Source organism: Zhenhengia sp., assembly GCF_046966505.1.
GTDB classification, from domain to species: domain Bacteria; phylum Bacillota; class Clostridia; order Lachnospirales; family Cellulosilyticaceae; genus Zhenhengia; species Zhenhengia yiwuensis.
Window position 1 is genome coordinate 1 of sequence record NZ_JBKVCH010000003.1, and the last position, 57,671, is coordinate 57,671.

Consider the following 57,671-nt stretch of genomic DNA (forward strand, 5'->3'; position numbering starts at 1 on the left):
TCCAACTCTAATTGTACGATTTTTATTTTTGGACACCTTCTAATTAATCGCTTACGTTTGATTTTATTTCTCTATGTACTAGAATGCAATCAAAAATGCCAGCCTTCAAATGATGAAAGCTGGCTAATTTTTTATCTCTATATTCTTTGAGTGATTCATCAAGAAGCCTATTTCTCTTATGCTCTGGTATTTACGTTTTAAATCATTTGTCACAAAAGGTAGTATATTACTCTTATGGCATACTGCTTTTTTATTGCTTAAAAGCTATTTACTTTACATACGTCATGGTATTATAATTGATAGGGTTGTAATACAACTTATTCTACATACTGTCCCCACGTAGAACAACTTAGGAGTAGATTATTCGTCTACTCCTATTTTGGTGCAAAAAATAAAGCTCGAACATAAACCCTACCTTCAAGGCATCTTTTATGTACTTCTATCTTTTATGTACTTCTATCTTTTATGTCATTGAATATATAGGGACTTCTGCTAAATACATTTGTCTTTTTGTTATAATTCATCTCTAGCAGATATCCTATAGTATTAATTTCTTTACAAAGTTCCTTACTTAGAGTATATTAAAGATTTTGTGTTAATTGGATATATTCATCTCTCGAAATCTCTTTTCGAGTACTCGTATCTAAATCATAAGCTATATATGTATTATTTTTATAGTAATACAGCTTATTCGTATTAAAATCATAATCATATATACGCGTGCTAATAGTTTCTATCGTTTTCATCTGTTCAGGATCAAAGATATGTACAAAGCCTTCATCTTGCGCATTTAAGCCACTAAAAATAATTTTATTCTGTGGGGTCCAATGGTGTGTTTCAAAACCATGTGTGGTATTAAGCTTATAACTTTTTCCTGTGCTAAAATCTCGTAAATAAAGGCTCTTATACTGATGATTATTATAGAAATTTATTTCATTCCAAATGCCCCAATTTAAATTAGGTGACCTCTCAAATTCAATCTTTTCCTCTTTAACTGGAGGCGTTATAATGTCTGTTCGTACATCTATCCTCTTGTCCGTATCAGAAAATTTTACAGAATAGCCAAACAGCTCACTTACAGCTCGTAATGGCACATACACCCTATTTTCATAAAGAAAAGGGGCTTCTCTCATAAAAAAGATTTCTTTACCTTTATATGCATTAATATCATCAATATTAAATTTCACATACTCCACATTGTTTGAAATTTCAACAGAAGGATTGTTCCATTCTACATCCAAATCAAGTTCCCTAGATATTACCCCAATAGGAACAAAAGTTGTATTACGTAACGAAATTGGATCCGCACCTCCTAATTTAACGCCATTTAGATAAAGATTAACTTCACCAGCAAAAATATTAATTTTCAAGCTCATTAACATAATAGCGCCTAATAAAATTCTTTTTTTTAACATCATAAACCTCCTTCTTATAATTAGTATTAGATCTTTTTTATAAAAGGATATTACTTTAAATAAGACGATGAGCTAAGTTATACGTTATCTGAATCGGCTTATAAAGAGTATAATCATTATTTAAGTAAAAAATAAAGGCTAGAACTTAAGACCTGGCCCAAACCATATTTTTATTACGCATCAAATAACCATTGAACTAAACTGCTATCGTAGTGATTTTTGCATCACTTTATTTTCTACCCTTTATTTTTTCTAAAAATTGTAATAAACGTTTTAATTCATAATATAATTACAATATATGCAAAATGCAAAGGAGAGTTAGAGATGCAACGTACTAAAATAAATCTTACCACTCTATTCTTAGGAATAATAGCCTTAATGTTATCCATTATAGTAATCTATACTACCGTTGGACTAGTTGTGGCAAATAGCATAACCACAGGTGAAATAATATGTGAACCCGTGCCCCCTGAAAACGATGATATTACCTTTATTATTGAGGACTAGCTTTCCACAACAAATCCTTTATACACTTCAATAATGGATCAAATTGCTGAATCTATGCAATAGCTATTTTAAAACAGTATATTTTCTCTGCTTCTCCTTCAAAATTAGAAGTACTCCAAGTACAAATCTATTTTGAAAAAGTTTTTTTATGACACAAGAAGAAGTTTTAGAAAAGTTAGCTACTGATATACGATTATGGGTGATGAGTGAAAAATAGTTGTATCCTATTATGCGCCAAGCAACTGCAATTACAATGAGCTTCATTCAATTTACCTCGTAAATCTCTGTTTAATAAATTCTCATTTAACCATCTATAAAATATCTATTTGTTTGATTAAAGCGTAGGAATATTTATTCTAAATTAAGCTTATATATATAACTCTTATATATAATATCAGTTCCTTGCTTATTAAAGCATCCTTCCTTTTCTACAGTAAAACCTAACTTTTTTATTACTGTATTAGATGCAATATTTTCTTGTGCAACATCTGCTGTAAATTTACGACCACCTTGAGTATACCCAAAATTAATCAATGCTTTTATTAGTTCTGTCGCATACCCTTGTCTCCAATACTTTTTATGAATACAATATCCTAAATCCCAATGTGTTGAATCCTCCATTGGAACAAGGCTACCTGTTCCAACAAACTCATTACTGTCCTTTAAAAAAGCTACAAAAGGATACCAACTTTCATCATCTTCAATTCCTTTTGCGAAATTCATGTATGATTCACTAGCATTAGCACGAGTTGGATCAGATAAATACTTTCCCATCTCATCATCTAACCAAATACTAAAACATAATGAACTATACTCTTCTCTCATACTTTTAATAATCAATCTGTCAGTTATTATATCATTTGTTAACATTACTGCTCCTCCCTCTTTGCAAATATTTATTCTAAATTTTTTAATATATTTCTACAAAAAATCATTATTTGTGCAAAAAAATAAGGCTAGATTCGAAGTCCTATAGTTAGAATAATTAATATACTTGCTCTTACTATCATTATTGCTCTTAATCATTCTATAAAAAAGACCTCCCTCTTTTGTAGGAGTATGGTCCCAAATAATCACTAACTATTTTAGTCTATTAAATGCTATGCTCACTTTCTTTGAGTTATTAACTGTACTCGTGACGTTAGTGCATATTTATTTTCCACAGAATTTACATCAACTGTTATTGCATCTCCCACAACAAAATCATCAAATTCTAAATCAATTGTTTTACCTGTTTCATTATTTACATAGATAAAATATATACTTGGATTTTCGCAATTTATGTAGCATTTTTCCCCTAGAATACTATTTTCATCTAATCCTTTAACAACAAACCCATTAAGTTCACTGTTAATCTCTAAAATTTCTGCATTTACCCCAACATATGTAACCTCTTTATTATCACAAGCAGTCAGGAGTAACAAAAATGAAATTGTACATATAGAAACGATCACTTTCTTCATTTTCTTTTCCCTTTATCCATTTTCTTTTTACAAAATAACTAATTGATTAAGTGAAAATTATGCTTATCTTCTTAACCTAATTTGAAACAGTATTCTCTATTAGGTTTTTAAAATTTTCAACACCATTAATTAGCTTCCAATCAAAATTCTCAGATTTGAAATAACTGTCTTCTTTAAAATAATATGTTTTAGTGGCTTCATCCTCATATGTGTAAGTCACACTATATTCAGCTCCATTTTCCATATCAGGATTTTCATCCTTAAGGTCATTCCATGTTAAGCGCCTTATATAGTCACAAATTTCTTCAATCTTTATAGCATCTGAATAATGACGAGTATAATCCTCTTGTTGTGGTTGTGAAGCAATATCAATTGCTATTACAGTCTTCTCTTTAACTGCCACTGTGTTCGGAAAACCTGAAATGGTTTTGTTGTCACAGGCAACGAGTAATATACAAATAATTGTGATACACAAAATACACGATGCTATTTTTTTCATTTCAAATTTCTCCTAAATTTCTTTCTGATACACAGATTTTTAATAAAATAAGATATCTATTTTTTCTTACTCTTAAATTTATCATATTTTTCTAAAGAAGTCAGTATTTACGCACAAAAAAGAAGGATAAGCTCATCAGGGCCTATCCTCAAAAGATATTTTGTTGAAATAACTATTGGATTAATTGCGTATTTCATAACTTCTCTAATGTGCATTTATATCGTCGGTACTCTTTATTCTCATAAACCTTTACAATATCTTCTATTTTAAACCCACAATGTCTATAAAATAATATGGCGTCATCATCGGTCTCAGCAAACAAAGATTTAATTTTCAAGCTCTGAAAAACAAATTCTATAAGTTGTCTGCCAATCCCTTTTTGACGGTATAAGAAGTCAACTGCAATCCCTTTGATTTCAGCACTCTGTTGAGTACCTTTTTGCATAACTAATACTCCTATAATGTTATTGTTATGTACACACCCCAATATACTAACTAAGTCGTCATTTATAAGGAGGTTAGCTTGTTCGCAAAACTTTTCCCATGTAGGCATGTACATACATGCTGAATAAATATCATAGACTTGTTGAGAAACAAATCTATTTCTTAAATCAATTATTCCATTCATTACTCACCTCATAAAATTATCTTCTAACCTTTTTTAATCTAACAAATATCTATTTTGATTACCCATCAAGTAACTATTTAGTTGGTTAATAGTAGTTTTTAAATTACTCCTATCAGTATAAATAACTTCAGCCTATTCTAATTGAGGTTGGTCACACGTTTACAATCTCACAAATAATATAATTGTCTATTACAGTTTCTGAAAGAATCCTTACTTTTCCATGAGACTTATTTAAAATATTTTCTCTACTTTTTAAAGAAGCTCCGTTATATCTATAATAATGAATTATGATAAGCCCATCGGAACCTATCCTTAAATGATATTTTTATTGAAATAACTATTTATTGGACCATCTTTGATGTGTTTTTACACATCATCTTCTGGTTCTGCAAACGAGATCATGGTAGCTCAATTCTTACCTAGACATAAAACTTCCACAATCCTTTCACTTGCCCCATAATGACATCCAAATCCCAAGTAATATTACTTCTTTTCCTGCTATCTGAATCATTAACAATAATTTTTCCATCTTCTGTTATACCTGTCATTAGTATAAAATGTCCGCTAGTTGTAAAATCTCCTGGTTTCATGGATGCTATAATAGGTTGCCCTTTTTCCAAAGCTGAAAGAATACTTTTTTCACTTAATGGAATTTCCTCTCCTTGTATACCAAATGCTTTTGCTCCTTCGGTCATCAGGCTCCAACTTGTCCCTACATTTTCTACATAGTAACCATTCTGAGCACTAAAATCTGCAACTACCTTAGGATTTATACTGGTATCTCCTGTTAGTCCAACGATAACCATAGCTAGATTAGTAGGCCCACAGCCGTTAATTGCCATATATGTATCTCCATATCTATCATATCCCCATCGTTCATCCCATTGTATAAATAATGGGAACTGGCCTTCTATGTACTCTTTATCTATATTTATTTTATTTTTATCTTTTATATTCTTATTATAATTATATACAAAATCTACTGTTTCTTCTTTTTTTAAGGCAAGTTCTACTAGTTCCTGAGGATAGACATCCTTATTTTCTATAATTTCTTTTATTTTATATCCTATAAACTTTTCATTATTTATACTAAAACTAGCTATAGACTTATTTTTCATGCCCAAAAGTATACTACAACATCCTATTCCTATTAAAAATATTCCTATTATCTTCTTCCTCTTTGTTTTTTTAGGTTTCTCGTTCCTTTTCATATACGCTCTTCTCCTTAAGTAACTTTTTATGATTAAATTATCTAGTTTTATAAAAATTTGTTTTAAGATAATTTTATTGTAGCCTTAAAATCTTAAGGATAAAGTACCACATTTCTTAAATTTCCTTAAAGAACTTGGATATATTTTCTACTGTTTCATTTCACTTTTTACTATATAAAAACTAGAGTATCTTGTTTGATTTAATATACTTAGCTACTCCAACTTATTTCATTCTATTATTTATCATATTTACCTACTAAAATCAGTATTCGGATAAAAAATAAGAGATAGTTTCATAAAACCTACCTCGAAATAACTATTTGGTTGAAGGAAATTTTTTATAAAAATAAATGAGAAGTATCTGCCTCAAGTTCTATTTCTATTTTGGTATCCTGTATATTTAAGATAGTTAAGCTTGTATCTTTAATAAAGGGTGGGTTCCAAAATTCATTTCTTTTAAGTCATCGCAATAGGTAATCACAAGTGGTTTATCCCCAATAATATGAGCAGCAGTTTCTTGTGCCCTACCTAAAGAGCTACAATAAACAGCATCAAATCTAATATCTTCTAAATGCTGACCTAATTTCTTAGCATTTTCTATTCCTTTCAAAGATAGATTGGAATTTTTCCAACCTTGCATTTTTCCCTCTTGATTCCATAATGTTTCTCCATGTCTTGTAATATATACCTTCATATTATTCTAACCCTCGCTTAACACTATTGAAAAATTCTTTTGTTTCGTCAAGTGTAATAATGTCCAAAACATTATCATATTTAACAAACATAATGTCATCAATTTCATCATCTTGTATCTTTATATCGCTTCTATCACCTGTATATACCACATGGTACATCACAGTTTCTTGAGCTTCGTATTTATGCCCTTCTGGAAAACTAAAATTAATAGTTTCAGCAAATCTTTTTTCTATCTTATATTGTGTTGAACCAGTTTCTTCTTTAAGTTCTCTCATTAAGGCTTCTTCTAAAGTAGTATCTAGAGGTAATACTCCACCCTTAGGAAAATCCCAAGTTCCTTGAATTGCTTGTGGCTCTCCAAGTACATCCATTAATTTGACTTTATGTATAAGTAAAATCTCATTGTTCTGAGTTATAATAGCACCGACAGCATTCCTAATCTTTTTAATTTCCATAAACTCATTTATTCCCCTATTCTGTTGTTTTAATTTCCTCGAAAAATCTTTCTACTCATAAAATATCTAATTGCAAACATAAGAGAGGCGTTACAATAAATAAAGTCAAAATAAAAACGCCCCATTATGTTTAGTAAGCTTTGAATGAAGTGACATTGATTATTTAAATACATTTGTTTTTTTATTAATTAAATCATCTAATAAATCCTGATGTTGTTGATTAAATAATTTAGGTGTCTTATCAATATCAAAGTATCTCAATTCCATTGTCTCTTCATTTTGATATATTTCACTACCACCTACCACATGGGCAGTAAAGATATGGCTAATGACTTGTGCTTTATCCCCATTACTATATTTATCAAAGTACTTTGAGTAGACACCATACAGTGAGTCAATTTCAACCCGAAGACCTGATTCTTCAAAAACTTCTCTGACAGCAGCCTCTGCAACTGATTCACCTAATTCAACTACTCCACCCATAAAGCCCCATTGTTCACAATCTCTACGTTTATATAGTAGTATTTGATTGAACTCATTATAAATGATACAACCTGCACAATTAAGTATGATTTCAGAATGCCCAACTTTTTCTCTAATATATCTCACATAATCCATGTATATCCCTCTTTCTAAATAACTATTTGGTTACGTACGGTGCTGTTATAATAACTTCATAAATTGGAATCTGTAGTTCACCATAATTTTAAATATCAACTTCAAAAGAAAATATTTAAGTTTTACCATCCATAAACATCAAAATGCACGCCTGATGTATAGTTTTCTATTCCTCTTTTAATATATGGGATAATATTGCTTGGAAGATTATCCATTTCGAACCATGATAAATCATCACATTTTTGTGGCTCCATATTTATCACTTCGCCTTTCCACTCATCTGCTACAAAAAAGAAATCAATTCTTTCGTCATCTGATTTTCTGTGCATAACACTTGCAAAATTGATGTTCTTAGAAGTTATTTCAATACTAGCTTCCTCTTTTTCTTCTCTTATCATTGCAGTAGTTACATCCTCATCTCCATCTGTGTGACCTGCCACAACACTATAGTTCCCATCTTCATAACCTGTATTAAATCTTCTTAGTAATAATATTTACTATCTTTAATTAGCAAAAGATGTACTGCAACAGGCATCTCAAATCTTTTCTTCTTCATATTAAAAGCTCCGTTCTATATATAACTTATATCATAATATATTTTGTAAACAAGTATTCATTTAGTCTAATGAGTGTATTCTAATTTATGGACTTATAAAATATCTCTTCTAAATATTGTCACACTTGTCTAATCAAGTCAGTATTTTAGCATAAAAAAGAAGGATAAGTCCATCAGTACTTATCTTCAAATGATATTTTTATTCCCCATCAAGTAACTACTTTATTGATTTAATACTCTAATACTAACTTTGCACTATACCCTTAGGTCAGGCAAAATATTAATTTTCAACAGAAGTTGTTATGTCAATTTCATATCGTAATATTTGATTGCCGTCTTCCATAAATTCTTGGATTAATACGCCCCCATTTTTAAGTATTGTTTTTATAGCACCTTGATTATCCTTGCGTGGAGTAATGTGTACAGTGGGAATTCCAGCATCAAAGCATTTTTGTAAGGCAAGGCTCAACATTTTAGTACCATAGCCCTTTCCCCTATGCCATGGTACAATGCCTGCATGAAGATGCCCTCTATGCGTGTCTTTATGATTCATAACGATACACCCAACAATCTCTTTCTTATCCTTAATCATGAAAAATAATGTGCAGGGGACATTATTTTTCAACATTGAGCCTGTTGTGCGGTCATCTTCACAATACTCCAACCATTTATCAAATGGTATATTAGAGCCTAAATTTTTGCTATACCGACGCATTAGTTCAGGTTGAATATTATTTTCCATACTTTCCCATTTATCCATAACACGTTCATATTCCACTTTGTGTCTCATATTAGGAATTTCAAGACAATAATTAGACATACTCTACCTCCTGTTATATAAATAATCTCCACTAGACAAATATCTATTTTTCTTACTCTAAATTTATCATATTTTTATAATTAAGTCATTATTTTTAGTAAAAACAAAGGATAAGTCCATTAGGACCTATCCTCAAAATGATATTTTTATTGAAATAACTATTTTATAAGTTGAAAACTTTACTCACCTTTATTCAGACTTACACCATAAAAAGAATATGGACCATTTTTTAAGTTCCCCTTATAATCTATTTTTTCAAAGCCAAGCTTAGGATTTTTTGCACAATTAATTAAGTGCTTAGTTAATTCGGGCACATCATCCCTTACCATAGCTTCATCAATATCTACCCATAACACTTCACTATTTTCATCATTATCTGTGGCCGCTTCTCCTGAAATATACTCTGCTGAAAAAGCAACATACCAGTCATGAAAATTAAATCTAATCCCTATTATTTGCTTAGGCTCAATTATAATGTTGGCCTCTTCAAAGAATTCTCTCTTTAAAGCTTCTTGAGGTGTTTCATTATAATTAATATATCCTCCCGGTACAATGAGCATACCGTTACCATTTCCATAAGTATGACGTGCTAATAAGACCTTATTATTCTTAATTACTACACCGGTAACAGATTGTCCCCAATTAGTATTCGTTTCATGTGTCATATATTCCCTCCACAAAATATCTATTCTAAATATTATCATATTTTTCTACAAAAATCACTATTTAAACAAAAAATAAAGGTAAGGCCAAGCCCTACCTCTGCGTGTTCTCTCTTTCTATTTCTTTTAATCTCCTAAACAGCCCTCATAAAATTAGTAGGTCCATTAAACCACATCCACTCAAGAAATTTTGTATTCCTATGAATAGTAATCTAACTATACCAACTCCTTTAGAGATAATATGGATATAATAGGATAATTTTAGTCAATGAAAAAGAGTAGGCATAACGATTACTCTAAAACGATATTTTTATTGATCTAATTGTCTAACTTTTAAACTTCCCTTAATACCGTCTCCCGATGAATTAGTAATTTTTACATAATAAGTACTATCAGCAGTGCCTCGAAATCCTTCATAATCAGTTGATCCTGCTTTAACAGTGAAAGATCCAATAAAAGTATCCTTAGATAATCCTACTTTATATAACTTTGCTATAGCTGATGATGTCCCATCATTAGTAAAGCTAACATTAATATTATTTGAATTTGAAGATGGTGTTGCAAAATTGCCTGAAGTATACGTGGAGTTATCTACAGAGATATTGTAAGCAGTATGTAGCACTCCGCGAAATGCATTCTCATTTTCTACTAATTGAATATCTTGTGCTGTTTCTATATTTGAAGCATATATACATGAAGACATTAACGCTATCCCAGTTAAAACTAAGACAAATATTTTTTTCATCTCTCTCCTCCTAAATTTCTTTCTGATACACAGATATTTAATAAAATAAGATATCTATTTTCCTTACTCTAAATTTATCATACTTTTCTAATTAAATCAGCATTTTATCATAAAAAAGAAGGATAAGCCCATTAGGACCTATCCTCAAATGATATTTTTATTGAAATAACTATTTTTTGTGTCTTACCTTAGGACTAACCTACTTCTTTTTCAGTTCATTTGCAACTTTTTTAAGAGGTAGTAATGCAGTAGCCAGTCCTATACTAAGACTTAGTACATTACTTAATGTAAGTAATAATAGCAAATTAGCATCATCGAATATAAAAAATATTATGCTACTTATTAGTGTTATGATAAACGCAAGACCAAAGTGAATCAGGACTTTTCTTCGTAAGTAATTGCGTTTTTCAGAACCCATTCTCCTAATGTCATCTGCATGAATTTGAAAAATGTCAATATTCATGCCTGGAGGTATCTTTTCAGTTATACTAAGAGGAAATACAATTGTAAATATAAAAAATACAGTTGGACATATAAAATACATCTCAAACATTACATATCATCTCCTATTCTATTAACAAATTATCGTTCATTTGTATCAATATGCTCTCTTATTAGAGCTTCATATTTTAAACATAACTCATAACTTTTTTTCATAAATTCAACCATATTCATTGATTGATACATCTCATATAAAATATCTAAGATAGGTCTATTTTCAATCTTTAGAGTGTAGAAATATGGATAAACACACCCTCCCCCATCAAAATAAGGATTTATTGCTCTAAGCCTTTCATCTCGCATAATTGGTTCAACAACCATTTCACTTAATATCCACTTCAGATGAGGTAATTCGTATTCATCATACGAGTCATGAAAATAATTATTCCATACATGAAACCAAACGAAATGAATAATTTCATGTATGGATAATCCTAATGCCCCTTTTTCACTATTTAAATAAAATACATCAAAAGTATTATTTTCAAGATACCTCGGACAAACTGGATTAAAAGTTATATATCCTCTCATATCATTGAACAACTCCATCAAATCTACGCCAAAAGCTTCTTGCAAAGCATCGACAATCTGTGATTGATAAGTTTCCCATCTCTCATTATACTTATAAATCTTTTCATCAATAATCTCTTTATTCTCTTTTTCGAACCTAAAAAAATAATCTATTAAATATTGTTTTCTTTGTTCATTAGTAAGTGTTTTAAACCTTTTCTTATCTATATCAGGGAAAAAATAAAAAAAAGGCTCACTCCAAAAATCAGTTTGTTCTTCGCCAGTAAACGCCATAATACTATCAATACTACGCATAATACCACTATATTCATATATTAAATTCATATACCCTCCACATCAACTTAATTTTTAATTTAATAAAATATCTATTTTTGTTCATTCTAGATTTATCATATTTTTCTAATAAAGTCAGTATTTTAGCACAAAAAAAAGAAGGATAATCCCATTAGGACTTATCCTCAAATGATATTTTTACTTACCTATTAAATAACTATTTTATTGGACTAACGTCTATTTGAAATATTACTACTCTTCTTCAACTTTCTTATAAGCCAATTAAATTGACTTCATTTTATTTTTCGTGCATTTATAAGAATTCATTAGAACAAATAAGCTTAATACCAACTGGATAATGCTTACAACTATAAATTCTATAGTTGGTAAATAAACTTCTTCTAGTATTTTTATAGAGAACAACATGCTAACTAATAATAATATACCCATAGTAATTGAAACTACTACCCCTATATCATTTTTACTTAGACTAAATATAGTAGCTAGTAAATTGCCTATTCCATAAATCACCATAGCAATAATGCCCGGAAATATCCAGTTGGTAAACGGAAGCTTTCCTATCCATTCTACAGGGTACTTACCTAAAGCTCCTGTCACCATCATAGTACCACACCATATTGCTCCTAGTGCTAGAAATAAATTGTAACAACATAAGATACGCCTACTAATTTTACCTTTCATAATCTTTTCCCCTTTTTAAATTCAAAATAACAAATATATATTCTAGATATTATTATATATTCCCACAAAAATCATTATTTGAACAAAAAAAACAAAGGCTAGAACCAAAGTTCTAGCTAAATAATATTTTATTTACTTGTTAAATAACTCTTTTAGTGAATTTAGTTCCACTCAAAATCTGAGACCAATTCACTACGGCTAGATAATTTTTCTAGAATATTTAAAGCTTCTTTTCTATTATTAGCTGGATAAGAAATAAATAATGTATTTTTGCTAGACCATAGTGAAGGATTACTATTTTGGCCCCCATCAAAAAGAATAGAAAAATTATCAAATCCCGGTGTAGCTAATATTATTCCTAAAGTTTTACTGTCTATTGACCATTCTCCCAAAGGTGTATTATTCAATTTTATATATCTTAAAATACCATATCCATCATTGAATACAATATCTACAGTATGCCATTCTTCTGTAAAGTCGTAGTTGTTCAAGTGAATAGAACCTTTAAAAAGATCATCTTTAAAAAGAGATCTATAATATTTACCTTCTATTTGTATAGATAGTGGTTGTTCATAAGAAAGATTGTTATTTTGATATTGTACTAGTTGAATACTTTTATCTACAGGCCATGGTATATACTGTAAAAAGATTATTAAAAGAAGTATAGTGCAGACTATTACAACTTTATATTTTTTTAAATTTTTCATTTTCTCCCTCAACATCTCTTCATAATATATTTATTTTTTACTCTAAATTTATCATATTTTTATAATTAAATCAGTATTTTCAGCAAAAAAGAAGGATAAGCCCATTAGGACTTACCCTATATTAAATAATATTTTTACTTAAATAAAAGTTTCATAAGTTATTTTTTTATACTATTCTAATCTTTAGTAAGCATGAATAGTATCTATAGCAATATTTTCCCCATTAATATCGTATAAGGACACCCTCCCATCATCTGATGGTGGTATAATAACTACAAAAGGTTTAGCGGGGTCAAGCTGAATAGTTTGTATTTCTACACCATTTTCTATTTTAATCTCCTTAATTCCTTTACCATTTAATGAAAGTAACACCATCCCTTTACCCTGATAAGAAATTCCTTGTATTTCTGCTTTATCGCCAAATAAGCTACCACCAAACTGAAACATATATCCAAGTGAAAAATTATCTTTATTTAAATATATAGAAAAGACATGATGATTTATTTCCTCATCATAAAAGAGCAATCCCGCCATTTTATCATTTACATCTTTTGCAACAAGCCAACTCTCATCTATCTTTTGACTTTTACGAGCATCTTCCTCTATTTTGTTTTTTGCAACTCCAATAATATCATAGCTCCAAACAGATACATAAAGTAAAGATAAAATTATAATAATACTTAATACAAATAACAACATCTTATTAGATTTCATAATTTATCCTTTCCTCACAAAAACATTTATTCTAAATATTATCATATTCTCTTAACAAATTCATTATTTACTTAGAGTAATTTTTACCTTTAATATACTTAATTTAGAAACTTTACTATTTCCCCTATACGTATTTTAAGTTTACTTTTTTATTTAGCTATAGGATAGATTATAAATCCAAAAATACGTGCTTTAACTACCGATAATATAGACTTTAAAAATGGTATCATTAATAGAGATAAACAAATAGGGGCCCATAGAAAATGAAAAAGGACGGTTAATTTTCCGTCCCATCTTCCGATTTGTCTTGTTGTTCCTTCACACTTGCGATATGAGTACACATGTCATAATATTGATATAAATAGTTTGTGTGATAATCTTACTGATTAGTTTAAGTTTGCTTAAATCAACTTGTTTTTTACATATTTCTAAATTTAATTAGAGTAAGTCCGTTGATATTGCTTCTTTGCAAAAAATAATTTAAAAATCTTATCTAATTTTCTGTAACGAACTTAAGTTTCGTAAGTCTTATATTTGAAACGAGGTGAAAACGTGACTGAATTTGAAAAAATATATTCTGAAAGACAGCGGTTTTGATTAAAATCAGACCGCTGTTTCCTTTTTCTTTCATATAAATAGACTTATTATTGAAATTAGTTAAAGACACGGCGGTATCAAGGAGGTCTCACTGTACTTATCCTTGATAGCTTTAACGAACCTCACCTTTTTAAAAAAATTCTGCCCACACATATGAAGTGTTGTTCCCCTCCCACCGTCCTTTCAAATTCAGCTTTTAACCCAAATTTGAAAGTATACCATTATGTATCCGTAAATATTACTTGTCCGCTGCAGTAATATTTATAAAAGAACCCTACAACTCCCCTAAATTTATAGGGCTCCTTTGGCTTAAGAAGTAGATTCCCCAGTCTATTTCTTTTTCATGAAAAAAATAAGAGTAGGGCTGAGTTCCTAGCTTATCAAATAAAAAAGATACTAATTTAACCTCCATTAAATGTAGTATCTTGTTCTATATTTATTCCCCTAAATAATCCCCAACATTAAATATTATATCACTTTATTAGGTATATTTCTACAAAACATAAATAATTAACTATAATATTTTATAATATATTATCAAATATTGACTCATTTTGTATTTAAATGTTATTATATATCCATAAATATTACTTGTCCGTTGCGGTAATATTTATAAATACACCCTGTAACTCCCCTCAAATTACAAGGTCCCTAACAAAAAAGAAGTAGATCCACAGTCTACTTCTTTTTTCATGCCAAAAATAAAGCTAGAGCATAGCCCTAGCCAAATGATACTTTTATTTTATAAACTTGTTTGTTATGTATTCTATAAAAGCTTTGCTCTCTTCCTCATCCCCAATAATTTTTTTAGGTATAATCAATGCATCCACATCAGAAACATATATAAATAGATTATCTTTACTTACTCCCATTTTTACAATTTTCTTCCATGACTTAAATGTTTTATGATCTATTATTTCTTCTGTTATTTCTCTTTCATTAACAACAACTTGTCTTAAATCAAATAAACTTGTATCTTTCCCCTCATCAATTATTCTTGTTATGTTTCTTTTTATTGATTTAAAGTGAAGTCTTGGACAATATATAAACCATAAAAGAGAACTTATCCCATATATAATTATCCCTATTAAATCTTTATATCCATCCGTCATATAGTATCCTCCTAGTAAAATTAAAAGAGGCCCTACTACTCTATATACCATCAACATCTTATTAACTATTTTTGAGTTCTTAGCATGGTATAAGTTAAAATCTACATAATCTGATTTAGTCAATTCATATTCAAATTCATACATCTTGATCTCTCCCTATAAAACTATATATTACTTACCTATAATTCATATTAACACAACTATTTTATAAAATCAGTATTTTATCACCAAAAAGAAGGATAAGCCCATTAGGACCTATCCTCAAATGATATTTTTATTTACTTGTTAAATAACTATTTGTTGTGTACATAATTTTATTTAGGGTTGCTCTATAAATTATACTTTAGAAGTTTAGATTAGCTTAAAGATTTAGTGAGCTTTGTTGAAACAACTTTAAAATTATTTGAGGAAAAATATTTTTTCTAACAAATTTACGGTAAACTATTTCTTCCTCCGTTCTCCCACTAACCAAAGATTTATTTATAATTGCATTATCAGATACGCTAAAAATAGCAGCTATTGATATATTCGCTATTTTTGCAGCACGAAAAGCAGCAGCTGTTTCCATTTCAATAACATTACAGTTCAGCTTTAAGATTGTATCAATATGAGCAAACTGTGCAAAAATTGTATCAATACTAAAGTTTCTTCCCAAGTGCCATTTAATATTGTTTTCTTCACAAATATTTTTTGTTATGTTTTTAACTTCATTTAAGAAATCTAAATCAGGGTAGACACTTTCTCCCCAACAATCCTGATTGTTTAAAGTATCTGAAGCTATGTATCTACTTGCACCATCCCCACAAATACTAAATTCAGGAATAACAATATCCCCTATACCAATTTTTTCATCTAAAGAACCTACTGAACCGATAAAAATTACTTTTCTACATTTAGTTACACCTAATGTCAATAATACATCCATTAAAACAGGAGCTCCAATTCCAGTTTTAATATAAGTAATTTTATTCTCTTCTGTAGTAATATCCCATACTTTAATAGCTGAAAAATCTGATTTACTTAAATAGTTAGCTTCTCCTAAATCTGGTAAAAAAGATGGTTCCCACCAAGGAGCAATAATAACATTTTCATTAACCTGCTCAGGAAGTATGCCTATACCATGTATACAGATTTCTCTTTCTGACGAACCAAATCTTTTTATCCCATCAATAAGCCTATTATAATCCATATTATCACCTCATCTAATAGATTTTTTCCTAAAAACTATGATTGATTGACTTATAAAATATCTATTCTAAATATTATTACATCTCCCTGTTATAATCATTATTTAAACAAAAAATAAGAGGTAAGCCATAGATCTACCTCTGCGAGTTCTCTTTTTCAATTTCTTTTAATCTCCTGAATAGCCCCCATAAAATTAGTAGGCCATTAAACCACAACCACTTAAAAAATTTTGCATTCCTATAAATATAATTTTAGTCAATGAAAAAGAGTAAACATAACACCTACTCTAAAATGATATTTTTATTTGCTTGTTAAATAACTATGTGTTGAGTAGAATAAATTCCTACGTTATTCCTTTGAATCAAGTATCAATGTTGCAAATGCAAATTCTGATTTACCTATTTTACATTTTATTAATAGACAATGAATATTTTTATTATCAATTACATAATCCTCATACTTTCTAGATTCTACTGTATCTATAAACTTAAAATAAGCTTTATTATCTTCGTATTTCCCACTACACTACCTGCTGTATTAAAGTCCGAAATGATATTACCTCTTCTTTTTATTTTACTGTATGAACCAGTTCCATTATGCTCTCCATATCTGTACCAACACTTACCTGTACAGAATATGAAAACTCACTATTTATCCATATTGCAAGATATTTTGTTTCACCATATCCTTTTACTGTAATTTCCACATCATCAACAGTAATCTTTTCCTCTGAATCATATGTAGTATAATCTCCACTAATGTCTTCTTTTAAAGCCGCTTTGCGAATCATTATATCATTCTCATCAGCAGTGTAGATTGCCTGAATCATCTCATTATCAATTGCCTGAATAATTCGTGTTGAATAACCCTCAATAGTTTCTGGGATTGTCATATCAAATCCTGCTATATGAGCTGCTTCTTCCAGTGTGCTGCAATCAATAAATGGACTTGCAGGCTGAACTGTACTTTCATCCTCTACTGTTCCCCATGTTGCTGGATCTCCACCAATCACTCCATTAGCATCCTGCGTTTTATTCTTGCCTCCACATGCTACAAGAGATAGTGTCATTAGTGCACAAAGTACATAGATTATTAATTTTTTCATAGTTTTTATTCCCTTTCTTTAATAAAAGTTTTAACAGCTTTATTTACCGTTCTAACTTATATACAGATGGAAATATGAAAATGTTGCATCCCTATAAATATTAATTTATTAACTTCTAAAATATCTATTTTTTCTCATAGGGATACTATGTTCTATCCTCTATTTTACAATCATTAATATCAACCCGAACTATAGTTTTTAACCAATCTGCTTTCTTAAAACTTCTAGACCTTTATCAAGTATACTATCTTTACCCTCTAATAACTTATCAAAAGTTAAATCTTTATAAATATGTAGTTTAATACTAATATTAATGAACTCTTTATCATTTGAATAGGTATATCGTCGCATACAGATTCTTGCCAAACCATTACCTAGTAAATTAATTAAAAGATCTTCTGACGAAGAACCTGTTCTTGCATTCTCAACACTAACACTAATAATCTTATACTGATTCCTTTTGCGGGTTCTGGTAGTGAAATCATTAGCTGCATTAACAATAAAAGGAAGTTTATTGCTTCCAAAATCAATCCTAGTTATGTAGAAGACATTATTTTACATCGTATTATTCAACATAACCCCTAGACACTGGATTCTATATTCTAGTTATTTATTACTATATTTTACATCCTAGGACAAGCTTATTGGCAAATCACTACCTATTTAGACATACCCCACTAATGCTCAACATATATTTCTCTTGAACTTATTTTATTAGGGTGATGTCTATGCGTAGTACTCACTTTATTCAATCCTTACGTAGTGCTGATTCTGAAAAACTAATTGAAAGTACCTATCACAAAGAGCTATTGAAGTACTATCCTCTCGGTAACATTCACACGGTATGCAATACAGATGGTGTCCTTGAAACTCCTCTAAGTTATAACTCTCATCATATTCTTAAAATCATTATTGAAACTAAATTTGAAGAAAGCTTTACTTCTGCTTATGTGAGGAGTATTGCTATAGGCCAGGTTCTTTATTACTTAAAAAAATTCTCCCTAATTGGTGAAACATTGCCCGATATTATTCTAATAGGAGATCGAGATGAATGTTTTGTTCTACATAGCAACTATCTTATTCCTTACTTAGATAAACCCTACAATTGGAAGGTAGCTCCTTCTAGTGTAAAAGATAAGAATCCTGATCTTATCTTAGAGTTGACCAACGACATTAAATTACAATCGGAGTGTTTTGTTTTTGATATTAACGATAACTTCTCTTTTGATGAAGTTATTGAAAAAATTGAAAATCTTGCTCAAAACATCAAGACTTATGTTCGTATCACACCGCAAAGCATCTCTAGGGTATTTGATTATTTTTCATTAAGAGTACTCAAACACAAAGCTGATGGTACAAACAAATATACTCCTCGTGAACAAGTTGAACTCTTTATGCAACTTATTGTTTCGCAAGATGATTGCTACCCACATCCAAAGAAAAAAGATAGGGCGACATTTGGAGATAAAAATAATATTGAAGTTTATACAGATGCATTTAATGCTTTTACACAACACTACCAATTTGTCTATAATGCAAAAGATAAAAGAATATTTACTGCTATATGTGATCGTTTAATATTTGATAGCGAAAGAAGGTATAACGGTGACTTCTATACTCCTTCAGTTTGGTGTGATGAATGCCATCGCGCTATTAATAAACATGTAGGTTATACATGGCGTGATGATTATATGGTATGGGATTGTGCTTGGGGAACAGGTAATTTAACTAGGGATTATAACTTCGCCAATCTCTTTGTAAGTACACTAGAAGACCATGACCTAGCAATTGCTACGAATTACAACACTACTGCTACGAAGTTTCAATATGATTTTTTGAATGATGATATAGAACTATTCTCTAAACTAATTGACAAGGTTAAAAATAATTATGATTTATCCTTAGCAGATTTTAAGTCCAGTAAACTTTACAAAAAGGCACCTTCTCTTATCAAAGGATTGTTAAATGGTGAAAAACTTCTTTTTTTAATAAATCCGCCTTACGGCACCAGTGGTGATATGAGTTCTTCACATACTGGCAAACAAAAAAATCTGGAATTGCAAAAACTAAACTACATACACTTATGACGAATAATTCAGTTGGCCCTTGTTCACAACAACTTTATGCTCAGTTTATCTACAGAATCTATCTCTTTAAAATTTTATTTAAATCACACATTGTTCTAGGCCTCTTTTCTCCAGTTGCTTTACTTACTAGTATTCATTTAGATTCCCTCAACAAGCTATTGCAGCAGCATCTTCATTATCATTATGGAATGCTTTTTCAAGCCTCTCAATTCGCTGATGTTAAAGATAACTGGGGCATTGCATTTACTTTATGGGGGAGTAGTGCTATAAATAATCCTCCAAATTTAGAAATTAAAAGCTGCGTAGAAAATGGCATTATACAAATAGGCTCTAAACAAATGTACGCTGTCTCTCATACACAAAAGGCCTCCACTTGGTTAAAAGAGCGTTGCCAGTCTTATTTTAAAACCTTTACTATGTCTAATGCACTAACACCTAGTGATGGGGTATGTGGTACATCTTCTAAAGTATGGTGTTGGGCCATGATGGACAGTAATATCATAGAAAAAAACACTCAACTTGTTACCATTCTTCCTCGCAAACTAAAAGGGCACATTAGTTCTTTCCCCATTATGTCCGATAATATCTTTGATATTGTATCCCTTTTTACAGCTAGAAGATTAATTACCGGAAAATATGCAACATGGATTAATGGAAAAGATGAATATATGGCTCCTAATGTTAACCACCCTCTATATTCTCAGTGGAATAATGATGCTCTTATTTATACCTTATTTAATACTGGTTTTAATATGACATCCCTTCGACACATAGGACCTACTGAATTAAAGACCGATATATTGAATCCATTTTTCTTTATGTCTAAAGATTCTATAGAATAACTGTCGCTTGGACTAGATGACATTTCTACAATTAATGATTTTACCTATAGTGATTTAGAAATTTACGGTAAAGTAGAGTCTCCTATTTACCAAATACTTCAAACACTCATTCTGTCACCTGAGGCTCAACAAATTCTTGACTATGCTATCAATCTAATTAAACTTTCCTTTAAATACAGGCTGATATTTAATGAAGAAAATCCTGATTATCAAATAAACAACTGGGATGCAAGTTGGTATCAACTTAAACCTCTCATAAAAAAACATCTGCCTACTGAATGGGAAACGTTTAATACAATGTATATAGATTTTGAGAATAGATTGCGTCCATTAGTCTATGAATTAGGTTTCTTATCCCTTTAGTTCTTATTGCACGGATTATACTTCTGTAGGTAGGCGGAATTTTATAAGTAAAAATTTCGTCTACTTACTCTATAACATACCTTTTTTAATTCTCCACTTCATAATTCAAGAAACCATAAATGTACTGATATATCTTAATCATCCAATAGTCATCTAATTTTTATTAACTATTTTTCCCCCACTCTCTATCCCTATCCCCAAAACAAAAGACTTAAAGGTTTTTGACACCTCTAAGCCTTGATTTTACGTTGATTATTTAATTAATTTTACGACCGTCTCCACATGCCATTAGGCATAGGGGGCAATACTTAAAAACGAAATACTAGTAGTTTCCCCCCATGTGCACCACAATAAGATATTAGTGACTTACAATTAAACTTTTATTTAACCTTATAACTCATTAAATCATAAATAGGATATAATAACTTGAATTTTTCTGTGATAGTTTCAATAATATTGTCATCATTTATTCTAATATCATCTGGCTCATAGTAATATTCTAAATAAGAATAGAATCCCTCCGTGATAAGATACTTATAATATTCATTCACAAACTTTTTGGCTGTTATAGTATCGAATTCAACTCTGATTTCATGATCTCCTTTTAGATTAAAATTTGATTCCTTCTTGAATACCCACTCAGCACTCGTATTTTCTATTTTTTCTAATGTATTTATTAGACTACTTAGAAATACTCTATCAGATCTTTTATCATCTAAATAGGCTCTATCTACAGCATCTTTGGGCACAGCATGAAATAATGCAATATGGAAACCTTTTTCAGTAATAAAATATTGTAGATTAGCATGTTTTTGATATCCTATGTAATCAATATCTTTTTCAAAAAATTGAGCTAATCCTAGCTCATTTAATTGTTTAATTTGTTCTTTACTTTTTCCAAACCTTATTGCAAGCCAATTTACTTTTCCTTTATTCCATTCATCTGGCCTAATGGAAGAAGTTATATTACTTGGATTCCAATGAACATTTAAATCTATATGTTCTGATTTTAAGTTAGCTAATACTTTTCGATGTACCTCTAACATTTTTTCTTTTACAACATATCTTGGTTGATAGTATACCTTACGAATATTTCTATCAAAGAAAGCTTCATAATCCTTAAAATCAAAAAATTGATTTTCGAAATTATACACTTCTTCATTAAAAGCATCTTTACTTCTATCGGTGAGAGCCGCATTTACTTTTAATTGTTCTTCTTCTTCAAGTTCTTCAATATCTTTAAAATCATCTTGAATCCTTCTGTATATATCAATTGTATTTTCATCAACTGTTAGACTTTTCCTATCGATAGCTTCTATAAAATTATTTATATAAAGGTACTCCTTATCATCTAGAGTCTTATATATATTCATTTCGATATTTTTAACGAGTCCTCCATCTGTTAAGTTAGATGAACCCAAAATTAATTTATTAGTAGAATCTCTGGATTTAATTAAGTATAATTTAGGATGAAAAAACTTACCCCCTTCACTATTTACAATATTTACAGTAGCTATTTCGCTCAGCTGGCTTAAAATATCATCACAATTTCTAGTGCTAAATTTATTCGATAAATAAACTGTTATTTTTTTCTTGTCTAACCTATTATTTTCTTTTACAGAATTAAGAATTTCTACTCCTTTCAAAGAGCAGTATGCACTGCATATAATTAATTCCTTAATTCCTTTCAAACTTAACATCATATCTTTAATGCCTCTTTCACCAAGATTCCAGTAAAAAGGATTATTATTTTCCATCATATCTTCTTCCCCTCTATATTATTTTTAATACCCTAACTACTAATTAAAGGTTTGCTACTCATTGTGTATTCATCTGAAAAACTAAATACTTTTATTTCTTCTGCGAAAAATCTCACTAATTCACTATCATCACACCCGTTATTCAAATCATTAACTTTCACTAAGTAACTTCCTTTTTTACTTTTATGATGTTGTTGTGTAATCTTATTGACAGCTTGTTTATCTAATACATATGTTTTATTATTCATGCCATCTAAAAGTACAGCTAAATATGTTCTATTTTCTAGGTATTCTAAAATTTTTGTTTCCAGCCCAAAGAATGTTTTATCTAATGCATTACTACATTTAATATAGATATATATTTCTGAGCCATCTACTTGATCCATTGTTACATATAGTGAATCAGTTCCTATATCACACTGTACTGCTCCCCCTAGTAACAACATTTTAATAAATTCTTTCTTTTTCAACTTTGAATTCCCCCTAACTGATAACCCCAACTGTTGGACATGCATAATCCATATGTATGCATTGAGTCTGTTTAATAGTCTAATATTGAATTAATTTTTTATTTTTAGGAGATCTGTTACCTATAAGACATATATCATCCCTACTTATCTGTGGAAGGCTTTCAAATAAAAAAGCCTACCCTTTATTTATTGGTAAGCTTTAGATTCTATTGTATTTCTCTATACTCCTACTTTAGGATACTTCTTCAAAACTCTATCTGGGACAACACATTTTCTTTAATAATCTTTTCGGAAACCAGCTTACTCTTATAAACTATAAGCTTAAACCAATGTACGAATCACGACATAACCCTTATACAAATTTTATTCCGGAATCAAACTATTCTAAGTTAATACAATAAAGTTCTTCTTCATTAATTTCATCATTTTCATCTATTAATTGTTCTATCTTAAATGTATTAATATACACCTTATAAAGAATTTTTCCAAATTCAGTTATTATGGCATTTATATGTTCTCTAGGATCTAGTATATATGCCAATATGCTTTCTTCACCCCTTGTAAATGAATTATTAAGTCGATGATTACCATCAACAACTATGTAACTATCATCTTCTATTCTAAGAACAACAATAGGGGTTATCTGATATTCTCCCTTATATCTTTGTGCGATATTTGTTCCATCTACATACTGTATATAATCTTTTACATTCACTTGTATAGGGCTTATCTCATGTTCTTGAATAATACTTCTTATTCTATCTATAGACCAATGTATTTTCAAAATTTTATTATGAAAACTAATCTCACTTGTATAAATTTGTGAATCTCTTCCACTACCCTCTAGTTCTTCTCTAAATTCTTTTTCAGCATGTACTAAATTATGGATAAGGGTGTCTCTATACTTATCGAATATATCTTTTAGTTTAGTATACACTAGTTCATTATATTTAACTTTATTTTTTACATCATCAAATATATCATCTACTATAAGCTCTAAATGCTCATCTTCTAATAGTATTTCAGGATTTTCTAATAAGTCTCTATGGGCTTTAAGTGTATTTTCAAGAATACTTTGATTTTCTTTTGTATAGAATTTTCCATACCTTTCATAATACCTTAATTCGTCTGCATTTGTGTTCATAACTAATAGTTGTGTACTTGTAATAGCGCGTAAAACCTTAAACTTCTGCTGTTTATTCTTGGTAATTCTTCTAAAGTTCTGTTTATCTACACCTCTTACTACTGATTTTGTAATGGCATTGTTGTTATATTTATTTAAATAATCCCTGAGTATTTCTGCATCTTTCTCTGTTATACATATACAAGGTACTCCTTCTTGTTCTACCACACCTGGGTATAGACCATTCTTTCCCCATCTCATTACCGTCCAAAACGGTTCTCCTTTAATCTCCGGTCCTGGTAATCCTATATCAATATACTGCATATGTTATCTCCTCTTCTATATGAACTCTTACACAATTATACTTATTTGTACTAACTCACTACTACAGTAACTTTTCTGTTGCCTCACGTATATCGTTGGCAACTTTTTTAGCCGTATATTCCACAAAAGGTAATTACCTAATAGGCCGTATGCTCAAAGACCTCTCCCCGGCCTTGAAGTTTCTATCTTCAAACTGACTAGGGAGTTTTCTAATAATTACACCCCCACTAAACTTCACTATAATCACAATGCATTCTAATATAATTAACAATTGGATAAATCTTGTATGCACTCTCTAGCCTAATTGTTTCCATTTTATTTGTATTTCCTTCAATTGTTATCTCTATAACTGTTAAATTATCTTCACGAGTTAAATTCATTTCCCCTAAGTATGTTTCTTCTTTAATAGTTTTCTTATTTTTAACAATGCTCATGATACGATATAATTGCCATTTATTTTCACAGCTATTCTTCAGTACCATATTGTCAGGTAGATTAGCTTTTATCATCTGTATTGTCTCATTTCTCACTTTACACATAATATCAACATTAGTACTATCAATAATTGCTTTTTGTTCATCTATACTATTTTTCAACTTACCATATGTGTTCTTCACATAATCATCTATAGCTCCTAATTGTTCTAACCTATTAGCTATTTCTTTTAATTCCATTGCTATTTCTTTTAATGTTCCCAAATGTTCATCTTTTTTTGTAGCCTCTTTTTTCATTTTATCCATTTTACTACTTATGCTACTGAAAATTTCACTCACTTCATTTACTGGTATCATAACTTCTTTACTACACATATATATCCCCCCTATACTTGTACTGTATTCATAAAACGGATTGTCCTATTACTTTATTTATTTTATACTCCTACAAATCTAGTTTCATTAAAGCTACTTTGTCATCCTACCTAACTTTTCTCCAAACACTTAGAAATATTTTACGCAATTATATTTATACTTCAACATATACTTTTGCGCAAATATCCTTTATTTCGTTTATTAGTATACCCCCCTAACCCTTTGGGAACATATAAAATATATTCCCTCACACGTATTTACACATAAAAAAAGGGCGAGCCTAATCGCTCAAACCCTTGGTATTACTTAATTTTCTTTAACAAACAGTGCTACCGTCTCCACATGGGTCGTCTCCGGGAACATATCCACTGGTTGTACCTTTTCTACTTTATAGCCATTTCCTACTAGATATCCTAAATCTCTTGCAAGGGTTGCAGGGTCACAGGATACGTATACGATTTTCTCTGGGGCCATTTTAATAAGTGTTTCAAGAAGTGCTTCGTCGCAGCCTTTGCGTGGTGGGTCTACTACGATTGTATCCGCTACAAGGCCCTCTTTGTACTTAGCCGGAATGACTTCTTCTGCTTTCCCGACGAAGAACTCTGCATTGGTAATGCTATTAAGTTCTGCGTTGGCATTGGCATTTTCAATGGCAGGGGCTACGATTTCTACGCCGTATACCTTCTTAGCTTTTTGTGCTAGGAAAAGTGAAATACTTCCTGTCCCGCAGTAGGCATCCCATACCGTTTCATTACCTGTAAGCTCTGCATACTCTAATGCTTTGTCATAGAGCACTTTAGTCTGCACTGGATTCACTTGGAAGAAGGAAAGGGCTGAAATCTTAAATTTTAAATCCCCAATTGTATCAATAATATAATCTCGGCCTTGGAGCACTTTGATCTCATAACCCAGAATTACATTGGTCTTAGCTTTATTAATGCTTAACACAACACTTGTAATGCCTTCTACAGCTTCAAGTGCTTTTAAAAAGGCCTCTGTATGTGGCAGGCTGTCTCCATTTATGACAAGGCATACCATCATTTCCCCTGTAAAGAATCCTGTGCGCACCATTAAATGCCTTACAAGGCCTGTATGCTTTTCTTCATCATAAATAGAAATATTATGTGTCTCTAAGAAGTTTCTAACAATCTTAATAACCTGTTCGCATCTTGCATCTTGGATGCCACAGCTTTCCCAGTCAACAACGCGGTGACTACGGCTTGCATAAAAACCGATTTGTACCTTGCCATCTTCCTTACGAATTGGGTACTGTGCCTTATTACGGTAGTGAGCTTGATTTTCCATACCGAGTGTAGGCAGCACTTCTATATCTTTTAAGCCTCCAATACGTGTAAGAGCATTGTATACTTTATTTTGTTTCCACTCTAACTGCGCCTTGTAAGAAAGGTGTTGAAGCTGACACCCTCCGCACTTCTTAGATACAGCGCAGTAAGGCTCTCTTCTAAGAGGCGACGGCTCTATTACTTCTTCAACCTTACCGTAAGCTAGATTCTTTTTCACTTTAAGTATTTTCACTTTAAGTTTATCACCTGTTACAGCATCCGGTATAAAAATGACCAATTCATTAAGCTTCCCAATGCCTTCTCCATTCGTGCCTATATCTGTAATCTCTATTTCATAAATGTCGTTTTTCTTCACTGTTTCGTTCATTCTAATCCTCTTCCTCACATTCGCAGACTGTATACTGGCAAATGCAATTTTTACATTTCAAGTAATTCTTAGTCGTTCTGGCTCCACCATATTCATCGAGCATATCTCGCATTTCTTCAAGTACCTTTTTAAGCTGATTGCGATGCCTCCATGTATTACGTACTTTAAAGGTTTTATTACTATAAACCAGCCTGCCATAAGGTGGTCTTGTGCCATACGCTTCTTCTACTAAGATAAAATAGGCTAGAAGTTGCATCAAGTCTCCTTCATGTGGCCAGTCTTCCTTAGCTTTCCCACTTTTGATTTCAAAAGGAATATACCGATTTCTAAACCATTTTTTAAAGATATAATCTGGTTTTCCTTGCAAATCCCACTCTTCTGATACTAAAAGTTTCCCCCCTGTTTCATCTGTATAAACAAGGCTAGCAAATTTTTCTCCTGCCTGTACCTTATGATATACCTTAATACTCGGTCTTAAAAGCACATATAAAAGTCCTAAAAAAACTGCTATTATACTTACAAAAACTACTGTATCCACTCAATCACCACTTTCATCACGCTAAGAACAATGATCAGCATAATGACCCATCTTACATAACATAATAAACGGTATTTCAGATGATATCTTTTATGATGCTGCATTCCCTTTTCAAAGTTGGATTCATGGCTACTGCTTTCTATGCCTAAAGCCTTATACTGCTCATTAAGGGCTTTAGTGCCATAGATTCTTTTGTAATACCATTGGTTAGGGCAGTACATAAAGCGGTTAATTTCATTAGCTGAAATACGTGTTTCGCTTTTTCTCATAAAATAGTACGCCTTATATTACGATTTAAAATTTTATGATAGCCTAAATTATTCTCGTTTTCATCTGTTGCCTGAAGAAGTTCTTCAAACATTTTAAGCTTAGAGTCTGCATTATCTGCAAGGTGTACAATCATCGCTTCTATACATTTTGGACGCTTTGGTGAACCATATTCATATTCGCCATGATGGGCCAGCAAGATATGTTTTAAAATAAGACCTGCTTCCTTTGGAAAATCTGGAATTTCCCTACTTGCTTCAATCACTTTTTCAAGCCCTAAGATAAGATGCCCTAAAAGTTGCCCTTCATCTGTATAATCATTTTGTGGGAATGGTGAAAGCTCGTATAACTTCCCTATATCATGAAGTAAGCATCCTGCAATGACTAAATCACGGTTCACCCCTTCATAAAGCCCTGACAAGTACACACCAATATGGGCTACATTGATTGTATGCTCTAAAAGTCCACTTATATAAGCGTGGTGTACACTTTTTGCTGCTGCTGCTAGCATAAAGTTCTTATAGACCGCTTCATCACAGAAAATATTTTCAAGGAGCTGTCTAATAGCAGGATGTTCGACCTGGTCGATTAACTCTAATAGGCTATTTTCAAGTTCCTTCACATCTTTACGCGTATGTGGGAGTAAGGCAGTTAGGTCATAACTACCTTCTTCAGCTCTTCTAATTTTACCTACGTTGAGCTGAAGGTTATCTTGATAGAGCACTACATCTCCCTCTACATAAACCACTTCATCGGCTAAAAAGCTTTCTATACCGGGATGAATAGACCAAATCTTCCCTTCTAAAAGGCCTGATTCATCTTGGAGTTTAATCGTAATGTACTCCTTACCATTTTTATTCTTAAGGATTTGTTTATATTTACACAGATAGTTCCCTTGCACTTTATCCTCTGGTTTTAATTCATTAATAAGGCTCATAGTATCCGCTCCTTTACTGCCTTACATTGTATCATAAATCTTTACAATATAAAAGAATGCCGAGGGTGTCCTCGGCATTCTTTTTCAATTTATTGTACAGCTGGCTGTGCTTTTCCTTGAAGTTTTACATCTAGTGTAAGTTTTTGTGAACCACGTACTACTTTCACTTTCACTTGGTCCCCTACTTTTCTATCTAAAAGTAACTCCTTAAGTTCTTCCATCGTACTGATGCGTTGTCCATCAAATTCAAGGATAACATCTCCTTGTTTAATACCTGCTACATCAGCACTTGTACCTGGCTGTACCTGTACAACCATAATCCCTACTGGAATATCCCAGTAATTACCAAGTTCTTCTGTAAGGTTTTCTCCTACAATGCCAAGCACTGGTCTTGCAATGCTACCTGTTGTCATAAGCTCTTCTACAATCGGTTTAACGTCATTGATTGGAATCGCAAAGCCCATACCTTCAATTTCACTATCAACTAACTTAATCGTATTAATTCCAACAACTTCACCTGTTGGCCCTACCAAAGCGCCACCACTGTTACCAGGGTTAATGGCTGCATCTGTTTGGATTAAGTTAAGCTTTTGATCTGTTAAGCTGATTTCACGGTCAAGGGCACTTACTACCCCTACTGTTACTGTATTTTCATAAGCCTCATCAATTGGTGTACCAATAGCTATTGCTAAGTCACCTACGCGAAGCTTGTCATTGTCTCCTAATGTAGCTGGTTTAATTTGGCCTACAATATCAGCTGGAATATCTGCTTTATCTACAGCTACTACTGCAATGTCTGTTATGGTATCATACCCAACAATATTGGCTGGCACTTTTGAGTTCCCTAAGAATGTAACAGTAAGTGTAGTAGCTCCTTCAACAACGTGTGCATTAGAAATGATATACACTTTCTGATCATCTACCTTAAAGATAACACCTGAACCAAGTCCTTCTTGATTAAATTCCCCTGCCCATGTTGTTACAACTTTATTATTTTTAATGGATACAACAGATGGTCCTACACTTTCTGCAATGTCTGCAATAGAATTATTCGCTGAAAGTGGTGTTACATATCCTGTTGACTGTGCATAAGGTGTTACTTCATTTTTTTCTGCAACTTCTTTTGTAATACCGTACTTGTCTTCATAGAGCTTATTTGCAAGAGGTGCTGTAAAAGCATAACCTGCGCCTAATGATACACCACCTACCATACTTACAATAACAAGCCCTGCTGCAAACTTACCGAAACCACCAGGCCCTTGTTTCTTACTTGCCTTACTTCCACGTTTTTTCTCTTTAATGGTTTCATGATAATAAGTCCCATTTGGCTCAATGTAAGGTGGAAGAGGAATATCTTTATTAGCTCTTGGCTGAGCTGTTTCCTTTGCATAAGTAGCTTCTTCTTGATTCATTTCATCTTCTGGCTTTGGCTCTGATGTATAAGGTACATCTATAATTGAATCTTGTTCATTAGGATTATTTAAGTTATTGTCTTGCATAACGTCGCCTCCATTTACAACTTCTTATCTTATGACTGTAGTATAGGGTTGCTTTTTGAATACTGTATTAACACATTGTAAAAAGAAGGTAGTATTATTTTGAACTAAATCTTAGAAAGTGTGAAATAAAATGTGACCATTTCACCTTCTTTAGAGATAATACCGAGTTCTTCATTATGCTGTTTCATGGTTTCTTTTACAATGACAAGACCTATACCCATGCCCTTTTTATCTTTACCTCTTGATAAATCAGCCTTATAGAAGCGTTCCCATATATTTTTTTGTTCTTCTTCTGGAATAGCCGGGCCACTGTTACGGATATAGACCCATATTTTATGTTGTTTAGCTACAGTCTCTACCTCAATTGTTCCCTGTTTGTTAACAAATTTAAACGCGTTATCTAATAAATTTTGAACAACTCTCGCTATTTTTTCAGGATCTGCAAACACCATCTGATCTTTTTTATCTAAAATCACATTGACCTTGACTTCTTTCTCTTTCGTAACCTGCTCAAAGTTATCTAAAAGGTCCCGAATCATTTCATGAATGTCAAATTCCATCTTCTTAAGGGGCAAATTACCTTCTTCCATTTTATTCAGTTCTAGAATATCATTGGTCATCTTAATCATACGCTGTGACTCATTAAGAACAATGCGTAAATACTTCTCGTGCTTTTCGGGTGGGATTGTCCCATCTAAAATGGCTGTAACAAAGCCCTGTATAGACGTAAGGGGCGAACGCATATCATGAGATACATTGGCGATAAAGGACTTACGGTTAGCCTCTATCTTATCTAACTCTCCTGCCATATAGTTAAGAGAGCTACCTAGCTGACTGATTTCATCCTCTCCATCTATTGATACACGCTTTTCAAAGTCCCCATTAGCGATTTTCTTAGCAATTTGGTTCATTTGTTTAAGCGGTTTAGTCATCTGCTTAGACATAAAATAAATAAGTACAAAAATTATACTCGTTGTAATAAATACAGCCTTCATTAAAATATCACGTACTTCATCAATGATTTTCTGAATCTGAGGCATAGGTGTGTGAATAAAGAGTGCATATTCGATCTGATTACCAAGTATAATCGGATAGCCTACTGTGAGTACTGGTGTCGCAAAGTACTGCTCAAACCCTGTCTGCTGTGAAATAACATTGCCTTTAAACACTTCCTGAATGACTTCTGGGTTGGCAAGCTTACGGTCCATCATCATAGAATCCTGCTTGCCTGAAGCCACTACCATATTATAATCTCTGTCTACAATCCAAGTTGTCGCATCTAGATAGCTGTCTAATACTTCTACACGCAAGAAGACACGTTCTAACGTCTTTTGCAAAGATTGTTTCATACTTCCTACTTCTTGATACTCACTTGCAATCAGCTTCGCCTGCTTAATCATAATATTTTCTGTATAGTCTACATAGTATTTTTGAAAAGCATTCGAGAAGATCGCAAAGAAGAATATAAAAGTAACAACTAAAATACTTAGGTATAAAGTAAGTAGTTTACTAAATAAAGTTGGAAACAGAGATTTTCTCTTTATCTCTCGAACTTGTATCCTACTCCCCATACTGTTTTTATACTCCATGGATGATCACCTTCAAATTTATCTCTTAGCCTTTTAATATGCACATCTACTGTACGTGTATCACCTACAAAATCATAGCCCCAGATTTTGTCTAAAAGCTGCTCTCTTGTAAATACTTGTTTCGGATGACTTGCAAGGAAGTAAAGCACTTCAAGTTCCTTTGGTGGTAATTCTAATAAGTTACCTTGATAAGTTACTGAATAATTGTCTTTATCGACAATAAGGTCTTCGAGTACAATACGATTTTTCACCTCTATAGGCACTTCTTCATCTTTAATGGTTCTTCTTAGTACAGCTTTAACACGTGCAATAAGTTCTTTTGGATCAAATGGTTTTGAAATATAGTCATCAGCACCAAGTTCTAAGCCTAATACTTTATCAAATACATCACATTTAGCTGTGAGCATAATAATAGGTGTTTTGCTTGTGCGTCTTATAGCCTTACATACATCATAACCGTCCATTTCAGGTAGCATAACATCTAGTAAGATTAAATCTGGTTTATAAGTTTCATAAACTTCAACAGCTTGTTTACCACTGTATACTTCTTGTGTTTCATACCCTTCCTTTTGAAGGTATAGGGAAATTAGTTCTGCAATATTCGTATCGTCATCTACAACGAGAATTTTTGTCTTATTCATAAGTTTTCCTCCTTATTATTTAATTTCTACAACTGTTACACCCATTTCACCTTCACCATATAGACCTGGTCTATGTGAAGCAACATGTGGGTGGCGTTTTAGCATCTGCGTAACAGCTTGTCTTAAGGCACCTGTGCCTTTACCATGAATAATTGTTACTTGTTTAAGGCCTGAAAGGTAAGCATCATCTAAATATTTATCTACAATAGGTAGTGCCTCATCTACCATTAAGCCTCTTACATCTACATCTGTTTTAATGTTCATAGTTTTACTAATACGATGACTTACACCGCTATTTGTTTTAGGTTTATCTTTTTTAACTGGTTGAGACACAGCTTCTTCATCTATGCGTTGAAGATCTGTCAGTTTCACTTTAACAGGAAGAATCCCTACCTGTACAAGTACTTTACCACTGCTATCTGGTGCTTCTAAAATAACACCTGGCTGCATAAGGGTTGTAACCATAACTTTTTCACCTGGTTGAATATTTTTAGAAACCTTTTTGTGTCCTACTTTGCGCCCTACAGCTTTTTGCAGTTTACCCTGCATCTTAGTAGTCCCTTCTGTTAATTGCTTCTTAGCATCATGAAGACCTTTTTCATCAATAACAACTTGTGCCTGACGTGCTGCCTGACGTACTTCTTTTAACATATCATCAGCTTGCTTTTGTACTTCTTTTAAGAGGACATTCGCTTTCTCATTTGCACGTTCCATGATTTTTTGTTTAGATTTTTCAAGTTTTTTACGTTCTTTCTGGATTTCATCTTTTAAGCGTTCGGCTTCTTTTCTAAAGCCTTCTGCTTTTTCTTTTTCAATCTCAGACATACGTTTACTATATTCTAACTCTACTAAAATATCTTCCATTTTTACATTTTCTTTATGTAAAAACTGTTTTGCATCTTCAATAAGATGTTCTGGAAGTCCAAGCTTCATAGAAATGGCAAAAGCATTACTCTTACCTGGTACACCAATAAGTAACTTATAAGTTGGTCTTAAAGATTCTACATCAAATTCACAACTTGCATTTTCTACGCCCTCTGTTGAAACAGCATAGAGCTTAAGTTCGCTATAGTGTGTTGTAGCAACCGTACGAATTTGTTGCTTTCTTAAATGCTCTAAAATAGACATAGCTAAAGCTGCCCCTTCAATTGGGTCAGTACCTGAACCTACCTCATCAAGTAAAATAAGTGAATTAAGTGTCATATCATTTAAAATACGCACTAAGTTAGTCATATGAGCTGAGAAGGTACTTAAGCTTTGCTCAATACTTTGTTCATCACCTAAATCTGCAAAAACATCATCAAAGACATTAATCATACTTCCTTCACCTGCTGGAATCTGCATCCCTGCTTGTGCCATAAGTGTAAAGACACCTAATGTTTTAAGTGTTACGGTTTTCCCCCCTGTATTAGGTCCTGTAATAAGAAGAGTCGTAAACTGATCCCCTACATACACATCAATAGGCACAACTTCATTTTGATTAAGGAGTGGATGTCTTGCTTTTTTAAGATTAATATACCCTTTATTATTAAGTTTTGGCTCTCTTGCATCGATTTTAAGAGCAAATTCTGCTTTAGCAAAAATCACATCTAACGCTGTAATATTCTCATAGTTCATTAAAATAAATGGTGCTACATCTGCTACTAAATTCGTAAGGTTCGTTAAAATCTTTTCGATTTCATCCACTTCTTTCATATGAAGCCCTTTAAGGTTGTTGTTTAATTCTACAACTGCTACTGGCTCCATAAATACAGTTGAACCGGTTGAAGATTGGTCATGTACAATCCCCTTAAAAGCATTCTTATACTCCACTTTAACCGGTACACAGTAGCGGTCCTGACGCATCGTTACAACGGCCTCTTGAAGCATGTCCTGATATTTTGAAGAATAAATAATACTATGAAGGGTCTCACGGATTTTGCCATTAGCTGCTTTTATTTGCTTTCTAATTTGAGCAAGTTCAGGTGATGCATCATCTGCAATTTCATCTACTGCTACAATACAACGTGTAATTTCACGTTCTACATCAGGGTATACTGCTAAACTTTCAAAGTAACCTTCAAGAGCTGGCGACTTAACTTCTTCTACATCTTCCTTGTAATAACTTTTAAGGCGTCTACTTGTTCTTAGAATACTGGCTATATTAAGAAGCTCCCCACTGCTTAATATAGCACCTATTTCCACACGTTTTAGAGCTGTGCGAATCTCTTTTGTGCTGCCAAGAGGTGCTTTACCTTTTTTAACAGACATAGCTAAAGCCTCGGCTGTTTCTTGTTGAAGCTTTACAACTTCTTCATAGTCAGAGCTTGGAAGGAGTGCTTCTACACGTTCTTTACCGCTCTCCGTTACAGCGTGTGCTTTAAGCATTTCTTTTATCTTATGAAATTCTAATTTTTTTAAGGTTCTTTCATTCATAATCAATAACCCTCTATACTTTCTTCCTTTTATATCTCATTTTATCCTTATTATTACACATTTTTGAGCTTTTGAAAACAAAAAAAGAAGCTACTTGATAAGTAGCCTCTTTTCTTCATCCATTAAAGCACACGAATGGCTTTTACATAGTTACGTGTATAATAACCACTGCTTAGATTACTAACCGTCACACCTCTTGTACTTTCTGAGTGAATAAACTTGTCATCTCCCATATAGATACCCACATGTGAAATCTGACCATTATTGATACCTGTTGTATCAAAGAAAATAAGATCCCCTGTTCTTAATTCATTCTTACTGACTTCTTTGCCATCTAAAGCCTGCATATAAGAAACTCTGCTGATATCAATATCAAAAGCACCAAATACTTGTTGGGTAAAGCCTGAACAGTCTACACCACCCGTTAAGTTATTTCCACCCCATACATAAGGTGTACCTAGAAACTGTAAGCCATACTCTACAAGTTCTTCGCCTTTCACCTTAGCATAAGGAATAAGTTCTTCACGCTGCACCTCTATATACGTATTATACACCCAGCCTTCTCCGTTTTGTGTTAAAACCTTATACCATTCGTGGTTCTTGCCTACTACTTGAACAGGTTTATGGCTTACCTTCTCAATAACATCTGCATGTACATCTGGATGATTACGTATATTAACATTTTTTCCTACTATCTCGCCAGTCATACCAAGAGACTTAGGAAATAAACTTTGACTTCCACTATTAGCCGCATATACATTTACACATGTACATAAGATGAATCCCATTACAAGTATATGCCTCTTTAATGTTCTCATAGTTCCTCCTGAGTATAATTTTTCAAATACTGTTATATTATGATACAGCTTTATCCATTCTATACATCAAGAGATATTTTTCTTACCAATGAAGACGATGGAGCGCTCCTTCTGTCTGAAGCAGTTTAAAATCTGTCTGTCTTAAAGCCTCATAGAGAATAACGGCTACAGAGTTAGATAAATTAAGTGATCTTGCCTCTGGAATCATAGGAATACGTACACAGGTATCTGGGTACTTTACTAAAATCTCCTCTGGAATCCCTGCACTTTCTTTCCCAAACATAATATAGCTGTCTTCATCATACTTCACATCTACATGTGTATGTTGAGACTTGGTTGTAGCCATATAAATTTTAGGATAGTTATTCTTTTCTAGAAATTCCTCAAAATTTTTATACGTTTTAACATCTAAAAGGTGCCAGTAATCAAGACCTGCACGCTTTAAAGCTTTTTCATCAATTGAAAAACCTAATGGCTCAATAAGGTGCAGTTTGGCACCTGTTGCTGCGCATGTACGCGCAATATTTCCTGTATTTTGTGGTATTTCTGGTTCATGTAATACAATATGCATAGCTATGCCTCCTTAGTTTCTATGCTCATTATAGTACACTTTATTTTCTTTTATCAAGTTCAATGGCACTATCTTCCCATTTTATGTCTTGTGCTGCCCTTAAAACACTTAAAGAATACAAAGTGTTTTCCATACTGGATATATTTCATACAATTCTCTCTCCAAAAAATCTATTAATTTTTAATATATTCTAAACATTATCTAATAGCGTTAAATCTATTTTCTAAGCATAATCTATGGCTTATCCACATATTATTTGTTAAAATAGACTTACCTAGAAGGAGGGACTGACATGGCGATTATTAGACCAGAACAAAAAGATGACTATACATCAATCTTTGCTGTACATCAATCTGCTTTCAATCGTACTATTGAAGCTGAGCTTGTTGACAGACTTAGAACAACTAATTACTACCATAGTGAACTTTCTTTAGTTGCAGAGGAAAACTCTGAAATTTTAGGACATATTCTTTTCACACGCGTTGTTATTAAAGATGGCAATAAAACTTATCCGGCCTTAGCGCTTGCGCCTCTAGGTGTAAAAGAAGACGCTCAGAAAAAAGGTATTGGGAGTTTACTTATTGAGGAAGGGCTAAAAAAAGCAAAATACTTAGGACATAAGCTCATCATTGTATTAGGTGATCCAAAATTCTATGGACGTTTTGGTTTTGAACCAGCTTCTCAATATGAAATTACACCACCTGCTAGCTTCCCAGAAGAAGCTTTTCTTGTGAAAAAACTTAGTCCTGAAGAATTAGACTTCAAAGGACAAGTTCTTTACCCTGTACAATTTAATATGGCTATAGAAAAATAAAAGGTGCTAATCAAACTTAGCACCTTTTATTTATTTATTTGTTATTTTATTCTGCTGTTGCACCGCCACCGCCGGCACCTGCACCGCCACCAGATTCTCCAGCACCTTCTGATGCAGAGGATGCTTTGTCGCTACCTTCTGAGTTTTTATTGTTTTCAGGTGAATTAGGGCTTCCATCCCCACCATTATCATAAGTTGGTGCATTTTCACCTTCTGGTTTTTGCTCCTGAACTTGCTTATCGTCTGTGATGCCTTTATCATCTGTTGTTGTATTTGGGTTACCGTTGCCATAGTTATTGGCACTGACTTCACCATTAAAGTATTGTTTATAAGCTTGATCTGCCATAGCCATAAACTCTGTAGAAGTCTGTGTTGCACCTGTTACAATATCTACTGCTGTTGGATTTTGTACAGCAATAAGATTTTGGCGAAGCATTTCCTGTGCTTCTTTAGCACTCACACCTGTCTTTTCTTTCATTGTTGAATTGTATTCTTCATCATCAGATTTCTTAGCGCCATTATCATCAATGTAGTCAAAATAAACCTCTGTCAATGTGTCTCCATTGAAAGTGAGTCGCATATGAGGGAACCAGCCATATTGGTCTTGTTGTCCTTCCAGTTCTACTACTTGCCCATTAGCTGCTGCATCTACTTTACCTTGGTCATCTCTACTACAGCCTGTAAGTAATAGGCTAAATCCAAGGCTTACAATGAGCATGGTCATGAATTTCTTCATTATACTGCCTCCTTAATTCTCATTTGAAAGATATAGTTTTCTATAAGGTGTAGTTTCCCTCAAAAGAAAAAGACTATGCATCTTTTGGCATAGTCTTTTTAAATGATTTATACTCTATTCGTTTAAGGCACCGCGAAGTTCTGCTAAATTTTTAAATCCGTAACGTTCCATATATTCCACAAGTTCACGTTTAATATCTACTGGTGCTGTTGGATTAACAAGTGCTGCTGTTCCTACTGAAATAGCATCTGCACCAGCTAAGATAAACTCTGCGGCATCTTCCCCTGTCATAATGCCGCCAAGTCCAATAATTGGCACATTTACTGCACGTCTTACTTGGTAAACCATACGTACTGCTACTGGCTTAATAGCTGGTCCTGAGAAACCACCCATTTTATTTGCTATTACAGGACGCATACGATGGACATCAATTTTCATCCCAAGGAGTGTATTGATTAAAGAAATTGCATCAGCGCCTTCCGCTTCTACAGCTTTTGCAATCTCTGTAATATCTGTTACATTTGGTGAAAGTTTAATAATAAGAGGTTTCTTAGAAATACGTCTTACCTCTTTTACAACGCTTCCCGCTAAATCGCATTGTACACCAAAACCAATACCACCTTTTTTAACATTTGGGCATGAAATATTTACTTCTAATGCATCTACATCTGTTTCACTTAATTTTTCTACTACTTCACAGTAATCTTCAATACTACGTCCTGCTACATTTGCAATGACTTTTGTATTAAACTGTTTAGCAAATGGTAATTCATGTTCAATAAAGTAATCTACTCCTGGATTTTGAAGACCTACAGAGTTGATCATCCCACCGTAAGTTTCTGCAATACGAGGTGTTGGATTACCTTCCCAAGGAACATTGGCAATACCTTTTGTAATCATTGCACCAAGTTCATTAAGATCATAGAACTCACTACTTTCTCTTGGTGAGAAAGTACCTGATGCTGTTGTAATAGGGTTATCTAAAATAAGTCCCCCCCCAATATTTACGCTTAAGTCTATTTTACTCATTACCAAGCTACCTCGCTTCCTAAAAAGACAGGGCCGTCTTTACACACTTTCTTTTGCTCATAGCCTACTTCATTTGCAGCTTTTGTTTTACATACACAGCCTACGCAAGCACCATAGCCACATCCCATACGTTCTTCTAAAGAAACTTGTACAGGTTTACCTTTTGCCTCACAGAAAGCAGCAAGTGCACGAAGCATTGGTTTTGGTCCACAGCTGTAGTAGTAGTCTCCTACTAAGCCTTTCTCTTCCATAAGCTCTACAACATTTCCTTTAAAGCCATGTGCACCACTATCTGTTGCTACATAAACTTTAACACCAAGCTCTTCTAAACGTTCATGTAAGAATGGTGCCTCTCTAAATCCAATGACTGCAATTTTTTCACCTTCAAGGTGTTTTGCAAGTTCTACAAGTGGTGGTACACCAATGCCGCCCCCTACAAGAATGTGTACCTTAGCATCTGCTGGTGTAAAGCCATTCCCAAGGGCTGTTGTAAGTTTAATAGCATCCCCTACATTGTAGCTTGAAAACTCTTTTGTCCCTTTTCCTACTACACCATATACAAGTGTCAGTGTATCTGTGCCAATTTCACAAATACTAATTGGACGAGGAAGAAGCATACTTTCTGATTTTGTATAAAGGTTTACAAATTGGCCAGGAGCTGCACTTTTTGCAGCTTCCTCCTGGCGAATAACCATTTTATAAACATCTTTTTCAATCATTTCATTTAATAGGACTTTACCTAATACAACTTTTTTACTCATCTCTTTTATCTCCCATGTTGAAGATACCTGTTTGTTCGATTGTTAAATCTTTTACCGTAATATCAGCCATTGCACGTAATGTATCAAGTGATGTTACGATTTGAAGTGATGATTCGATAGCATGACGTCTAATTTTGAAACCGTCACGTGTTGAGTCATTCCCTTTTGTTGGTGTGTTCACAAGCAGATCAATTTCACCACTTCTAATAAGGTCGATGATTTCATTGCTACCTTCTGAAAGTTTACCAACTTCTCTTACTTCCATGCCATTTTCTCTAAGTTTCTTAGCTGTTCCTTCTGTAGCAATGAAGTTATAGCCAAGTTCATTAAAGCGTTTAGCAATTTCAATAAACTCATCTTGGTCGTATTTTTGGATTGTTGCAAAGATTGTACCTTGTTTACTTGGAAGTTTTTTGCCTGCTGCGATAAAGCCTTTGTAAAGTGCCTCTTCGATTGTGCTTCCAATACCAAGTACTTCCCCTGTAGATTTCATTTCTGGTCCAAGGCTTACTTCTACTCTTGGAAGTTTTTCTGTTGAGAATACTGGTACTTTTACAGCATAGAAGTTTTCTGGTTCTGGATAAAGATCAATGCCATAACCTAAGTCTGGTAATTTATCTCCTAACATACAACGTGTTGCAAGATCGATAATTGGTACACCTGTTACTTTTGAGATGTAAGGTACTGTACGGCTTGAACGAGGGTTTACTTCAATGATGTAAAGTTCATTTTTGTATTCGATATATTGGATATTGATCATACCAAGTACTTCTAGCTCTTTTGCAAGAAGACGTGTACATTCAATAATTTTTTCTTTAATTCTATCTGAAATATTTACACTTGGGTAAAGTGTTGTACTATCTCCAGAGTGGATACCTGCTCTTTCTAAGTGTTCCATAATACCTGGGATTAAGATATTTTCACCGTCGCAAATTGCATCTACTTCGATCTCGCGTCCCATAAGGTAACGGTCAATAAGAACTGGATTTTCTGGGTCACGGTCAAAAGCATTTACAAGGTATCTTGAAAGCTGTTCTTCTTCAAATGTAATTTCCATACCTTGACCACCAAGTACGTATGAAGGACGTACAAGTACTGGATATTCAAGTTCTGCTGCTACTTTAAGACCTTCTTCTACAGACCAAATGGCTTTACCTTTTGGACGTTTGATTTGAAGTTTTTCTAAGATTTCATCAAACTTCTCACGGTCTTCTGCTGCATCAACTTGTTTTGGTTGTGTACCAAGTACTGGAATACCCATTTTGTCACAGAACTTAGCAAGTTTAATCGCTGTTTGACCACCAAACTGAAGGATAACACCTTTTGGTTGTTCTTTCATAATGATGTGGTAAGCATCTTCATCTGTAAGTGGTTCAAAGTAAAGTTTATCTGATGTATTAAAGTCTGTGCTTACGGTTTCTGGGTTGTTGTTTACGATGATTGTTTCAATACCGCGGCGTTTAAGCGCTTGAACAGCATGTACAGAGCAGTAATCGAACTCAATACCTTGACCGATACGGATTGGACCTGAACCCATAACCATAACTTTTTCACGGTCTGATACAACAACTTCATCGATTTCATCATAGGTTGAGTAGTAGTATGGAGATTCCGCTTCAAACTCTCCACCACATGTATCAACCATTTTATAGACAGGCATGATGTTCCATTTAATGCGAAGTTCACGGATATCATCTTCTGTTACACCAATGAATTCTGCAATGGCTTTATCTGCAAAACCACGACGTTTTAATTTGCGAAGGTATTTTGGTGTAAGATCTTCATATTCCATTTCTTTAAGTTTTTCTTCTTGTTCTACAATCCATTTGAAACGTTTTACATAGAAGATATCCATACCTGTGATTTTACATACTTGTTCTTCTCTATAGTGCATACGAAGCATTGCAGCAAGTGCAAAGATTCTTTCATCATCTGCTGTAATTACTTTTTCTTTAAGCTCGTCTAAGCTACACGCTTCAAGTTTTTTATGTTCAAAGCTAAATTGACCGATTTCAAGTGAACGAAGCCCTTTAAGGAAAGCACTTTCAAAGTTATTTCCGATAGCCATGATTTCACCTGTCGCCATCATTTTTGTACCAAGTGTACGTTTAGCTGTGTAGAATTTATCGAATGGCCATTTTGGAATTTTAACAACGCAGTAGTCAAGTGTTGGTTCAAAACATGCGTATGTTTTACCTGTTACGGCATTTTTGATTTCATCAAGGCCATAACCAAGTGCGATTTTAGCTGATACTCTTGCAATTGGATAACCTGTTGCTTTAGAAGCAAGTGCTGATGAACGGCTTACACGAGGGTTAATCTCGATAATAGCGTATTCAAAGCTGTCTGGGTTAAGAGCAATCTGTACGTTACAGCCCCCACGTATATCACAAGCTGAGATAATGTCAAGTGATGCACGGCGAAGCATTTGGTATTCTCTATCTGAAAGTGTTTGAGATGGTGCAACTACGATACTATCCCCTGTATGGATACCAACTGGGTCAATATTTTCCATGTTACATACTGTAATAACTGTGCCGTATTGGTCACGCATTACTTCGTACTCAATTTCTTTCCAGCCTTTAATACATTTTTCAATAAGAACTTGGTTTACGCGTGATAAGTGGATACCACTTGCTGCGATTTCACGAAGTTCGCTTTCTGTTTCGGCAATACCACCGCCAGTACCACCTAATGTGTAAGCTGGTCTTACAACAACTGGGTAACCGATTTTTCTAGCGAAAGCTACAGCATCTTCTACAGATTCTACGATTTCACTTTCGATAACTGGTTGGTTAATTCTTGCCATTAAATCTCTAAAGAGTTCCCTATCTTCCCCTTCTTTAATAGCAGAGATTTGTGTACCGATGACACGTACACCATATTTATCTAAAATCCCTTTATCATGAAGCTCTACAGCAAGGTTAAGACCTGTCTGTCCACCTACACCTGCAAGAAGACTGTCTGGTCTTTCTTTTGCAATGATTTTTTCAAGCATCTCAGCATTAAGAGGCTCGATGTAGATTTTGTCAGCGATTTCTCTATCTGTCATAATTGTCGCTGGGTTAGAGTTTACAAGGACAACTTCAATACCTTCTTCACGAATAGCTTGACAAGCCTGTGTTCCTGAATAGTCAAACTCCGCTGCTTGCCCAATTACAATTGGGCCTGATCCGATTACTAATACTTTTTTAATACTTAAGTCTCTTGGCATTATAGTTTTCCTCCTTGCATTACCTTAATGAATTCATCGAAGATGTGTGCTGTATCTGTAGGTCCTGGACATGCTTCAGGGTGGAACTGTACGCTGTAGATGTCAAGCTCTTTAAAGTACATACCTTCTACTGTGTTGTCATTTAAGTTTGTATGTGTCACCACTGCACCTTCTGGAAGTGTGCTTACATAGTAGTTATGGTTTTGTGATGTAATGTATACACGGTTTGAAATATGGTCTTTAACTGGATGGTTACAACCATGGTGACCGAATTTAAGTTTTGATGTATCCCCGCCAAGTGCAAGTGATAAAAGTTGGTGCCCAAGACAGATTGCTGTAATTGGCTTTTTACCAACAATTTCTTTAATCATATTGACTACAGTCGGTACATCTTTAGGGTCAGCTGGTCCATTTGATAAGAATACACCATCTGGATTTACTGCAAGTACCTCATCAGCTGTAGCATCATATGGGAATACTGTTAATTTACATCCTCTTTCATTGAATGAACGTACGATATTTTGTTTCATACCGCAGTCAATCATAGCTACATGAAGGCCGTCTCCTTCTACTGTATAAACTTCTTTTGTTGTTACTTCTGGTACTGCATGTTGGTTATTGAAGCTATCAATTTTAAGTTTGATTTGACTTGGTGTAAGTTCTCTTACTGCGATAATGGCACGCATTGTTCCGTGATTTCTAAGTACTTTTGTAAGTGCTCTTGTATCAATGCCTTCAAGACCAATAATTTTTTGTGCTTTAAGGTAACCATCAAGTGTTAATTCGCATCTGAAGTTGTTAGGGAAGTCACATTTTTCTCTTACGATGAATGCTCTTACGTGTGCTTTAGTTGACTCCATATCTTCAAGGTTTACCCCATAGTTCCCGATTAATGGATAAGTCATAACAACCATTTGACCATAATAAGATGGGTCTGTAAGAATTTCTTGGTATCCTGTCATCCCCGTATTGAATACAACCTCACCGATTGTCTCTTTAAGGTATCCGAAGGCTTTACCTTCAAATACCATACCATTTTCTAGTATTAATTGTGCTTTCATATTAACCCATCACTCCTTGTAAGTCATTTCTCATTGCAATTACTGCTTTTCTTGAAGCTTTAGCAAAATCTCTTTCGCCAAATTCTGTATCATTTTTGTAGGCTGCAATAATGCCTCTTGAAGAGTTTACAATGCTTCCTAAACCATCTTTATCAAAGAAACCTTTAAGGTTTTCAGCTGTTCCGCCTTGTGCACCATAACCTGGCACAAGGAAGAATGTATGTGGCATACGTGCTCTAAGTTCAGTACCTTGTTCTTTATGTGTTGCCCCAACAACTGCACCAACACGGCTATAACCCATATCTCCCATAGTAAGCTCGCCCCACTTACTTACTAAATCTGCTGTTTTATCATAAATTGGCATTCCATCTACTAATAAGTCTTGAATTTCACTACTACTTGGATTACTTGTTTTAACAAGGATAAATAAGCCTTTATCTTGTTTGTTACATGCTTCGATAAAAGGTTCAATGCCGTCAAAGCCCATGTATGGGTTAAGTGTTACGGCATCTTCTTGCCATAAATCAAAGTGCTCACCTTCAATGTCTACCCCAGCGATATGACCTGCATAAGCTGCTGCTGTTGAAGCAATATCGCCTCTTTTAATATCCCCAATTACGATAAGACCCTTACTTTTTGCATATTCACACGTTTCCATGTAAGCACGAAGCCCTTCTAAACCATATTGCTCATACATAGCAATTTGAGGTTTAACTGAAGGAATGAGGTCATAAACTTCATCAATGATTGCTTTATTGAACTTAATAAACATTTCTGCTACAGCCTTAGGTGTTCTTCCATAGCGCTCTAGCATTTCTTCCTTAATAAAGGTTGGAATCATGCTATAAGTTGGATCAAGTCCTACTACAGTTGGGTTTTGTAATGTTTGTATTTTGGTGAGTAATCTATCAATCATGGCTCTTCTCCTCTGTTTTCTTAATCTACTATTTCTAATTTCTATTATACTACTTATCTACAGTCATAGTGAATATTTATTTATAGTTGTAAATATTTATTTATTTTTGATATACAATTTTTCCATCTACTAAAGTTACTTCAACATCTCCGTATACTTCCATGCCGTTGAATGGTGTATTTTTACCTTTTGAAACAAATGTACTTGAATCAATTACATATGGTGTATCAACTTCAATGATTGCTATATCTGCTGGTGCACCTACTTCTAATCTACCTGCTGGATGATTAATAATTTGTGCTGGTTTATAGCTCATTTTTTCAATAAGTTCAAGCGGTGTAAGGATACCTGTTCGAACTAAGTGTGTGTAGCTTAATGCAAAACTTGTTTCAAGACCAACAATACCAAATGGTGCTTTTTCAAGCTCTACATTTTTCTCATCATAATGATGTGGTGCATGATCTGTTGCAATAACATCAATGATACCTTCTTTAAGTGCACGCTTCATAGCTTCTACATCTTCGCTTGTACGAAGTGGAGGGCTCATTTTTTTGTTAGCATCGTAGTCTCCTAAAATACTATCATCTAAAATAAAGTAGTGAGGTGCTGTCTCTGCTGTTAAGTTGTTCATTCCCCATACTTTTTTACCCATTTCAATAAGGTCAATACTTCCTTTTGTACTCATATGTGAAAGGTGAAGTTTTGCACCTGTTGTACGTGCTAAGATAATATCACGTGCGACAATAACTTCTTCTGCATCGCGTCCGATTCCTTTAATGCCAAAGATCTGTGCATTTACACCTGCATTCATAGCACCACCTGAAAGGTTACGGTCTTCCGTGTGTGAGAAAATTGGAAGGTCAAAAGGCTTAGCATAGCTCATACCTTTTTTCATAAGGCCTGCATCTGCAACTGTTTTACCATCTTCACTAATTGCGCAGATACCATGTTCTTTCATTTTACCGATATTTGCGAGGCTTTCTCCTTCTAAACCTTTTGTGATTGCCCCTACTGGAAGTACTTTAACGCCGTTTGCACGTTTTGCCATTGTATTGATGTATTCTACAACACATTCATTATCAATCACTGGGTTTGTATTTGGCATACAGCACATAGTTGTTACGCCACCTTTAGCTGCTGCATTACAACCTGTTTCAATTGTTTCTTTGTGCTCAAAGCCTGGCTCTCTAAGGTGTACATGAAGATCAATTAATCCTGGTACTACCCATTTTCCCTCTGCATGAATGACATTCATGCCTTCTTCATCTACATTTCCAATTGCGGTGATAACCCCATCTTCAATAAGGATATCTGCGATTTCTTCCATTTTTGTACTTGGGTTAATAACTAACCCGCCTTTTATACAAGTTTTCATTATTTGCCTCTCCTTTCATTAAGTAATGCTAAAATAGCCATACGTACTGCTACTCCGTTCATAACTTGCTCATCGATTACACTTACGTTGCTGTCTAGTAATTCTGGCATCAGCTCAACCCCACGGTTAACTGGTGCTGGATGCATTAAAATAGCATCTGGTCTTGCTAAGCTGAACATTTCTTCATCTAAACCATAAATTTGGCTGTATTCTCTAAGGTTAGGGAAAAGGCCACCTTTTTGACGTTCCATTTGAATACGAAGTCCCATGACAACATCTGCATCTTTAAGAGCTGCTTTAAGGTCATGTGTTACTGTAGCACCTAATGCCTCCATTGTGCCTGATGCAAGCGTGCCGCATCCTGCGAGTGTTACATTAGCGCCTAACTTTTTAAGCCCGAACACGTTAGATCTCGCTACACGACTATGTGCAATATCTCCTACAATTGTTACATTTAAATCTTTAAAGCTTCCTTTTTTATCAAGCATTGTATAGAAGTCTAAAAGTGCTTGTGTAGGATGCTCATTTGCTCCGTCTCCTGCATTGATTACAGATGCTTTTACATTTTTAGCAAGTAGATGAGGGGCTCCGCTTAAACTATGTCTCATAACCATAAAATCTATGCCCATTTGGTCTAGTGTCACACCTGTATCTACAAGTGTTTCTCCTTTTTGTACACTACTTGTTGCTACACCTAAGTCAGTTACCATAGCTCCTTGATAAAGGCCAGCCATGTTAAAGGATACTTTTGTACGCGTGCTATTTTCGTAGAATAAGGTAATCATGCTTCTACCCTTTAAAGTATCTTCTCTTAAACTAGCATTTATAATTTTTGCTTTCATTTCTTTTGCAAGTTCTAAGATACTCATGATTTCACTTACTTCTAAATCCCTAATACCTAGTAAATCTTTACTTTTCAACATTTTTGTATCCTCCTTTTGGCAAATAAAAAAGGCAATAAAAAGACCTACGTCTTTCCATTGCCTTTAAGCGTCTAAAAAACTTTACCCGAAACCAGACTATAGCCTTAACCTTTGTTAAATCTATAACCTATTTCTTCTATCTAAATGCTTATTGAATTGTCTATAATCTTTATCTAAACCTGTCATTTGCTGTAATGTCTGGTTAAATTTTTTCATTCATTTCGTTTCCTTTTTGATCTCACGGGATCAAGCTTAAAGGCGTATGTTACTATTTAATTTTCTGTTTCATATAGTAACATAGTCCTTTTAAATTGTCAATAAATTCTATTTAAGTATATTTTAAAATTTCCTCATTCCTTTGTAGGACAACCCATGCACCGTTTTCTAAAAGTTCCTCTTCTGTCCTAAATCCCCAAGAAGCACCTAGTCCTTTAACCTGTGCATTTTGGGCTGTCTGCATATCTACATCTGAATCTCCTATGTATAATACTTCATCTGACACCCTCTCATACTTTGTCATAATTTGACGAACGACTGTAGGATCTGGCTTATGTGGAATGCCTTCTCTTTGTCCCCATACTTCTATAAAAGTATCTGGCTTAAAGCATGCCCTAACAACTCGTAAAGCCTGTGGATGAGGTTTATTGGTAACAACAGCTAACTGTATACCGCTCATTTTAAGCTTCTCTATGGTTTCAAGTATTCCCTCATAAGGTTTTGTATAATCGGTTAAATGTGCATCATAATACGCAATAAAAGATTCTTTAATTTTATTAATTTCTTCCTCCGTACGAGCCTCACATGGTAAAGCTCTTTCAATAAGTTTATAAACGCCATTCCCTACAAAATATTTATAGGCCTCTATAGGATGCTGCGGATAGCCATGCTCCTTAAGTGCAACATTGGTACTCACAGCTAAATCTTCAAGTGTATTAACGAGTGTGCCATCTAAATCAAATAGAATTAATTTAATTTTATTCATTAAGCTTCCTCCATTCTTCTCTTATTTTAACATTGTATAAGTTTTTTACATACTCTTTCATAAAATATTCTTAAGTTCTTCTCCTTATAAAACACCCCATATTTAAAAGGCTAACACTCTATAAAAGGGAACCACTTATATAGGGTTCCCTTTTATCTTTCACCTAGGTTTAGCTCTTTTCTTAAGCCTTTTCCTTTAATACTTAGGTTGAATGTTTCTTATAATCAATCCACTTCGAGGCGATGATGGAATATTTGTAAGACTATAACTTAAATCTTGTTTAGGAATGTCAAATTTCATTTTATGGATTAGAAAGTCTAAGCTTACCTTCATAAGCTCTATTGTGATCCCTTCACCAGGACATCTATGCCCTGTAACTAAGTTACCTCCACCTTGAGGAATAAAGTCAAATACATGTGCTCCCTGGTCTTTAAAACGTTCTGGTCTAAAAACATAGGGGGCATTCCATATATCCTCATTGTGGTTAGTACCATAAATATCAATAAGAACAAGTGTCCCTTTCTTAAATTTACATCCACGCCATATAAAGTTTTTACGTACGATTGCTCCTAAAAAGGGTGCAAAAGGATAGTAACGTCTTACTTCCTGTACAAACATTTCTAAGTCACGCTCATCACCTTGGCCTAACTTTTCTTTAGAGTCTTCATGCTCATAGAGTGCTAAAGCTGTAAAAGTAATAAAGATTGAAATAGCAATAATAGGACGTAGCAGATTAATCAGTTCTATGGCTGCCATTTGAACATCTAGTACATTTCCTTCTAAGTCTTTATAAGTAGCTGCCTGATAGAGCGCTAAATGGGGTAGGATGTGTCTCTTTCCTGTCCTAACCTCTTCAATCAAGCCTTTTATCCATGCCTCAGTTCTCTTCCTTGCCCTTTTTCCTTGCCAATACTTTGGTCCTACTGCTCCTATAGCATTCACCATGGCGTAAAAATCGTCTGCTCGCCTTTTAACCTCGGATTGCCCTAAAGGTACACCCGCCCACTCGCATACTGCCTCACACAAAATATATTTGACTTCATCTAAAAGTACAATCTCATCAGTAGCTTGCCATCTTCTAAGTGCCATCTGCCACTTTATCTTTGTAATGCTTACTAGCCTTTTTTGACCCGCTTCATTAAGTAGGTCTAAGAAAAATAGCCTTCTATGCCTATGCCTTTCATCATCCATCGTTTGAATCGCATTAACACCAAAGAGTGTCTTCTGTATACGTTTAGGTAAGGCTCCTTTTCTTTGAAAGAGTTCTTCATTATAAAATAATTTTGCTGCATGCTTCCCACTTATACAAATTACTTTTTTACCTAATAATCTTGTTTCAAAAATAGAAGATTGATAAGCCTTCACCCTATTAGGAATAAAGAGGTAGCCCTCCTTTAATAACTTAAGCGTATGGTCTATCCCTTTCTCCTGAGGGATTATCTTATTGGTCAACATATCCCTGCACGTTCCTTTCTCCCTTATCAAAGGGTATGTTCAAAACACTTATGCCAGGCCTATGCATCATCCTATTTGATTTAAAACTCAAATTTAACAGGTCTTAAAAATAAATCAATAAGTACCTTAGAAGTTTCTTTATGCTCAAACAAAATTTCATAAAGGGCATGGCAAATAGGTAGTTCTACTTCATATTCCTGTGAAAGATGGTGCAGTGCTTCTACAGTTGCGACCCCTTCTGCTAGTTTATGAAATGGAATACCTTTTACATAGTCTTCCCCGAATCTTCTGTTATTACTATGTGGTGAGAAAAGTGTCGCTTCATAATCTCCCAAATGGCTTAAACCATAAATGGTAATATCATTGCCGCCCATTGCACGTACAATTCTAGAAAGTTCTCTTGTTCCTCTTGCCATAAGGGCTCCTTTAAGGCTGCTATACCCTGCTCCATCTAGCATACCTGCTGCAATACCCATTACATTTTTAGTAGCTGCCCCTATTTCATTGCCGATTAAGTCTTGCCCATAATAAAAGCGAATTAAATCACTATTAAAGGCTTCTACCACTTTCTTAGTTACGCCAATCTCATCACTTCCAACAACCATACAGTTAGGAATATTTCTTGTAAAGTCCTGTACATGTCCAGGCCCTAACCATACACCAACATGAGCAGCAGCGCCCATTTCTTCTTTGAACACCTGTGTCAAGCGCTTACCTGTATCAGCCTCTAATCCTTTCATACATAATACAAAAGTTTTATCTTTTAAACCTGGCAGTTTGCTTACTGTTTTTAAAAACGAACGTAGTTGCTGTGCGCTAATGGAAATTAAAATAATCTCAGCACTCCTTACTGCCTCTTCTAAATCATCTGTAAGTCTTACAGACTCTGGTAGTTCTAAATACTCATTTTTATGTTCAGCCGTTAACGTCATTAAATTCTTTGATCCTGGTCTTCCCCAAAGTGTTACGGTATGGTGCACGCGATTTGCATACCATGCTAGGAAAGTTCCCCATCTTCCACACCCTAATACGGAAATATTCATTAAAGTATCCTCCTCTTATGTTTAAACTTGCTTCTTTTATATATTAGTTCCTAAGCACTGATCAAATATACCTGCACATTCAATCGTATCCTTATGTGGCATAATACTACTTTCTAATGCCCCTCTTTCCATGCAACCTATCATCTCTTTAATTTGGTACTCAAAACCATTATCATGCGGTTTTTGGAAGTGTTCTACCACGCCCTCTTCAGTATATATAAAACACTCCTGTGTATAATGCATATTTGGAATATGGATATAACCCTTTGTCCCATAAACATATAGACTATTTGGACAGCTTGCTGTAACCATACACTGTAAATTCGCTATAGTGTTTTCAAATTTTAAGGTAATACTGTTTACTTTATCTACACCTGTTTCGGCATAAGTTGTCATAGTTTGAACTTCTTGTATAGGCGCTTGAATAAGATATGTCATAATTTCAATAGCATACACACCTATATCATACATGGCCCCACCTGCTAATTTAGGATTCATAATGCGATTTTCTGGATTGCTATCTGCTTTAAACCCAATAAGACAGTTGGCAAGTTCAATCTCTCCTATTCTTCCCTCTAAAATCCACTCTCTAGCCTGCTTAATAGCTGGTAAAAATCGAGACCACATAGCCTCCATCACAAATACTTTTGCTTCTCTCGCTGCACGAAATACTTCTTCCGCTTCTTTTTTAGTTAAAACAAAACACTTTTCACATAGAACAGCTTTTTTATGTTTAATACATGCCATAGCATTTTCATAATGAAAGTTATGTGTTGTAGCAATATAAACTGCATCAACCTCTGGATTCTCTAAGAGTGCTTCATAAGTGTTATAGCTTAGTGCAATGCCCTCTTCTTTAGCAAATGTTAAAGCTTTACCTTCTGTTTGACTCGCAACGGCAATGACACTTGCACCTTCTACGCGTTCTACTGCTTTGCAAAACTTATGTGCAATGCGACCCGCTCCTATAATTCCAAACTTTATAGCCATTTTAATCCTCTTTTCATAAATAGATATTTTATTAAAATTGAAATAAGCTTTATGTAGGTATGCGCTTATTCACATCCAGCCTATACAAAAAGAGCTACTTAAAGAGCTCTTTTACTTTGTTCAAAATTCTTTTTTAGTGCGCCTTAGATTTCTACTCACTGACCTATACTAGGAGTATAATCAGTTTAAAGATCCAGTTAGCTGCAATACCTGCGAAGATTCCCCCTACTGTATGGGCAAAGATTGCCTTTCCTGTAAGTACTCTACATTTTAAACTATCCATCATCGCTGTATGTGTACTTAAATACCCACTCCAGCACATACACATGGCTGTAAACACTGCGATATCATTGGCATTTGCAAGCCCTTCACTCACTAAGTTGGGTATAAGGCCAATAGCTGCACCTGCTGCACCTAGTGATGTGATCGGAACAGCAATAGCCTCTGGTGAGGAAAAGCCGAATAGAGGCTGTAATAAGAAGTTTAATTTTTCTCCTATAATAGGTAAAATCCCTACTCCCTCATAAGCCGCACCTGTATAAATACCACTTGCTGAAGGACCATTAGTAAGCATTAAAACAAAGGTACAGATAATGAGTACACCTGGTATAATTGCCATCCCCATACCTACACCTGAATGCCCACCTTCAAGAAGTGCATTCATAAAACGTTCACCAAAGCTTCCTGTTCTTACTTCCCTGTAGTTAATGAGGTCGATACTTTCATCAATAACCTCTTCACACCAAGCTTCAGTGCCATAATATTTCTTAGTATAATGCATCATAAGTTTTGTACTTACAATACTTCCTATAATAGCTCCTACATTACCAATAACAACAGCAATTCCTAAATGCTTTTCTACTCCTGGAACACCTATCATAAAGACTGTAATCATAAGCCCCATACCAAAAGCTGTACCTAAATTAGTAAGAGCTGGTAATTGATATTTCTTAAAATACTGCCTAAAACGTTTATCATCACATAAAGTTAAAATAGCTGGATTATCTGAAAAATAAGTGGTTAATACACTCATAATACTGGCACCTGGTAAATCATAAAGTGGTTTCATCAGCCTTGAAAGAAGCTTATTAATAATAGCTAAGCCCCCAAACTCTGTTAAAACCCCAGCAAAAGCTCCAGCTATAACCGCAATAGCCATAATATAAAAGACTGTTCCCATTAAAAGGTCATAAGAAGTATTAAGCATGGTATTAAACATATTGGCTACTCCCATTTTTCTTCCTAATAAAAATAGCCCACCAAATGTAACAATAAGACAAATCATGCCTTCTATGCTTACAGCCTTTTTCAGTACATAGCGTACTTCTTGATTCTCTTGTTTCTTTTGTGTCATTTCGTGTTGTCTCCTTCTAGTTGTCAGTTTCTGCTCTTACTTCCAAATATGCATATAATTGCTTTTATCTACACCTGCATCTTCAAAAGTTCCCATACCTAATAAAGTGTATTGTGCCATATCTAATAAATTGAAAAGAATCGGGCAACCACTACCTTCTCCTAATCTCATATCTAAGTTAAAATGTGGTTCAAGCCCTATATGCTGTAAAATAAGAGCCATACCGGCTTCTTTAGATAAGTGTGACGCAATCATATAGGCTTTGGTTATAGGTGCCAGTTTATAAGCTACAAGTGCTGCTGCAGCTGCAATAAACCCATCAATAACAACTACTTTACCATGTTTAGCAGCTGCAATATAGACACCTACAAGGCCTGCAATATCTAAGCCTCCCACCTTTGCTAGTACATCAATGGGATCCGCTATAGTAGGCTGGTGCACTTTAAGAGCTGTTTTAATAGCCTCTACTTTATTATGATATACTGTATCTAAAGCACCCGAACCTTTACCTGTTACCTTTATAATCTCTTCTTCTAACAAAGCCGCTGTAATAGCTGCAGATGTTGTGGTATTTCCTATACCCATCTCACCTGTTCCAAAGATTTCATAGCCTTTTTCAATAAGTTTTTCAGTCTCTTCTATCCCAACTGAAATAGCCTGCAAAGCTTCTTGTTCAGTCATGGCAGGCTCTATAGCCATATTTTTAGTTCCATAACACACTTTACGATTATGAATAAGAGGATGACTAAAGTCTGCCTTTACACCAACATCCACAATATGTATATCTGCTTTAGCAAATTCACTAAGCCTATTCATTCCTGTAATGCCTCTTGTAAAGTTATAAGTTACCGTTGCTGTTACTTCCTGAGGACAACTGCTTACACCCACATCGCATACCCCATTGTCACTGCACATAATAACGGTTACCTTAGGCTGCGTTTTAACCTCCACCGTTCCCGCAGCACCTGCAAACTGAATCATTAAGTTTTCAAGCTTCCCTAAAGCCCCAACTGGCTTAGTAAGCCCATCTAGATACTGCTCCATCTGCATCATGGCTTCCCTATTTAATGGTCTTATTTGCTCTATATAAGCTTTTAGACTTTCTCTATTCATCTCTCTTCCTCCTTCTCATTCCTTAGATTGTCTGTAAAACCCTTCAGTCACTTCCTCTATAGCATTTGACTCACTATAAGAAGGTAAACCATTACAATCCATTCTGTCATCTGACTTGCTGCTCCTAAGCAATCTCCATTTAGCCCTGTAAGCTTATGTGTAAATTTCTTATTTAAAAGAACTGCCACGCCGTAAACAAGCCCTAAGCCAATTACAGCGAGTTCCCAAGGTAAAAGTATGCAACCTATAAATAAAAATAGAACTAAATTCACAAAAAGTCCTGCTTTAGAAATATTTTCAATCCATAAAGCTCCAAGGCCCTTTTTAATATTCTTGCCAATATCACATAAAACACATACCGTAAACTTAGCACTAATAGGGACCCATATAATAAGAAGAGGCATATCCTTTAATAAATAAAATCCAACCATATGAAAAGCAAAGTCTATCATAAGTGCCAGTACACCAAAGCTCCCTATCCTGCTATCTTTCATAATTTCTAAAGTTCTTTCAGTATCTCGATTGGCTCCAAAGCCATCAAACACATCTGCTAGCCCATCTAAGTGCATGCCTCCTGTAATCCAGATCCCACCTATAGTCGCTAAAAGTGCCCCTAGTAAAGGATCAATCTGCATACCAAGGCTAAAGAGTAGCCACTCTAAAGTTCCTATTATAAGACCTACAACCGTAAAAAAGCAGAGCGCCCCTTTAAAATCAGAAGGCTCTGCCGGCATATTGGCTCTAATAGGGATACGCGTTAGAAACTGTACCCCTAAAATAAACTGCTTTAATTTTTTCATCTTTATTCCCACTCTCTTTTAGTAGTTCTCCCTAGATAAATCTAAATACCAATAATTGTGCTCATAACATGTGGTTACCACTGTACCGGTATGTACATTAAACTTCCAGAACATATCTAAATTGCCCCCTAGCATATAGCATATAGCCATACGAATAGTTCCTGCATGACACACTACAATAGCATCTTCTCCTAATGCCTCTAGTTCTTTAATGAAGCTTACAACACGTTCATACTGCATCCTTGCACTTTCTCCTTCTGGAATGCAGTAATCCTGCCAGTTCTCATCCCACATTTTACACTCATGAGGATATTTTTTGCCAATTTCTCCATAGTTCATGCCTTCAAAAATCCCCATGTTACGCTCCAACAACCTGGCATCTGCTTTAAAATAGACATTTGAAAATAATATCCCTGCCGTTTCGATTGCTCTTGCTGCGGGACTGGTATATACATTAATACAATCATTAAAGTTTGTTTGAATTTCTTTAATTTCTCTTACGCCTTCAGGTGTAAGGCGTACATCTAACTTTCCATAATAGTTGTTCTTTTCGTTTTGTTGTGTTTTACCATGTCTTACCCAGTAAATTTTCATGGTCTCACCTCTCACATTTTTCAAGTGCTTGAATTAAAACAGTATTCATCTGTGGTGTTTTAATACCAATGCGGTAGTACTGCGCTGAAAGTCCTCTATAATTACCACAGTGCCTAATCAGAATACCCTCATTTGCTAACTGCTTATGAATATCTGGAATAGGTGATTTAAAAAATAAGTAGTCCGCATAAGAAGCATATACTCTAAAGCCTAACCTCTTTAAGGCTTCTTTTAAATAAGTTCTTTGCTCCTTAATCATGCTTAATGTTTCTTCTTTATAAGCTATATCTTCCAGTGCTGCTACACCTGCTAGTTGTGCCAGTGAAGATACTGCCCAAGGCTGAGCTGCCTTTTGCAGTGCATCTTTTAACACCTTATCACCGATTAAGGCATATCCTAATCTAAGGCCAGCCATCCCATAAAACTTTGTAAAAGCTTTAAGAATCGTTACATGCTTACTTTTCTCTACTTCTTCTATCATACTATACGCACTATCCTCTTCTATAAAATCCATAAAGCATTCATCTACGATCATTTGAATATTATGCGCTTCACATTTTCTAAGTAGTCTAAGCATAAGCGATTTAGGTGTAAGCTGTCCGGTAGGATTATTAGGATTACAAATCCAAATCATATCTAAATCTGGGGTTAGAAGCTCTAATAGGTCCTCTTCTACCTTATAATCTGTTTCTTCTTTTAAGTTATAATATGAAATCTTACATCCCACCTGACTTAATGCGAGCTCATATTCAGCAAAAGTAGGTGCTAGTATTAAAGCGTGCTTAGGCTGACAGACGTAGGCTAATCTAAAAATCAAATCCGCTGCACCATTCCCACATAAAATATGCTCTTTGTCCATCTGGTGCTGCTGGCTTAAGGCTTCAATCAGCTTTCTACATAAGGGATCAGGATAAGCTACTGCTAAATCAATATGTTCTATTAAGGCCTTTCTAACTTTAGGTGAAAGCCCTAGTGGATTAATATTAACAGAGAAATCCATAATCTCTGTATCTTTTTTATTTAATTTTTCGGCGAGTGTAAAAATATCGCCACCATGTATCAGTGCCATGTACGCTCCTTTATAAACAAGTTAAGTTTTTATAAAATGATTAGGATTAATAAACGTATAAGACTTAGTACAATTAATGTGCATGTACAAGTGCTATACATAAGCTTATTCGTACGTTTAATATCTTCTGCTTCTACACTTCTTAAGGCATCTCCTATAGTAGGTTTTTTGCAAAGTTTGCCAAAATAGTATGCATCTCCTGCAAGCTGAATACCTAGTGCCCCTGCACACACTGCTTCTGTATGTGCACTGTTAGGACTTTTATGATTATAGCGGTCTCTTCTATAGATCTTATACGCCGCTTTAGCATCATAGCCACATAACTTGCTTGCTGCAATCATCATATAGGCACTGAGCCTTGCAGGAATATAGTTGACTACATCATCTAGTTTAGCCCCAAAAGTACCAAAATATTGATAGCGTTCATTTTGGTAACCAATCATAGAATCTAAGGTATTTATTGCCTTATAAGCAAAGCCAAGTGGTACCCCGCCAATAAGAAGGTAAACAAGTGGCCCTACAATACCATCGGAAGTATTTTCTGCTACCGTTTCAATAGTAGCTTTTGCCACACCTTCTTCAGTAAGGCTCGCTGTGTCTCTTCCTACAATCATGCTAACAGCATAACGTGCACCTTCTAAATCATGCTTTTGAAGTGCCTTATAAACCTTCATACTTTCATCCTTAAGGCTTTTGGTAGCAAGTGCTTGATAACACAAAATCACACTTACTATCCAACCAATAAGAGGATGAATACCATAAGCAACTTTTAAAATAAGCCATGTCGCTCCAAAAGTTATCCCTACCACACCTATTACAAGAATTATGCCACCTATACGTTCACCCTTTTTTGTCTTAGGTAGTATACTTCTTATGTGCTTTTCTCCCCTTGAAATCATCTTACCAATCCATCTAACAGGATGAGGGAAGTTATGTGGGTCTCCTAGTATTAAGTCTAAAATAAATCCACTTATAACAATCAAAATAATTGAATCCATATAAATCCTTTCTCT

Annotated in this window: 58 protein-coding genes; 4 read left to right on the top strand and 54 right to left on the bottom strand. The window is 34.0% G+C overall.

The window, feature by feature from the left end; translation table 11 throughout:
- Positions 1-581: 581 nt before the first annotated feature.
- Positions 582-1,415 (bottom strand): copper amine oxidase N-terminal domain-containing protein, encoded by an 834-nt coding sequence (locus ACLTBU_RS04140; RefSeq protein WP_412217731.1) that lies wholly within the window; start codon positions 1,413-1,415, stop codon positions 582-584.
- Between the two features lie 324 nt (positions 1,416-1,739).
- Between ACLTBU_RS04140 and ACLTBU_RS04145 the strand changes: the two genes are divergently transcribed.
- Entirely contained in the window at positions 1,740-1,922 is a 183-nt protein-coding gene (locus ACLTBU_RS04145; protein ID WP_249334479.1) for a hypothetical protein, read from the top strand.
- Positions 1,923-2,273: 351 nt separating this feature from the next.
- On the opposite strand, the gene ACLTBU_RS04150 is transcribed toward ACLTBU_RS04145, so the two are convergent.
- The 21 genes from ACLTBU_RS04150 to ACLTBU_RS04250 form a co-directional block, all read right to left on the bottom strand.
- The gene (locus ACLTBU_RS04150; RefSeq protein ID WP_412217733.1) at positions 2,274-2,792 is read right to left on the bottom strand and encodes a GNAT family N-acetyltransferase; all 519 of its coding nucleotides are present in this window, start codon (positions 2,790-2,792) and stop codon (positions 2,274-2,276) included.
- Positions 2,793-3,028: 236 nt separating this feature from the next.
- Positions 3,029-3,385 (bottom strand): hypothetical protein, encoded by a 357-nt coding sequence (locus tag ACLTBU_RS04155; protein WP_249334476.1) that lies wholly within the window; start codon positions 3,383-3,385, stop codon positions 3,029-3,031.
- 76 nt (positions 3,386-3,461) lie between these two features.
- Positions 3,462-3,884 (bottom strand): hypothetical protein, encoded by a 423-nt coding sequence (locus tag ACLTBU_RS04160; RefSeq protein ID WP_412217736.1) that lies wholly within the window; start codon positions 3,882-3,884, stop codon positions 3,462-3,464.
- A 193-nt stretch (positions 3,885-4,077) separates the two neighbouring features.
- Complete coding sequence (locus ACLTBU_RS04165; RefSeq protein WP_412217737.1) at positions 4,078-4,512, bottom strand: GNAT family N-acetyltransferase; 435 nt, start codon at positions 4,510-4,512, stop codon at positions 4,078-4,080.
- 419 nt (positions 4,513-4,931) lie between these two features.
- Positions 4,932-5,723: a C39 family peptidase gene (locus tag ACLTBU_RS04170; RefSeq protein WP_412217739.1), complete on the bottom strand. Its 792-nt coding sequence runs from the start codon at positions 5,721-5,723 to the stop codon at positions 4,932-4,934.
- 409 nt (positions 5,724-6,132) lie between these two features.
- A complete protein-coding gene (locus tag ACLTBU_RS04175; RefSeq protein ID WP_412181098.1) occupies positions 6,133-6,417 on the bottom strand; it encodes a histidine phosphatase family protein in 285 nt (94 codons plus the stop codon).
- 1 nt (position 6,418) lies between these two features.
- The gene (locus ACLTBU_RS04180) at positions 6,419-6,874 is read right to left on the bottom strand and encodes an NUDIX domain-containing protein (RefSeq protein WP_412181099.1); all 456 of its coding nucleotides are present in this window, start codon (positions 6,872-6,874) and stop codon (positions 6,419-6,421) included.
- Between the two features lie 159 nt (positions 6,875-7,033).
- On the bottom strand, positions 7,034-7,492 hold the full coding sequence (locus tag ACLTBU_RS04185; RefSeq protein WP_412217742.1) for an NUDIX hydrolase: 459 nt from the start codon (positions 7,490-7,492) through the stop codon (positions 7,034-7,036).
- Between the two features lie 122 nt (positions 7,493-7,614).
- Positions 7,615-7,986 carry an NUDIX hydrolase gene (locus tag ACLTBU_RS04190; RefSeq protein WP_412218070.1) on the bottom strand — a complete coding sequence of 124 codons (372 nt, stop codon included), beginning with the start codon at positions 7,984-7,986 and terminating at the stop codon, positions 7,615-7,617.
- 342 nt (positions 7,987-8,328) lie between these two features.
- The gene (locus ACLTBU_RS04195) at positions 8,329-8,868 is read right to left on the bottom strand and encodes a GNAT family N-acetyltransferase (protein ID WP_412181102.1); all 540 of its coding nucleotides are present in this window, start codon (positions 8,866-8,868) and stop codon (positions 8,329-8,331) included.
- A gap of 179 nt (positions 8,869-9,047) precedes the next feature.
- Complete coding sequence (locus ACLTBU_RS04200; protein WP_412217744.1) at positions 9,048-9,533, bottom strand: NUDIX domain-containing protein; 486 nt, start codon at positions 9,531-9,533, stop codon at positions 9,048-9,050.
- Positions 9,534-9,840: 307 nt separating this feature from the next.
- Complete coding sequence (locus tag ACLTBU_RS04205) at positions 9,841-10,275, bottom strand: hypothetical protein (RefSeq protein WP_412217746.1); 435 nt, start codon at positions 10,273-10,275, stop codon at positions 9,841-9,843.
- 199 nt (positions 10,276-10,474) lie between these two features.
- Positions 10,475-10,828, bottom strand: a complete 354-nt coding sequence (locus ACLTBU_RS04210; RefSeq protein ID WP_412217748.1) for a hypothetical protein — start codon at positions 10,826-10,828, stop codon at positions 10,475-10,477.
- Positions 10,829-10,857: 29 nt separating this feature from the next.
- Entirely contained in the window at positions 10,858-11,631 is a 774-nt protein-coding gene (locus ACLTBU_RS04215) for a hypothetical protein (RefSeq protein ID WP_412217750.1), read from the bottom strand.
- Between the two features lie 231 nt (positions 11,632-11,862).
- Positions 11,863-12,282, bottom strand: a complete 420-nt coding sequence (locus tag ACLTBU_RS04220; protein WP_412217752.1) for a hypothetical protein — start codon at positions 12,280-12,282, stop codon at positions 11,863-11,865.
- Positions 12,283-12,443: 161 nt separating this feature from the next.
- Complete coding sequence (locus ACLTBU_RS04225; protein WP_412217755.1) at positions 12,444-12,989, bottom strand: hypothetical protein; 546 nt, start codon at positions 12,987-12,989, stop codon at positions 12,444-12,446.
- Between the two features lie 183 nt (positions 12,990-13,172).
- Positions 13,173-13,703 carry a hypothetical protein gene (locus ACLTBU_RS04230; RefSeq protein ID WP_412181103.1) on the bottom strand — a complete coding sequence of 177 codons (531 nt, stop codon included), beginning with the start codon at positions 13,701-13,703 and terminating at the stop codon, positions 13,173-13,175.
- Positions 13,704-15,037: 1,334 nt separating this feature from the next.
- The gene (locus ACLTBU_RS04235; protein WP_412217757.1) at positions 15,038-15,556 is read right to left on the bottom strand and encodes a YcxB family protein; all 519 of its coding nucleotides are present in this window, start codon (positions 15,554-15,556) and stop codon (positions 15,038-15,040) included.
- 217 nt (positions 15,557-15,773) lie between these two features.
- Positions 15,774-16,601, bottom strand: a complete 828-nt coding sequence (locus ACLTBU_RS04240) for a hypothetical protein (RefSeq protein ID WP_412217759.1) — start codon at positions 16,599-16,601, stop codon at positions 15,774-15,776.
- A 567-nt stretch (positions 16,602-17,168) separates the two neighbouring features.
- Positions 17,169-17,705 carry a hypothetical protein gene (locus ACLTBU_RS04245; protein ID WP_412217762.1) on the bottom strand — a complete coding sequence of 179 codons (537 nt, stop codon included), beginning with the start codon at positions 17,703-17,705 and terminating at the stop codon, positions 17,169-17,171.
- A gap of 198 nt (positions 17,706-17,903) precedes the next feature.
- The gene (locus ACLTBU_RS04250) at positions 17,904-18,056 is read right to left on the bottom strand and encodes a hypothetical protein (RefSeq protein WP_412217764.1); all 153 of its coding nucleotides are present in this window, start codon (positions 18,054-18,056) and stop codon (positions 17,904-17,906) included.
- A 377-nt stretch (positions 18,057-18,433) separates the two neighbouring features.
- Between ACLTBU_RS04250 and ACLTBU_RS04255 the strand changes: the two genes are divergently transcribed.
- Positions 18,434-19,792 carry a hypothetical protein gene (locus ACLTBU_RS04255; protein ID WP_412217765.1) on the top strand — a complete coding sequence of 453 codons (1,359 nt, stop codon included), beginning with the start codon at positions 18,434-18,436 and terminating at the stop codon, positions 19,790-19,792.
- Positions 19,789-20,634 (top strand): hypothetical protein, encoded by an 846-nt coding sequence (locus tag ACLTBU_RS04260; RefSeq protein WP_412217767.1) that lies wholly within the window; start codon positions 19,789-19,791, stop codon positions 20,632-20,634. The genes ACLTBU_RS04255 and ACLTBU_RS04260 overlap by 4 nt, the downstream gene beginning before the upstream one ends.
- A 743-nt stretch (positions 20,635-21,377) precedes the next feature.
- Here ACLTBU_RS04260 and ACLTBU_RS04265 read toward each other — a convergent pair.
- The 14 genes from ACLTBU_RS04265 to trmL all read right to left on the bottom strand — a co-directional run bounded on the left by ACLTBU_RS04265 (position 21,378) and on the right by trmL (position 36,429).
- Positions 21,378-22,757, bottom strand: coding sequence for a phospholipase D family protein (locus tag ACLTBU_RS04265; RefSeq protein ID WP_412217770.1), 1,380 nt, complete (start codon positions 22,755-22,757; stop codon positions 21,378-21,380).
- 32 nt (positions 22,758-22,789) lie between these two features.
- Positions 22,790-23,227, bottom strand: coding sequence for a hypothetical protein (locus tag ACLTBU_RS04270; protein ID WP_412217773.1), 438 nt, complete (start codon positions 23,225-23,227; stop codon positions 22,790-22,792).
- Positions 23,228-23,606: 379 nt separating this feature from the next.
- The gene (locus tag ACLTBU_RS04275) at positions 23,607-24,674 is read right to left on the bottom strand and encodes a hypothetical protein (protein ID WP_412217776.1); all 1,068 of its coding nucleotides are present in this window, start codon (positions 24,672-24,674) and stop codon (positions 23,607-23,609) included.
- Positions 24,675-24,901: 227 nt separating this feature from the next.
- Positions 24,902-25,483, bottom strand: coding sequence for a hypothetical protein (locus ACLTBU_RS04280; protein WP_412217779.1), 582 nt, complete (start codon positions 25,481-25,483; stop codon positions 24,902-24,904).
- A 306-nt stretch (positions 25,484-25,789) separates the two neighbouring features.
- Positions 25,790-27,154 carry a 23S rRNA (uracil(1939)-C(5))-methyltransferase RlmD gene (gene rlmD / locus ACLTBU_RS04285; protein WP_412217780.1) on the bottom strand — a complete coding sequence of 455 codons (1,365 nt, stop codon included), beginning with the start codon at positions 27,152-27,154 and terminating at the stop codon, positions 25,790-25,792.
- A 1-nt stretch (position 27,155) separates the two neighbouring features.
- On the bottom strand, positions 27,156-27,692 hold the full coding sequence (locus ACLTBU_RS04290) for a Dna2/Cas4 domain-containing protein (protein WP_412217783.1): 537 nt from the start codon (positions 27,690-27,692) through the stop codon (positions 27,156-27,158).
- A complete protein-coding gene (locus ACLTBU_RS04295; protein ID WP_412217785.1) occupies positions 27,680-27,961 on the bottom strand; it encodes a hypothetical protein in 282 nt (93 codons plus the stop codon). Before ACLTBU_RS04295 ends, ACLTBU_RS04290 begins: the two co-directional genes overlap by 13 nt.
- Complete coding sequence (locus ACLTBU_RS04300) at positions 27,958-28,896, bottom strand: 3'-5' exoribonuclease YhaM family protein (protein ID WP_412217787.1); 939 nt, start codon at positions 28,894-28,896, stop codon at positions 27,958-27,960. The genes ACLTBU_RS04295 and ACLTBU_RS04300 overlap by 4 nt, the downstream gene beginning before the upstream one ends.
- Before the next feature lie 89 nt (positions 28,897-28,985).
- Positions 28,986-30,395, bottom strand: a complete 1,410-nt coding sequence (locus ACLTBU_RS04305) for a S1C family serine protease (RefSeq protein WP_412217789.1) — start codon at positions 30,393-30,395, stop codon at positions 28,986-28,988.
- Between the two features lie 104 nt (positions 30,396-30,499).
- Entirely contained in the window at positions 30,500-31,984 is a 1,485-nt protein-coding gene (locus ACLTBU_RS04310) for a sensor histidine kinase (RefSeq protein WP_177671115.1), read from the bottom strand.
- Positions 31,936-32,625, bottom strand: a complete 690-nt coding sequence (locus ACLTBU_RS04315; RefSeq protein WP_177671116.1) for a response regulator transcription factor — start codon at positions 32,623-32,625, stop codon at positions 31,936-31,938. Before ACLTBU_RS04315 ends, ACLTBU_RS04310 begins: the two co-directional genes overlap by 49 nt.
- Before the next feature lie 15 nt (positions 32,626-32,640).
- Positions 32,641-35,040, bottom strand: a complete 2,400-nt coding sequence (locus tag ACLTBU_RS04320) for an endonuclease MutS2 (RefSeq protein WP_177671117.1) — start codon at positions 35,038-35,040, stop codon at positions 32,641-32,643.
- Between the two features lie 122 nt (positions 35,041-35,162).
- Positions 35,163-35,858: a C40 family peptidase gene (locus ACLTBU_RS04325; RefSeq protein WP_177671118.1), complete on the bottom strand. Its 696-nt coding sequence runs from the start codon at positions 35,856-35,858 to the stop codon at positions 35,163-35,165.
- An 82-nt stretch (positions 35,859-35,940) separates the two neighbouring features.
- On the bottom strand, positions 35,941-36,429 hold the full coding sequence (trmL, locus tag ACLTBU_RS04330; RefSeq protein ID WP_177671119.1) for a tRNA (uridine(34)/cytosine(34)/5-carboxymethylaminomethyluridine(34)-2'-O)-methyltransferase TrmL: 489 nt from the start codon (positions 36,427-36,429) through the stop codon (positions 35,941-35,943).
- A 292-nt stretch (positions 36,430-36,721) separates the two neighbouring features.
- Here trmL and ACLTBU_RS04335 point away from each other — a divergent pair, with 292 nt between their 5' ends.
- On the top strand, positions 36,722-37,243 hold the full coding sequence (locus tag ACLTBU_RS04335) for a GNAT family N-acetyltransferase (RefSeq protein WP_177671120.1): 522 nt from the start codon (positions 36,722-36,724) through the stop codon (positions 37,241-37,243).
- A 46-nt stretch (positions 37,244-37,289) separates the two neighbouring features.
- On the opposite strand, the gene ACLTBU_RS04340 is transcribed toward ACLTBU_RS04335, so the two are convergent.
- The 18 genes from ACLTBU_RS04340 to cbiB form a co-directional block, all read right to left on the bottom strand.
- Positions 37,290-37,979, bottom strand: a complete 690-nt coding sequence (locus tag ACLTBU_RS04340; protein ID WP_177671121.1) for an FMN-binding protein — start codon at positions 37,977-37,979, stop codon at positions 37,290-37,292.
- 114 nt (positions 37,980-38,093) lie between these two features.
- Positions 38,094-39,008, bottom strand: coding sequence for a dihydroorotate dehydrogenase (locus ACLTBU_RS04345; protein WP_412217794.1), 915 nt, complete (start codon positions 39,006-39,008; stop codon positions 38,094-38,096).
- Positions 39,008-39,769, bottom strand: coding sequence for a dihydroorotate dehydrogenase electron transfer subunit (locus ACLTBU_RS04350; RefSeq protein ID WP_177671123.1), 762 nt, complete (start codon positions 39,767-39,769; stop codon positions 39,008-39,010). The genes ACLTBU_RS04345 and ACLTBU_RS04350 overlap by 1 nt, the downstream gene beginning before the upstream one ends.
- Positions 39,762-42,983 (bottom strand): carbamoyl-phosphate synthase large subunit, encoded by a 3,222-nt coding sequence (gene carB / locus ACLTBU_RS04355; protein ID WP_177671124.1) that lies wholly within the window; start codon positions 42,981-42,983, stop codon positions 39,762-39,764. Before carB ends, ACLTBU_RS04350 begins: the two co-directional genes overlap by 8 nt.
- Entirely contained in the window at positions 42,983-44,044 is a 1,062-nt protein-coding gene (locus ACLTBU_RS04360) for a carbamoyl phosphate synthase small subunit (protein WP_177671125.1), read from the bottom strand. The genes carB and ACLTBU_RS04360 overlap by 1 nt, the downstream gene beginning before the upstream one ends.
- 1 nt (position 44,045) lies before the next feature.
- The gene (gene pyrF, locus ACLTBU_RS04365) at positions 44,046-44,960 is read right to left on the bottom strand and encodes an orotidine-5'-phosphate decarboxylase (protein ID WP_177671126.1); all 915 of its coding nucleotides are present in this window, start codon (positions 44,958-44,960) and stop codon (positions 44,046-44,048) included.
- A gap of 100 nt (positions 44,961-45,060) precedes the next feature.
- Positions 45,061-46,335 (bottom strand): dihydroorotase, encoded by a 1,275-nt coding sequence (locus tag ACLTBU_RS04370; RefSeq protein ID WP_177671127.1) that lies wholly within the window; start codon positions 46,333-46,335, stop codon positions 45,061-45,063.
- Positions 46,335-47,258 carry an aspartate carbamoyltransferase catalytic subunit gene (locus ACLTBU_RS04375; protein ID WP_177671128.1) on the bottom strand — a complete coding sequence of 308 codons (924 nt, stop codon included), beginning with the start codon at positions 47,256-47,258 and terminating at the stop codon, positions 46,335-46,337. Before ACLTBU_RS04375 ends, ACLTBU_RS04370 begins: the two co-directional genes overlap by 1 nt.
- 328 nt (positions 47,259-47,586) lie before the next feature.
- Positions 47,587-48,240: an HAD family hydrolase gene (locus ACLTBU_RS04380; protein ID WP_412217799.1), complete on the bottom strand. Its 654-nt coding sequence runs from the start codon at positions 48,238-48,240 to the stop codon at positions 47,587-47,589.
- Between the two features lie 195 nt (positions 48,241-48,435).
- The gene (locus tag ACLTBU_RS04385; protein WP_412217802.1) at positions 48,436-49,695 is read right to left on the bottom strand and encodes a cytochrome P450; all 1,260 of its coding nucleotides are present in this window, start codon (positions 49,693-49,695) and stop codon (positions 48,436-48,438) included.
- A gap of 80 nt (positions 49,696-49,775) precedes the next feature.
- Entirely contained in the window at positions 49,776-50,738 is a 963-nt protein-coding gene (locus tag ACLTBU_RS04390) for an NAD(P)H-dependent glycerol-3-phosphate dehydrogenase (protein WP_249331190.1), read from the bottom strand.
- Between the two features lie 36 nt (positions 50,739-50,774).
- Positions 50,775-51,728 (bottom strand): Gfo/Idh/MocA family protein, encoded by a 954-nt coding sequence (locus ACLTBU_RS04395; protein WP_249331189.1) that lies wholly within the window; start codon positions 51,726-51,728, stop codon positions 50,775-50,777.
- Between the two features lie 163 nt (positions 51,729-51,891).
- Complete coding sequence (locus tag ACLTBU_RS04400) at positions 51,892-53,082, bottom strand: hypothetical protein (RefSeq protein ID WP_249331188.1); 1,191 nt, start codon at positions 53,080-53,082, stop codon at positions 51,892-51,894.
- Positions 53,083-53,118: 36 nt separating this feature from the next.
- Positions 53,119-54,195, bottom strand: a complete 1,077-nt coding sequence (gene cobT / locus ACLTBU_RS04405; RefSeq protein WP_412217806.1) for a nicotinate-nucleotide--dimethylbenzimidazole phosphoribosyltransferase — start codon at positions 54,193-54,195, stop codon at positions 53,119-53,121.
- Positions 54,196-54,251: 56 nt separating this feature from the next.
- Positions 54,252-54,995 carry an adenosylcobinamide-GDP ribazoletransferase gene (gene cobS, locus ACLTBU_RS04410; protein ID WP_177671135.1) on the bottom strand — a complete coding sequence of 248 codons (744 nt, stop codon included), beginning with the start codon at positions 54,993-54,995 and terminating at the stop codon, positions 54,252-54,254.
- Between the two features lie 18 nt (positions 54,996-55,013).
- Entirely contained in the window at positions 55,014-55,589 is a 576-nt protein-coding gene (locus ACLTBU_RS04415) for a histidine phosphatase family protein (RefSeq protein WP_177671136.1), read from the bottom strand.
- Positions 55,590-55,593: 4 nt separating this feature from the next.
- On the bottom strand, positions 55,594-56,658 hold the full coding sequence (cobD, locus tag ACLTBU_RS04420) for a threonine-phosphate decarboxylase CobD (protein ID WP_412217810.1): 1,065 nt from the start codon (positions 56,656-56,658) through the stop codon (positions 55,594-55,596).
- A gap of 29 nt (positions 56,659-56,687) precedes the next feature.
- Entirely contained in the window at positions 56,688-57,656 is a 969-nt protein-coding gene (gene cbiB / locus ACLTBU_RS04425) for an adenosylcobinamide-phosphate synthase CbiB (protein WP_412217813.1), read from the bottom strand.
- Between the last annotated feature and the right edge of the window lie 15 nt (positions 57,657-57,671).

What these genes read in the sequence shown, in the direction of transcription:
- ACLTBU_RS04360 (WP_177671125.1), bottom strand. Translation starts at nt 44,044, where the DNA reads ATGAAAGCACAATTAATACTAGAAAATGGTATGGTATTTGAAGGTAAA.
- ACLTBU_RS04395 (WP_249331189.1), bottom strand. Translation starts at nt 51,728, where the DNA reads ATGGCTATAAAGTTTGGAATTATAGGAGCGGGTCGCATTGCACATAAG.
- ACLTBU_RS04415 (WP_177671136.1), bottom strand. Translation starts at nt 55,589, where the DNA reads ATGAAAATTTACTGGGTAAGACATGGTAAAACACAACAAAACGAAAAG.
- ACLTBU_RS04345 (WP_412217794.1), bottom strand. Translation starts at nt 39,008, where the DNA reads ATGAGTAAAATAGACTTAAGCGTAAATATTGGGGGGGGACTTATTTTA.
- ACLTBU_RS04255 (WP_412217765.1), top strand. Translation starts at nt 18,434, where the DNA reads ATGCGTAGTACTCACTTTATTCAATCCTTACGTAGTGCTGATTCTGAA.
- ACLTBU_RS04205 (WP_412217746.1), bottom strand. Translation starts at nt 10,275, where the DNA reads ATGAAAAAAATATTTGTCTTAGTTTTAACTGGGATAGCGTTAATGTCT.
- ACLTBU_RS04375 (WP_177671128.1), bottom strand. Translation starts at nt 47,258, where the DNA reads ATGTTGAAAAGTAAAGATTTACTAGGTATTAGGGATTTAGAAGTAAGT.
- trmL (WP_177671119.1), bottom strand. Translation starts at nt 36,429, where the DNA reads ATGCATATTGTATTACATGAACCAGAAATACCACAAAATACAGGAAAT.
- ACLTBU_RS04340 (WP_177671121.1), bottom strand. Translation starts at nt 37,979, where the DNA reads ATGAAGAAATTCATGACCATGCTCATTGTAAGCCTTGGATTTAGCCTA.
- ACLTBU_RS04265 (WP_412217770.1), bottom strand. Translation starts at nt 22,757, where the DNA reads ATGATGGAAAATAATAATCCTTTTTACTGGAATCTTGGTGAAAGAGGC.
- ACLTBU_RS04305 (WP_412217789.1), bottom strand. Translation starts at nt 30,395, where the DNA reads ATGCAAGACAATAACTTAAATAATCCTAATGAACAAGATTCAATTATA.
- ACLTBU_RS04180 (WP_412181099.1), bottom strand. Translation starts at nt 6,874, where the DNA reads ATGGAAATTAAAAAGATTAGGAATGCTGTCGGTGCTATTATAACTCAG.
- ACLTBU_RS04315 (WP_177671116.1), bottom strand. Translation starts at nt 32,625, where the DNA reads ATGAATAAGACAAAAATTCTCGTTGTAGATGACGATACGAATATTGCA.
- ACLTBU_RS04140 (WP_412217731.1), bottom strand. Translation starts at nt 1,415, where the DNA reads ATGTTAAAAAAAAGAATTTTATTAGGCGCTATTATGTTAATGAGCTTG.
- carB (WP_177671124.1), bottom strand. Translation starts at nt 42,983, where the DNA reads ATGCCAAGAGACTTAAGTATTAAAAAAGTATTAGTAATCGGATCAGGC.
- rlmD (WP_412217780.1), bottom strand. Translation starts at nt 27,154, where the DNA reads ATGAACGAAACAGTGAAGAAAAACGACATTTATGAAATAGAGATTACA.
- ACLTBU_RS04215 (WP_412217750.1), bottom strand. Translation starts at nt 11,631, where the DNA reads ATGAATTTAATATATGAATATAGTGGTATTATGCGTAGTATTGATAGT.
- ACLTBU_RS04310 (WP_177671115.1), bottom strand. Translation starts at nt 31,984, where the DNA reads ATGGAGTATAAAAACAGTATGGGGAGTAGGATACAAGTTCGAGAGATA.
- ACLTBU_RS04185 (WP_412217742.1), bottom strand. Translation starts at nt 7,492, where the DNA reads ATGGATTATGTGAGATATATTAGAGAAAAAGTTGGGCATTCTGAAATC.
- ACLTBU_RS04230 (WP_412181103.1), bottom strand. Translation starts at nt 13,703, where the DNA reads ATGAAATCTAATAAGATGTTGTTATTTGTATTAAGTATTATTATAATT.
- ACLTBU_RS04195 (WP_412181102.1), bottom strand. Translation starts at nt 8,868, where the DNA reads ATGTCTAATTATTGTCTTGAAATTCCTAATATGAGACACAAAGTGGAA.
- ACLTBU_RS04350 (WP_177671123.1), bottom strand. Translation starts at nt 39,769, where the DNA reads ATGAGTAAAAAAGTTGTATTAGGTAAAGTCCTATTAAATGAAATGATT.
- ACLTBU_RS04280 (WP_412217779.1), bottom strand. Translation starts at nt 25,483, where the DNA reads ATGTGTAGTAAAGAAGTTATGATACCAGTAAATGAAGTGAGTGAAATT.
- ACLTBU_RS04145 (WP_249334479.1), top strand. Translation starts at nt 1,740, where the DNA reads ATGCAACGTACTAAAATAAATCTTACCACTCTATTCTTAGGAATAATA.
- ACLTBU_RS04225 (WP_412217755.1), bottom strand. Translation starts at nt 12,989, where the DNA reads ATGAAAAATTTAAAAAAATATAAAGTTGTAATAGTCTGCACTATACTT.
- ACLTBU_RS04300 (WP_412217787.1), bottom strand. Translation starts at nt 28,896, where the DNA reads ATGAGCCTTATTAATGAATTAAAACCAGAGGATAAAGTGCAAGGGAAC.
- ACLTBU_RS04295 (WP_412217785.1), bottom strand. Translation starts at nt 27,961, where the DNA reads ATGAGAAAAAGCGAAACACGTATTTCAGCTAATGAAATTAACCGCTTT.
- ACLTBU_RS04320 (WP_177671117.1), bottom strand. Translation starts at nt 35,040, where the DNA reads ATGAATGAAAGAACCTTAAAAAAATTAGAATTTCATAAGATAAAAGAA.
- ACLTBU_RS04385 (WP_412217802.1), bottom strand. Translation starts at nt 49,695, where the DNA reads ATGTTGACCAATAAGATAATCCCTCAGGAGAAAGGGATAGACCATACG.
- ACLTBU_RS04240 (WP_412217759.1), bottom strand. Translation starts at nt 16,601, where the DNA reads ATGGATTATAATAGGCTTATTGATGGGATAAAAAGATTTGGTTCGTCA.
- ACLTBU_RS04275 (WP_412217776.1), bottom strand. Translation starts at nt 24,674, where the DNA reads ATGCAGTATATTGATATAGGATTACCAGGACCGGAGATTAAAGGAGAA.
- cobD (WP_412217810.1), bottom strand. Translation starts at nt 56,658, where the DNA reads ATGGCACTGATACATGGTGGCGATATTTTTACACTCGCCGAAAAATTA.
- pyrF (WP_177671126.1), bottom strand. Translation starts at nt 44,960, where the DNA reads ATGATTGATAGATTACTCACCAAAATACAAACATTACAAAACCCAACT.
- cobS (WP_177671135.1), bottom strand. Translation starts at nt 54,995, where the DNA reads ATGAAAAAATTAAAGCAGTTTATTTTAGGGGTACAGTTTCTAACGCGT.
- ACLTBU_RS04380 (WP_412217799.1), bottom strand. Translation starts at nt 48,240, where the DNA reads ATGAATAAAATTAAATTAATTCTATTTGATTTAGATGGCACACTCGTT.
- ACLTBU_RS04235 (WP_412217757.1), bottom strand. Translation starts at nt 15,556, where the DNA reads ATGTATGAATTTGAATATGAATTGACTAAATCAGATTATGTAGATTTT.
- ACLTBU_RS04370 (WP_177671127.1), bottom strand. Translation starts at nt 46,335, where the DNA reads ATGAAAACTTGTATAAAAGGCGGGTTAGTTATTAACCCAAGTACAAAA.
- ACLTBU_RS04160 (WP_412217736.1), bottom strand. Translation starts at nt 3,884, where the DNA reads ATGAAAAAAATAGCATCGTGTATTTTGTGTATCACAATTATTTGTATA.
- ACLTBU_RS04175 (WP_412181098.1), bottom strand. Translation starts at nt 6,417, where the DNA reads ATGAAGGTATATATTACAAGACATGGAGAAACATTATGGAATCAAGAG.
- ACLTBU_RS04200 (WP_412217744.1), bottom strand. Translation starts at nt 9,533, where the DNA reads ATGACACATGAAACGAATACTAATTGGGGACAATCTGTTACCGGTGTA.
- ACLTBU_RS04170 (WP_412217739.1), bottom strand. Translation starts at nt 5,723, where the DNA reads ATGAAAAGGAACGAGAAACCTAAAAAAACAAAGAGGAAGAAGATAATA.
- ACLTBU_RS04400 (WP_249331188.1), bottom strand. Translation starts at nt 53,082, where the DNA reads ATGACACAAAAGAAACAAGAGAATCAAGAAGTACGCTATGTACTGAAA.
- ACLTBU_RS04390 (WP_249331190.1), bottom strand. Translation starts at nt 50,738, where the DNA reads ATGAATATTTCCGTATTAGGGTGTGGAAGATGGGGAACTTTCCTAGCA.
- ACLTBU_RS04260 (WP_412217767.1), top strand. Translation starts at nt 19,789, where the DNA reads ATGACGAATAATTCAGTTGGCCCTTGTTCACAACAACTTTATGCTCAG.
- ACLTBU_RS04210 (WP_412217748.1), bottom strand. Translation starts at nt 10,828, where the DNA reads ATGTTTGAGATGTATTTTATATGTCCAACTGTATTTTTTATATTTACA.
- ACLTBU_RS04325 (WP_177671118.1), bottom strand. Translation starts at nt 35,858, where the DNA reads ATGAGAACATTAAAGAGGCATATACTTGTAATGGGATTCATCTTATGT.
- ACLTBU_RS04150 (WP_412217733.1), bottom strand. Translation starts at nt 2,792, where the DNA reads ATGTTAACAAATGATATAATAACTGACAGATTGATTATTAAAAGTATG.
- ACLTBU_RS04245 (WP_412217762.1), bottom strand. Translation starts at nt 17,705, where the DNA reads ATGAAAAAATTAATAATCTATGTACTTTGTGCACTAATGACACTATCT.
- ACLTBU_RS04250 (WP_412217764.1), bottom strand. Translation starts at nt 18,056, where the DNA reads ATGCGACGATATACCTATTCAAATGATAAAGAGTTCATTAATATTAGT.
- ACLTBU_RS04165 (WP_412217737.1), bottom strand. Translation starts at nt 4,512, where the DNA reads ATGAATGGAATAATTGATTTAAGAAATAGATTTGTTTCTCAACAAGTC.
- cbiB (WP_412217813.1), bottom strand. Translation starts at nt 57,656, where the DNA reads ATGGATTCAATTATTTTGATTGTTATAAGTGGATTTATTTTAGACTTA.
- ACLTBU_RS04335 (WP_177671120.1), top strand. Translation starts at nt 36,722, where the DNA reads ATGGCGATTATTAGACCAGAACAAAAAGATGACTATACATCAATCTTT.
- cobT (WP_412217806.1), bottom strand. Translation starts at nt 54,195, where the DNA reads ATGAATAGAGAAAGTCTAAAAGCTTATATAGAGCAAATAAGACCATTA.
- ACLTBU_RS04220 (WP_412217752.1), bottom strand. Translation starts at nt 12,282, where the DNA reads ATGAAAGGTAAAATTAGTAGGCGTATCTTATGTTGTTACAATTTATTT.
- ACLTBU_RS04155 (WP_249334476.1), bottom strand. Translation starts at nt 3,385, where the DNA reads ATGAAGAAAGTGATCGTTTCTATATGTACAATTTCATTTTTGTTACTC.